Source organism: Streptomyces flavidovirens DSM 40150, assembly GCF_000429085.1.
In the GTDB taxonomy this organism is placed as follows: domain Bacteria; phylum Actinomycetota; class Actinomycetes; order Streptomycetales; family Streptomycetaceae; genus Streptomyces; species Streptomyces flavidovirens.
Map to the genome: position 1 here is coordinate 55,668 of NZ_AUBE01000006.1, position 56,885 is coordinate 112,552.

At 69.9% G+C, this 56,885-nt stretch carries 55 protein-coding genes and 3 pseudogenes (2 of these 58 cut by a window edge); 17 read left to right on the plus strand and 41 right to left on the minus strand.

Going from position 1 to position 56,885, the window contains the following annotated elements; genetic code table 11:
* The 20 genes from G412_RS0111370 to G412_RS0111465 form a co-directional block, all read right to left on the minus strand.
* On the minus strand, positions 1-102 hold the beginning of the coding sequence (locus tag G412_RS0111370) for a GNAT family N-acetyltransferase (protein WP_028812209.1). 1,107 nt of this gene lie to the left of the window's left edge; the window shows 102 of its 1,209 coding nt (coding positions 1-102); it begins with the start codon at positions 100-102; the stop codon falls past the left edge of the window.
* A complete protein-coding gene (locus tag G412_RS34040; RefSeq protein WP_078606916.1) occupies positions 102-893 on the minus strand; it encodes a YveK family protein in 792 nt (263 codons plus the stop codon). Before G412_RS34040 ends, G412_RS0111370 begins: the two co-directional genes overlap by 1 nt.
* Positions 890-2,056, minus strand: a complete 1,167-nt coding sequence (locus tag G412_RS0111380) for a glycosyltransferase (protein WP_028812210.1) — start codon at positions 2,054-2,056, stop codon at positions 890-892. The genes G412_RS34040 and G412_RS0111380 overlap by 4 nt, the downstream gene beginning before the upstream one ends.
* Positions 2,053-2,811, minus strand: a complete 759-nt coding sequence (locus G412_RS0111385) for a polysaccharide deacetylase family protein (RefSeq protein WP_028812211.1) — start codon at positions 2,809-2,811, stop codon at positions 2,053-2,055. The genes G412_RS0111380 and G412_RS0111385 overlap by 4 nt, the downstream gene beginning before the upstream one ends.
* Positions 2,801-4,594: a lipid II flippase MurJ gene (locus G412_RS34045; protein ID WP_078606917.1), complete on the minus strand. Its 1,794-nt coding sequence runs from the start codon at positions 4,592-4,594 to the stop codon at positions 2,801-2,803. Before G412_RS34045 ends, G412_RS0111385 begins: the two co-directional genes overlap by 11 nt.
* Positions 4,591-5,898 carry an O-antigen ligase family protein gene (locus tag G412_RS0111395; RefSeq protein ID WP_051338290.1) on the minus strand — a complete coding sequence of 436 codons (1,308 nt, stop codon included), beginning with the start codon at positions 5,896-5,898 and terminating at the stop codon, positions 4,591-4,593. Before G412_RS0111395 ends, G412_RS34045 begins: the two co-directional genes overlap by 4 nt.
* A 2-nt stretch (positions 5,899-5,900) precedes the next feature.
* A complete protein-coding gene (locus G412_RS0111400) occupies positions 5,901-7,355 on the minus strand; it encodes an exopolysaccharide biosynthesis polyprenyl glycosylphosphotransferase (protein ID WP_028812213.1) in 1,455 nt (484 codons plus the stop codon).
* Positions 7,352-8,533, minus strand: coding sequence for a glycosyltransferase (locus G412_RS0111405; RefSeq protein WP_078606918.1), 1,182 nt, complete (start codon positions 8,531-8,533; stop codon positions 7,352-7,354). The genes G412_RS0111400 and G412_RS0111405 overlap by 4 nt, the downstream gene beginning before the upstream one ends.
* A gap of 239 nt (positions 8,534-8,772) precedes the next feature.
* Positions 8,773-9,087: an STAS domain-containing protein gene (locus G412_RS0111410; RefSeq protein WP_051338291.1), complete on the minus strand. Its 315-nt coding sequence runs from the start codon at positions 9,085-9,087 to the stop codon at positions 8,773-8,775.
* A 91-nt stretch (positions 9,088-9,178) separates the two neighbouring features.
* Positions 9,179-10,456 (minus strand): thymidine phosphorylase, encoded by a 1,278-nt coding sequence (locus G412_RS0111415; RefSeq protein WP_028812216.1) that lies wholly within the window; start codon positions 10,454-10,456, stop codon positions 9,179-9,181.
* Positions 10,457-10,461: 5 nt separating this feature from the next.
* A complete protein-coding gene (locus G412_RS0111420) occupies positions 10,462-10,887 on the minus strand; it encodes a cytidine deaminase (protein WP_028812217.1) in 426 nt (141 codons plus the stop codon).
* Positions 10,884-12,146 carry an ABC transporter permease gene (locus G412_RS0111425; protein WP_028812218.1) on the minus strand — a complete coding sequence of 421 codons (1,263 nt, stop codon included), beginning with the start codon at positions 12,144-12,146 and terminating at the stop codon, positions 10,884-10,886. Before G412_RS0111425 ends, G412_RS0111420 begins: the two co-directional genes overlap by 4 nt.
* Positions 12,146-13,258 (minus strand): ABC transporter permease, encoded by a 1,113-nt coding sequence (locus G412_RS0111430; protein WP_028812219.1) that lies wholly within the window; start codon positions 13,256-13,258, stop codon positions 12,146-12,148. The genes G412_RS0111425 and G412_RS0111430 overlap by 1 nt, the downstream gene beginning before the upstream one ends.
* Positions 13,258-14,784: an ABC transporter ATP-binding protein gene (locus G412_RS0111435; protein ID WP_028812220.1), complete on the minus strand. Its 1,527-nt coding sequence runs from the start codon at positions 14,782-14,784 to the stop codon at positions 13,258-13,260. Before G412_RS0111435 ends, G412_RS0111430 begins: the two co-directional genes overlap by 1 nt.
* A 236-nt stretch (positions 14,785-15,020) precedes the next feature.
* Positions 15,021-16,064, minus strand: coding sequence for a BMP family lipoprotein (locus G412_RS0111440; RefSeq protein WP_028812221.1), 1,044 nt, complete (start codon positions 16,062-16,064; stop codon positions 15,021-15,023).
* Between the two features lie 137 nt (positions 16,065-16,201).
* Positions 16,202-17,449 carry an amidohydrolase gene (locus G412_RS0111445; RefSeq protein WP_051338292.1) on the minus strand — a complete coding sequence of 416 codons (1,248 nt, stop codon included), beginning with the start codon at positions 17,447-17,449 and terminating at the stop codon, positions 16,202-16,204.
* Between the two features lie 244 nt (positions 17,450-17,693).
* Entirely contained in the window at positions 17,694-18,776 is a 1,083-nt protein-coding gene (locus tag G412_RS34050) for a hypothetical protein (protein WP_037648518.1), read from the minus strand.
* 22 nt (positions 18,777-18,798) lie between these two features.
* On the minus strand, positions 18,799-19,725 hold the full coding sequence (locus tag G412_RS0111455) for an N-acetylneuraminate synthase family protein (protein ID WP_028812223.1): 927 nt from the start codon (positions 19,723-19,725) through the stop codon (positions 18,799-18,801).
* Between the two features lie 38 nt (positions 19,726-19,763).
* Entirely contained in the window at positions 19,764-21,026 is a 1,263-nt protein-coding gene (locus G412_RS0111460; RefSeq protein WP_028812224.1) for an acylneuraminate cytidylyltransferase, read from the minus strand.
* Entirely contained in the window at positions 21,023-22,315 is a 1,293-nt protein-coding gene (locus G412_RS0111465; protein ID WP_078606939.1) for a DUF6716 putative glycosyltransferase, read from the minus strand. The genes G412_RS0111460 and G412_RS0111465 overlap by 4 nt, the downstream gene beginning before the upstream one ends.
* A 187-nt stretch (positions 22,316-22,502) precedes the next feature.
* Here G412_RS0111465 and G412_RS0111470 point away from each other — a divergent pair, with 187 nt between their 5' ends.
* Both G412_RS0111470 and G412_RS0111475 read left to right on the plus strand, forming a co-directional pair.
* A complete protein-coding gene (locus tag G412_RS0111470) occupies positions 22,503-23,495 on the plus strand; it encodes a glycosyltransferase family 2 protein (RefSeq protein WP_028812226.1) in 993 nt (330 codons plus the stop codon).
* Positions 23,495-24,862 (plus strand): alpha-2,8-polysialyltransferase family protein, encoded by a 1,368-nt coding sequence (locus G412_RS0111475; RefSeq protein ID WP_028812227.1) that lies wholly within the window; start codon positions 23,495-23,497, stop codon positions 24,860-24,862. Before G412_RS0111470 ends, G412_RS0111475 begins: the two co-directional genes overlap by 1 nt.
* Positions 24,863-24,878: 16 nt before the next feature.
* Here the strand turns inward: G412_RS0111475 and G412_RS0111480 are convergent.
* Positions 24,879-25,112, minus strand: a pseudogene (locus G412_RS0111480) (LysE family transporter); the annotation flags it as partial.
* Between the two features lie 32 nt (positions 25,113-25,144).
* On the opposite strand from G412_RS0111480, the gene G412_RS37905 reads away from it, so the two are divergent.
* The 3 genes from G412_RS37905 (at position 25,145) to G412_RS41725 (ending at position 28,213) form a co-directional block, all read left to right on the plus strand.
* Positions 25,145-26,722: a recombinase family protein gene (locus G412_RS37905; RefSeq protein WP_037648520.1), complete on the plus strand. Its 1,578-nt coding sequence runs from the start codon at positions 25,145-25,147 to the stop codon at positions 26,720-26,722.
* 360 nt (positions 26,723-27,082) lie between these two features.
* On the plus strand, positions 27,083-27,646 hold the full coding sequence (locus G412_RS39605) for a helix-turn-helix domain-containing protein (protein ID WP_157839078.1): 564 nt from the start codon (positions 27,083-27,085) through the stop codon (positions 27,644-27,646).
* 258 nt (positions 27,647-27,904) lie between these two features.
* Positions 27,905-28,213, plus strand: a complete 309-nt coding sequence (locus G412_RS41725) for an HNH endonuclease (protein WP_425274469.1) — start codon at positions 27,905-27,907, stop codon at positions 28,211-28,213.
* 1,081 nt (positions 28,214-29,294) lie between these two features.
* On the opposite strand, the gene G412_RS37915 is transcribed toward G412_RS41725, so the two are convergent.
* From G412_RS37915 to G412_RS0111520, 5 genes are all read right to left on the minus strand, one after another.
* Entirely contained in the window at positions 29,295-29,876 is a 582-nt protein-coding gene (locus G412_RS37915; RefSeq protein WP_244282913.1) for a DUF6879 family protein, read from the minus strand.
* On the minus strand, positions 29,869-30,063 hold the full coding sequence (locus tag G412_RS0111505) for a hypothetical protein (protein WP_028812231.1): 195 nt from the start codon (positions 30,061-30,063) through the stop codon (positions 29,869-29,871). Before G412_RS0111505 ends, G412_RS37915 begins: the two co-directional genes overlap by 8 nt.
* A gap of 437 nt (positions 30,064-30,500) precedes the next feature.
* On the minus strand, positions 30,501-31,151 hold the full coding sequence (gene leuE, locus G412_RS0111510; RefSeq protein WP_028812232.1) for a leucine efflux protein LeuE: 651 nt from the start codon (positions 31,149-31,151) through the stop codon (positions 30,501-30,503).
* A 54-nt stretch (positions 31,152-31,205) separates the two neighbouring features.
* A complete protein-coding gene (locus G412_RS0111515; RefSeq protein WP_051338293.1) occupies positions 31,206-31,775 on the minus strand; it encodes a Uma2 family endonuclease in 570 nt (189 codons plus the stop codon).
* Between the two features lie 108 nt (positions 31,776-31,883).
* Positions 31,884-33,464 carry an acyl-CoA mutase large subunit family protein gene (locus G412_RS0111520; RefSeq protein ID WP_028812234.1) on the minus strand — a complete coding sequence of 527 codons (1,581 nt, stop codon included), beginning with the start codon at positions 33,462-33,464 and terminating at the stop codon, positions 31,884-31,886.
* Between the two features lie 259 nt (positions 33,465-33,723).
* Between G412_RS0111520 and G412_RS40790 the strand changes: the two are divergent.
* Positions 33,724-34,661, plus strand: a pseudogene (locus tag G412_RS40790) (L,D-transpeptidase family protein).
* A 451-nt stretch (positions 34,662-35,112) separates the two neighbouring features.
* On the opposite strand, the gene G412_RS39610 reads toward G412_RS40790, so the two are convergent.
* From G412_RS39610 to G412_RS0111580, 10 genes and pseudogenes are all read right to left on the minus strand, one after another.
* The gene (locus tag G412_RS39610) at positions 35,113-36,108 is read right to left on the minus strand and encodes a hypothetical protein (protein WP_028812237.1); all 996 of its coding nucleotides are present in this window, start codon (positions 36,106-36,108) and stop codon (positions 35,113-35,115) included.
* Complete coding sequence (locus G412_RS0111540; RefSeq protein ID WP_028812238.1) at positions 36,108-36,815, minus strand: RNA polymerase sigma factor; 708 nt, start codon at positions 36,813-36,815, stop codon at positions 36,108-36,110. Before G412_RS0111540 ends, G412_RS39610 begins: the two co-directional genes overlap by 1 nt.
* Positions 36,816-37,361: 546 nt before the next feature.
* Positions 37,362-38,327 (minus strand): hypothetical protein, encoded by a 966-nt coding sequence (locus G412_RS37125; protein WP_157839079.1) that lies wholly within the window; start codon positions 38,325-38,327, stop codon positions 37,362-37,364.
* A complete protein-coding gene (locus G412_RS0111550) occupies positions 38,324-38,953 on the minus strand; it encodes an RNA polymerase sigma factor (RefSeq protein WP_028812240.1) in 630 nt (209 codons plus the stop codon). Before G412_RS0111550 ends, G412_RS37125 begins: the two co-directional genes overlap by 4 nt.
* 31 nt (positions 38,954-38,984) lie before the next feature.
* On the minus strand, positions 38,985-39,476 hold the full coding sequence (locus tag G412_RS34070; RefSeq protein WP_078606920.1) for a hypothetical protein: 492 nt from the start codon (positions 39,474-39,476) through the stop codon (positions 38,985-38,987).
* 106 nt (positions 39,477-39,582) lie between these two features.
* Positions 39,583-39,803 (minus strand): annotated as a pseudogene (locus G412_RS34075) (GNAT family N-acetyltransferase); the annotation flags it as partial.
* An 85-nt stretch (positions 39,804-39,888) separates the two neighbouring features.
* Complete coding sequence (locus G412_RS0111565) at positions 39,889-40,476, minus strand: hypothetical protein (RefSeq protein WP_028812241.1); 588 nt, start codon at positions 40,474-40,476, stop codon at positions 39,889-39,891.
* A 97-nt stretch (positions 40,477-40,573) separates the two neighbouring features.
* Positions 40,574-41,080, minus strand: coding sequence for a hypothetical protein (locus G412_RS0111570; protein ID WP_028812242.1), 507 nt, complete (start codon positions 41,078-41,080; stop codon positions 40,574-40,576).
* Positions 41,081-41,114: 34 nt separating this feature from the next.
* A complete protein-coding gene (locus G412_RS34080) occupies positions 41,115-41,951 on the minus strand; it encodes a DUF4328 domain-containing protein (protein ID WP_106964073.1) in 837 nt (278 codons plus the stop codon).
* 130 nt (positions 41,952-42,081) lie between these two features.
* A complete protein-coding gene (locus tag G412_RS0111580) occupies positions 42,082-43,716 on the minus strand; it encodes a beta-N-acetylhexosaminidase (RefSeq protein WP_078606942.1) in 1,635 nt (544 codons plus the stop codon).
* Positions 43,717-43,773: 57 nt separating this feature from the next.
* On the opposite strand from G412_RS0111580, the gene G412_RS34085 reads away from it, so the two are divergent.
* From G412_RS34085 to G412_RS0111610, 6 genes are all read left to right on the plus strand, one after another.
* Positions 43,774-44,505, plus strand: coding sequence for a 2-oxo-4-hydroxy-4-carboxy-5-ureidoimidazoline decarboxylase (locus G412_RS34085; RefSeq protein WP_425274466.1), 732 nt, complete (start codon positions 43,774-43,776; stop codon positions 44,503-44,505).
* A 148-nt stretch (positions 44,506-44,653) separates the two neighbouring features.
* Positions 44,654-45,034, plus strand: a complete 381-nt coding sequence (gene sdhC / locus G412_RS0111590) for a succinate dehydrogenase, cytochrome b556 subunit (RefSeq protein WP_078606921.1) — start codon at positions 44,654-44,656, stop codon at positions 45,032-45,034.
* A gap of 7 nt (positions 45,035-45,041) precedes the next feature.
* Entirely contained in the window at positions 45,042-45,518 is a 477-nt protein-coding gene (locus G412_RS0111595; protein WP_028812245.1) for a succinate dehydrogenase hydrophobic membrane anchor subunit, read from the plus strand.
* A 22-nt stretch (positions 45,519-45,540) separates the two neighbouring features.
* Entirely contained in the window at positions 45,541-47,295 is a 1,755-nt protein-coding gene (gene sdhA, locus G412_RS0111600; RefSeq protein WP_028812246.1) for a succinate dehydrogenase flavoprotein subunit, read from the plus strand.
* Entirely contained in the window at positions 47,295-48,062 is a 768-nt protein-coding gene (locus tag G412_RS0111605) for a succinate dehydrogenase iron-sulfur subunit (protein WP_028812247.1), read from the plus strand. The genes sdhA and G412_RS0111605 overlap by 1 nt, the downstream gene beginning before the upstream one ends.
* Positions 48,063-48,169: 107 nt before the next feature.
* The gene (locus tag G412_RS0111610; protein ID WP_028812248.1) at positions 48,170-48,658 is read left to right on the plus strand and encodes a hypothetical protein; all 489 of its coding nucleotides are present in this window, start codon (positions 48,170-48,172) and stop codon (positions 48,656-48,658) included.
* Here G412_RS0111610 and G412_RS0111615 read toward each other — a convergent pair.
* Positions 48,634-49,125 carry an Lrp/AsnC family transcriptional regulator gene (locus G412_RS0111615; protein ID WP_028812249.1) on the minus strand — a complete coding sequence of 164 codons (492 nt, stop codon included), beginning with the start codon at positions 49,123-49,125 and terminating at the stop codon, positions 48,634-48,636. The two genes, G412_RS0111610 and G412_RS0111615, sit on opposite strands and share 25 nt — an antisense overlap.
* Before the next feature lie 77 nt (positions 49,126-49,202).
* Between G412_RS0111615 and G412_RS0111620 the strand changes: the two genes are divergently transcribed.
* The 4 genes from G412_RS0111620 (at position 49,203) to G412_RS0111635 (ending at position 51,749) form a co-directional block, all read left to right on the plus strand.
* A complete protein-coding gene (locus G412_RS0111620; RefSeq protein ID WP_028812250.1) occupies positions 49,203-50,132 on the plus strand; it encodes an SMP-30/gluconolactonase/LRE family protein in 930 nt (309 codons plus the stop codon).
* Positions 50,133-50,209: 77 nt separating this feature from the next.
* A complete protein-coding gene (locus tag G412_RS0111625) occupies positions 50,210-50,617 on the plus strand; it encodes a hypothetical protein (protein ID WP_028812251.1) in 408 nt (135 codons plus the stop codon).
* Positions 50,614-51,033 (plus strand): thiol-disulfide oxidoreductase DCC family protein, encoded by a 420-nt coding sequence (locus tag G412_RS0111630; RefSeq protein WP_028812252.1) that lies wholly within the window; start codon positions 50,614-50,616, stop codon positions 51,031-51,033. The genes G412_RS0111625 and G412_RS0111630 overlap by 4 nt, the downstream gene beginning before the upstream one ends.
* A gap of 11 nt (positions 51,034-51,044) precedes the next feature.
* A complete protein-coding gene (locus tag G412_RS0111635; RefSeq protein ID WP_037648528.1) occupies positions 51,045-51,749 on the plus strand; it encodes a TetR/AcrR family transcriptional regulator in 705 nt (234 codons plus the stop codon).
* A 406-nt stretch (positions 51,750-52,155) separates the two neighbouring features.
* Here G412_RS0111635 and G412_RS0111640 read toward each other — a convergent pair whose 3' ends face one another.
* Positions 52,156-53,550 carry a metallophosphoesterase gene (locus G412_RS0111640; RefSeq protein WP_028812254.1) on the minus strand — a complete coding sequence of 465 codons (1,395 nt, stop codon included), beginning with the start codon at positions 53,548-53,550 and terminating at the stop codon, positions 52,156-52,158.
* A gap of 2 nt (positions 53,551-53,552) precedes the next feature.
* Complete coding sequence (locus tag G412_RS0111645; RefSeq protein ID WP_028812255.1) at positions 53,553-53,804, minus strand: SCO4848 family membrane protein; 252 nt, start codon at positions 53,802-53,804, stop codon at positions 53,553-53,555.
* Between the two features lie 196 nt (positions 53,805-54,000).
* Between G412_RS0111645 and G412_RS0111650 the strand changes: the two genes are divergently transcribed.
* Positions 54,001-55,272 (plus strand): D-alanyl-D-alanine carboxypeptidase family protein, encoded by a 1,272-nt coding sequence (locus G412_RS0111650; protein ID WP_028812256.1) that lies wholly within the window; start codon positions 54,001-54,003, stop codon positions 55,270-55,272.
* Here the strand turns inward: G412_RS0111650 and G412_RS34090 are convergent.
* Together G412_RS34090 and G412_RS0111660 are read right to left on the minus strand one after the other, a co-directional pair.
* Entirely contained in the window at positions 55,220-56,287 is a 1,068-nt protein-coding gene (locus tag G412_RS34090; protein WP_078606922.1) for a YihY/virulence factor BrkB family protein, read from the minus strand. The genes G412_RS0111650 and G412_RS34090 overlap by 53 nt on opposite strands.
* Before the next feature lie 186 nt (positions 56,288-56,473).
* Positions 56,474-56,885 carry the 3' portion of a 2'-5' RNA ligase family protein gene (locus tag G412_RS0111660; RefSeq protein ID WP_028812257.1) on the minus strand. The gene runs 182 nt beyond the window's last position, so only the last 412 of its 594 coding nucleotides appear in the window; its start codon lies beyond the right edge, outside the window; its stop codon occupies positions 56,474-56,476.

The window sequence follows — 56,885 nt, forward strand, 5'->3', positions numbered from 1 at the left end:
CCCGTCCCACTCCTCCTGGAGCGCGGCGAACCGCCGGGGGTCGCGGCACAGCGTGACGGTCAGGCCCCGGTCCCGGTCCCGCCGGTTCCCGGCCGCCGCCATCACACCAGCTCCCGCTCGGCTTTGGCGGTCGCGCTCGCGTTGCCGTTGGCGTTGGGGTTGGTGTTGGCGTTGGGGTTGGCGTGACTTTCGGCGGGGGCGGCGGACGGTGCGGGCACCGACGCCGACGCGGTCGCGCGGGGGCGCTTCGGCCGTACGAGAAGGACCAGTCCGCCGATGAGGCCGCCGGTGCTCCCGCCCACAGCCGCGCTGATCGGGAGGGACGGCGAGGCCGCCTCGGTCGGCGCGATCGCCTGGGAGAAGACGAGCAGCTTGACGCCGGTGTTCTTGGAGACGTGGTTGCTGCTGACGAACACGGCTTCGGCGACGGCGTTGGCGATGTCCGCCGCCACGGCGGGCTTGTCGGCGGTCCCGGTGATCGCGATCATCGGCGAGTCGGGGGACGTCTCGGTACTGACCTGGGTACGCAGCGCCTTCGGCGGAACTCCGGCCGCCACGCGCGCGTACGCGAGGGTGGAGTCGCTGGTGGTGATCCGGCCGTACGCCTGGGCGTAGCCGAGGGCCGCGGTGGGCTCGGTGCCCTTGGCGGGGACGGCTACGACGTAACTGGTGGCGGCGTACTCCGGGGTCTGGAGGGCGCCGTATGCCACTCCGCACACCGTGCCGAGCACGGCGCATACGGGCAGCGGCCACCAGACGGGCACGGGAATGGCCTGGATCGTGGCCTGGACCTTGGGTTTGATCTTGAGTTTGATGTTGGGTTTGATCTTCGTGACGAGTCGGCTGAACCGTCCGGGGGCGGCCGGCTGCTGCTGCTCGGGTGAATCGGTCATCGGTGTGCTTCTCTCCTGGTCGGGGGAGCGGAGGCGGGGGCGAGGGCGTGTGCGTACACGTCCATGAGGCGTGCGCTGCTGCGCGCGATGTCGTAGTGGCTGACGGCGGGCGGCGGCACCAGCCGGCGTACTCCGCCCTCCATCCGCTGCCGCAGAGCCGCCGTCAGCTCACCGACGCTGCCGCTGATGCGCCGGGCGCCGGGGGCGTGGCCCGGCGGCAGGTCGTCGATGGCGGGGCAGGCGCGGTGGAGTACGGGCAGGCCCGCTGCCAGCGCCTCGACCACGGCCAGGCCGAAGGCCTCCTCGCGTGACGTCGACACGAAGACGTCGATCGCGCAGAGCAGGGCGGGAATGGGAGTTCGGGAGACAGTGGGGCTGGAATCGGGGCCGGGGTTGAGCGCGGTGTCGCATTCGCCCAGGAAGCGGATGCGGTCCGTTGCTCCCAGGCGCGCCGTCAGCGTGCGCAGCGCGTCGCGCTCGGGGCCGTCACCGGCCAGCAGCAGCCACGCTCCGGGCAGCGCCGCCACCGCACGGACCAGCACGTCGAATCGTTTTCCGGAGACGATCCTGCCTACGCCGCCGACCACAAACGCGTCGGCGGGAATGCCCAGTCGGGCGCGGGTGGCGGTGCGGTGTGCGGCGTCGAAGCGGTAGCGCGCGGCGTCGATGCCGTTGGGGACCACGTGGATTCGCGCCGGCGGTACGCCCCAGTCGCGCAGCCGCCCGGCGACGGTCGCGGAGACGGCTACGGTCGCCGCGCCCAGGCGTTCCGTACCCAGGTACAGCGCGCGGGCCCCGCGGGTGAGCGGGCGGCCTTCGATCTCCGCCTGCCCGAGGGAGTGTTCGGTGGCGACCGCCGGGACACCCGCCAGCCGTGCGGCGATCCGGCCGTAGACGCAGGCGCGGTACAGGTGCGTGTGGACCAGGTCGTACTTGCCACGGCGGACCAGTCGCGTCAGCGCGGGCAGGGCTTTGAGGTCCCGGTTGCCCTTCATCCCCAGGTGCGCGACCCGGACGCCGTCGGCGCGCAGCCCGTGCGCCACCGCGCCCGGGTTCGTCAGCGTGACGACGTCACAGGGCACGGGCAAGTGACGCAGCAGCAGCCGCAGTTGCTGCTCGGCGCCTCCGATGCCGAGCCCGGTGATGATGTGCAGCGCCTTCATCGGCCGGCACCGGACGGGGCGAAGCGGTGCCGCAGGTGCTTGGCCCGCAGGCGCAGGCCCCGGTCGGCGTGGCTGATGTGCGTGCGCGGCAGGGCGTACGTGCCGACCAGGGGGCCGGGGTCGATCGCGAAGCCGTACGTGTAGCCCGCGGTGCGTACCGCGTCGACCGCTCGCTGGTCGACGGTGCCGTACGGGTAGCAGAAGCTCTCCGGGGCGGTCCCGGTGATCGCGCGGATCAACTCCCGGCTGTGGAACGTCTCCTGGCGCAGTACGCCGTCGGGCAGGCCGGGCAGCCGCTGGTGGTACAGGCCGTGCGAGCCGATCTCCATGCCTGCCTTCGCCGCTCGGGAGATCTCCTCTTCGGTCAGCAGCCGTTTGCGCGGGCCCAGCGGGTCCCATCCGTTGGAGCCGCCGCACCGGCCGGGCAGTACGAACACCGTGGCCGTGCACTCGTGCCGGCGCAGCACCGGCAGCGCCTCGTGCAAGAAGTCCGCGTATCCGTCGTCGAAGGTCAGGCCGACCAGGCGGGCGGCACGGCCCGCCGCGTGGGCGCGCAGAAGTGTGCCCACGTCGACGCCGGTGAGTCCCCGGCGGCGCAGCCAGGCCAGTTGCCGGTCCAGCCGGTCACGGGAGACGGTGATGCCGTACGGGTCGTCCGCCGGGTCCCCGACCGAGTGGTACATCAGGATCCACGGCCGGCCGTGGGGGCCGGATACGGGGCGTTCGGTGCTACGGGTCGCCGTGTCAGCGGCCATGACGGAACCTCTGTCGGGTGAGGGCCAGCAGGTGAACGACCTCCGGAGCTCTTACCGCGAGGCCGGAGAGGACGAATACGGCGGGGACGAGGACGCAGCCGGCGGCCACGCTCAGCAGGGGGTCCGCCACCCTTGGCGCGGCCGCCCAGCCCGCCGCACCGGCCACCGCCGCCGCGGTCGTCAGCCGGCCGAGGGACGCGATGACGGCCCGTACCCGGATGGGAACCACGCGCGAGCCGAGGCCGCCGAGCAGGAGCAGCGCCGTTGTGCTGATGCCGATGGCGTTGGCCGCCGCGATGCCGTGTACGCCGAACCGTCCGGCCAGGGCCGCGCCGGCCGCGGTGGTGACGACCAGGCCTGCGGCCATGGCCGCCGCCGGGTACCAGGTGGTGCCGCCGGCGGAGAAGAACGGCCGGCTCAGGGCGCCTACCAGGCAGTGGCCCAGCAGGCCGACGGCGTACACGCGCATGACGGTCGCGGTCGTGGCGGTGTCGTGGGCGTCGAACGCGCCGCGTTCGAAGAGGACTTCGATGATCTGCGGCGCGTAGCCGAGGACCATCGCCGTTCCCAGGAGTACGACCAGTCCGGCCAGGGCCAGGTCCCTTTCCACCCTGAGCCGGGCGCCCTCCCGGTCTCCTTCGGCCATGGCGCGGGCGACCACCGGGTACGTCACCGTGCAGATCATGAGGGACAGCACTATCGGCATCTGCGCGACCTTCTGCGCGTAGTTCAGGTGCGAGATCGCTCCGCCGGGGAGGGGCGAGGCGAGGAAGCGCTCCACCAGGACCTGGGCCTGGCGGCCCACCGCGAAGAGCACTACGGGGGCCAGGACCGCTGTGGCCAGGAGGGGGGCGGGAGTGGGCGCGGGAGTGGGGGCGGGAGTGGGGGCGGAAGTGGCGCGGGGGCGGGGGGTGCGGTGGAGGCTTGTCAGCTTCAGGAAGGTGGGGAGTTGGGTCAGGATCATCAGCAGGCTGCCCGCGGCTACGCCGACCGCGGCTGCTCGTACGCCCCAGAGGGAGTGCAGGGTGAGCGTCGTGGTGATGATGCCGACGTTGTACGCGGCGTAGACGCCGGCCGGGAGCAGGAACCTGCCGTGGGCCCGCAGAGCCGCACTGAAGTACCCGGTGATGCCGAAGGTGAACACGGTGACGGCCGTCAGGCGGGTGCAGTCGACAGCCAGTTGGGGGTTGCTGAAGCCCGGTGCGAGGAGCCGTACGAGCCAGGGCGCGCCCAGGATCAGGAGCACGGCCGCGCAGGCCAGGGCCGCACAGAGCCGGGGAAGCGTGGCCAGGACCAGCGCCCTTACGGCGTCGTAGGACAGGGCGGGGTCCTGTGTGCGCCGGGCGGCGCGGTGGGCCAGGGCGTGGCTGAAGGCCGGGACCAGAAGGAGCGCCATCGCGTCCTCGATCAGGAGGGTGGCGGCCATCTCCGGCACGGTCCAGGCGATCAGGAAGGCGTCGCTCTCCACGCTCGCGCCGAACAGATGGGCGATGGTCTGGTCCCGTACGAGGCCCAGCAGTGCCCCTGCCGCGGTCAGGGCGGCGGTTACGGCGGCGGCCCTCGCCAGGAAGCGGCCGAGCTTCGGTGTACGCGGTTCCGGGGGCTCCGGGGCCGGTGCCGCGCCGGGGCGTCTCCTCGGGCGCCGAACCTTCGGGTAGGTGCCGGCTCGTTCGCGGGGGTTGCGTTCGACGCCCTGCGGGGAGCGCCCCGGCACGTCCCCGGCCGGCACTTCGGGCTGCTGGGCCGGGTGGGGCCGCGTCGGGGGGGCGGGGGCGTCGGTCATGCCGTCTCCTCGGACGGCGCCAGGGCCCACCAGGCGGCCAGGCCCAGGACGATTCCGGTGAGCACGGTCGTGGGGCCGCCGATGTCGGCGTACAGGAAGTCGACCGTCTGCCAGATCGCCAGGCCGATTGCCGCCAGGCCGCAGTCGGCGGCTCCGCGGGGGGCCTTGTGGGTCAGTCTGCGCAGGCCCGCCGTCAGGATCGCCGCCCAGGTGCCCACGAAGGCGGTGAGGCCGATCAGGCCCTGCTCGCTGAGGATCAGGAGGTACATGTTGTGCGGAGACAGCAGTGGCTGCTTGTGGAACGTCTGGCCCGCGCCCGCCGTGTCGCTGCCCGAGGAGAGGCCGATCGACGCGTGGGCGTCCCGGTGCGCGGGGAAGCCCTTGAGGCCCACTCCGGTGGCGGGGCGGTCCTGCCACATGCTCGCCGCGGCGGCCCACATCGTGTAGCGGTCGTTGACCGAGCGGTCGGGCGCTTCGGTCACCTCGGTGATGCTGGTGAGGCGTTCGGAGATCATTTCCGAGCCGATGCCGAAGCCGCCCACGAGGATGACTGAGGCCGCCGTCACGGCCGCCAGGGCCTTCGCCGCCTGGCGGAGGCCGGTGAGGAAGATCATGGCGAGGGCCGCGACCACCGTGGCGATCCAGGCTCCCCGGCTGAAGGACACCGCCAGGGGCAGGGTGAGAGCCGCCGCGGTGGCGATCGCGCAGGGGCGCAGCCAGGAGGGTGCGTTGTGGGGTGGGCGCAGGGCCAGGGCCAGGGCCGCGAGGAGGCCGTACGAGACCACCGTGGCCATTCCCATGACGTCGGTGGGGCCGAAGGTGCCCACTGCCCTGATGTCCTCGCCCATGTACGACGCGCCCGTGCCGGTGGCGTGCTGGTAGACGCCCGTCGCGCCCTGGACGGCTGCCAGGACGATCAAGGCGCCGGTGACGAGGCGGAAGTGGTGGGGGGTGCGGAGGAGGAGGATCACCGCTGCGGGGACGAGGACGAAGACCTGGAGGTAGCGGACGTATCCGGTGAGGGCGGCCGCGGGCTCCGTGGCGGTCGCCGTTGCCAGGGCGATACCCACCGCGGGGAGGCCCAGGACGAGCGCGGCGGCGGGGGTGAGAGGGCGTCGGCGAAGGTGCAGGGCTGCGGCGACGGCGAGGACCACCAGGGCACAGGACGCGAGGTCCGCCGGCGTGATGTTGGCGGATGTTCCCGCTGCGGGCGTCTGGATCGGTACCGCCAGCAGCAGCACCGTCGCGATCAGGGGCAGGAGGGGCAGTCGGCGGACGCTTGGTGCCGTCCACAGCGTGGTCATGCTCAGCTGCCTCCGAGCCGGAACAGGGAAGCGGCGGTGCGCGTGAGGATGCACACGTCCTGCCAGAGCGACCAGGTCTCGATGTAGTGGTTGTCGAAGCGGGCGCGGTCCTCGATGGAGGTGTCGCCGCGCAGTCCGTTCACCTGCGCCAGGCCGGTGATGCCCACGGGCATCCGGTGGCGGGCCTGGTAGCCGGGGTAGGTGTGGCTGAATTTCTTGACGAAGTACGGGCGTTCCGGGCGGGGGCCCACCAGGCTCATGTCGCCGCGCAGGACGTTCCAGAGCTGGGGAAGCTCGTCGAGGGACGTGCGGCGCAGAAGGTTGCCCGTAAGGCTCATGCGGTGGTCGGTGGCCACGCTCCAGCGGGTGGCGGACTCGTGCTCGTCGGCGGGGCAGATCGTACGGAACTTCAGCAGGGTGAAGGGGCGGCCGTCGCGGCCGATGCGCTCCTGGCGGAAGATGACGCCGGGGCCGTCGGACAGGCGTACGGCGAGGGCACATACGGCCATGACCGGCGCTGCCACGAGGAGCGCCGCGGCGGCCACCAAGGTGTCCATCGCTCGCTTGGCCGCGCGTGACAGTGGTCTGTGCGGTCCGGTGTGGAGTGGGCGTACGGCGAATCCCCAGAGGTGGTCCGGGGGTTGGGCGTGCGTGAGGGTGCCGGGTGTGCTGCCGTCCACCTGCCACAGCCGGCAGTCGTGGTCGGTGAGGAGCGTGACGAGTTCCCGCTCGGGCGGGTGGGTGAAGACGGCGTGGCGTACGGAGTTCTGGATCACCGCGCGGCTGACGTCCTCCGGGGTGGCGAGGACCGGCAGCGGGTCCGTGCGGGTGGTGTCGTCCGTGGGTGGGGTGGGGGTCTGGTCGACCCTGCCGACGGGGCGCAGTCCGTACTCGGCCCGGACTTGCAGGGCCGCTGTGACCTGCTGGGCGACCGGGCCGCGGCCCACGATCAGTGCCGACTGCGGGCGCCTGACGGCCGTCCGCCGGCGGGTGCGGTAGACCACGGCCCGGCCGGTGCAGGCGAGCAGGGTGTGCGTGGTGACGGCGAGGGTGAGGGTGCTCCAGGTGACGGCGTGCTGCGGGGCGTACGCCGCGAGGGCCTCTGCCGTGGCGTACCACTGGATCAGGGCGAGGAGGAGGAGCGGGGGCAGTTCGCCGAGTGCCGAGGGGGACAGGCGCGGGCGGTAGAGGCCTCGGTAGGTGTGCAGTGCGAGCATGAGCGCCGCGAGTGGGGCGAACACCGTGGCCGGCCACGGCATCAGCGCCAGGGTGAGGGCCACGGCCAGGGCGTCGGCGGTGAGCAGTCCCGCCACGGGGCCGCGCCGGCGGATGCCGCGGGTGGCGAGGGGCGCGGGGCGGCGGCCGGTGGCGCTGCGTGGCGGGTGGACCGATGGAGCCGCGAGCGGTACGGCCGTGGCCTGGGCGGTGTTGGGCGCGAATGCACTCTCCGTCGTCATCGCTCCGTGCGCTTCCTCGTCATGGGTCGGTCAGGGCTGACAAGTTCCCGGTAGAGGCCGGAGACGGCTGCGGCGGTCCGGCGTACGTCGCGGCTCGACCGGGTGTGGGTCTGTGCCACGCGGCCGAGGGCCTCGCGGAGTCCCGGATCGGCCAGCAGCGTGGTGAGCGCCGCCCCGAGGGCCGCCGGGTTCTCGGGCGGGACGAGACAGTGGGTTTCGTGGCCGGGTGGAAGGCTCTCTCTGGCTCCGCTGACGTCGGACAGGACGACGGGCCTGCCGCAGGCCATGGCTTCGAGCGGGGCGAGTGCCATGCCCTCCCAGCGGGACGGCAGGACGACGAGGTCGGCGGCGTGGAACCACGGCCTGATGTCGCGGCTCGCGCCCGCGAACAGCACGCCCGGCGGGGCGTCCGCCCTCAGCCGGTCGCGGTCCGGTCCGTCACCGACGAGTACGAGCCTGGCGCCGGGCACCGCCGAGGCCACCCGCGGCCAGGCCCGCAGCAGAATGTCCTGGCCCTTCTGGCGGCACAGGCGGCCCGCGCAGACCACCAGCGGGGTTCCGGCGGGCACCCCGGACAGGAGCGGCAGCGCGGCACGGGCGGCGGCGCGGCCGGCGCCCTCGTCGGGGCGGAAGTGGCGGAGGTCGATGCCGTTGCGGATCACCGACCAGCGGGCGGCGATGCCGGCCTCCTCGCCCGTTCTGCGCTCGGTCTCGCTGACGCACAGGGTCCGTGCCGCCCAGCGGGATGCGTACCGCTCCCACCTGAGTGCCAGAGCGGCTTCCCTGCCCCGTACGGCTTCGAAGGACCAGGCGTGGGGCTGGAAGACGGTCGGCACCCTGCCCCGTACGGCCAGCCTGCCCGCCAGTCCGGCCTTGGCGCTGTGGGCGTGCACGATGTGGGGGCGGCTCTGGCGGATCAGCCGGGCGGCGGTCATGACTTCGCCGGGCAGGGTGGAGCCGGGAGCGCGTTCGGCGGGCCAGGGGTGTACGTGCGCTCCGGCCTCGGCGGCGTCCGACGCCAGGGTGCCGCCGGGGGGGCAGGCCACCACGGTACGCAGACCTTCGCTCGTCTGCGCTCTGACGAGATCGGTGACCACGCGCGCGACTCCGCCCTCCACCGGCTGGACCAGGTGAAAAATCGTCAGTTGACCCTGCTCAGTCCAACTTCGTTGCAGCACGTGCGGCTCTCTTCGTACGTGGACCGTAGAAACTGACCGAGAAAGCAACGCGGGTTTCGGCTTTCAAAACAAGGCGACCAAAGCAGGAGTGAACTTTGTCAGAAAGCCAGTTGGAAAATCACGCTTGAACGCGCCCCTTCGGCCATTTGGACTCCCGGCCGGGGAATGCCGTCTCCCGGAATTGACATGCCTCTTCAGCCGTTGACCGCTGTCGCGGAAACAGCCCATCGGGTGATCGCTCAGGCGATGTCGTTAAGGCCGACGAGACGCAGCAGCGTCAGCAGCTCCTGGCGGGCGCCGCGCAGGCGCAGGCGGCAGCCGGCTCTGCGGGCGGTGAGCCGCAGGCGGGCCAGTGCGTCGACGGCGGTGAGGTCCGGTCCGGTCAGCCGGGCGACGTCACAGATCACCTCGCCGGCTGCCGCGTCGCACAGCAGGTCGTCGAGTTCGTCGCACAGGCGCGGTACGTCGGCCGGGGTCACCCGGCCGACGACGACGAGAACGGCCGGCATCGTGGCATCCACATGGGGCAGACCCAGGCCACGGCCGTAACTCATCGGTGCGCCCCCGTGGACGCCCCCCGTGGACGAGAAAAGCGGGGCCGGTGGAATTCCACCGGCCCCGCTCGGTCGTACGCGTCCCCGCGTGTCAGGCGATACGGCCCAGCACGATCGGGTTCGGGGTGAACTCCGTGCCCTCGGGGGCGGTCAGGACCCCGCCGTTCAGGGCTTCGAGGGCGTACTCGAACTTCTCCGGGGTGTCCGTGTGCAGGGTCATCAGGCGCTGGCCCGCGGTGACCCTGTCGCCCGGCTTGGCGTGGAGCTCGATGCCCGCACCCGCCTGGACCTGGTCCTCCTTGCGCGCGCGGCCGGCGCCGAGGCGCCACGCCGCCACACCGACGGCGTACGCGTCGAGGGTGGTGAGGACACCGCTCTCGGAGGCGTGCACGACGTGCTGCTCGCGGGCCACCGGCAGGGCCGCGTCCGGGTCGCCGCCCTGGGCCGCGATCATGCGGCGCCAGACGTCCATCGCCGAGCCGTCCGCGAGCGCCTTGGCCGGGTCGGCGTCCTTCAGGCCCGCCGCGTCGAGCATCTCGCGGGCGAGCGCGAGGGTGAGGTCGACGACGTCCTTGGGACCGCCGCCGGCCAGCACCTCGACCGACTCACGGACTTCGAGGGCGTTGCCCGCCGTCAGGCCGAGCGGGGTCGTCATGTCGGTGAGGAGGGCCACCGTGCGTACGCCGTGGTCGGTGCCCAGACCCACCATGGTGGCGGCGAGCTCGCGGGCGTCCTCGATGTTCTTCATGAAGGCGCCGGAGCCGACCTTGACGTCCAGGACGAGCGAGCCCGTACCCTCGGCGATCTTCTTCGACATGATCGAGGAGGCGATGAGCGGGATCGCCTCGACGGTGCCCGTGACGTCGCGCAGCGCGTACAGCTTCTTGTCCGCCGGGGCCAGACCGTCGCCCGCCGCGCAGATGACCGCGCCGGTGGATTCGAGGACGCTGAGCATCTCCTCGTTGGAGAGCAGCGCGCGCCAGCCGGGGATCGACTCCAGCTTGTCGAGCGTGCCGCCGGTGTGGCCGAGGCCCCGGCCGGAGAGCTGCGGCACGGCCGCGCCGCAGGCGGCGACCAGGGGTGCGAGGGGCAGCGTGATCTTGTCGCCGACGCCGCCGGTGGAGTGCTTGTCGGCGGTGGGACGGGAGAGCTGGGCGAAGTTCATGCGCTCGCCCGAGTTGATCATCGCGGCGGTCCAGCGGGCGATCTCGACCCGGTTCATGCCGTTGAGCAGGATCGCCATCGCGAGGGCGGACATCTGCTCGTCGGCGACCTCACCGCGCGTGTAGGCGTCGATGACCCAGTCGATCTGCTCGGGGCTCAGTTCGCCCTTGTCGCGCTTGGTCCGGATTACGGAGATGACGTCCATGGGGTTTATCGGGTTCCTTCCGGGGTGCCTGGCGCCAGGTGCTGGGGGCCGAAGGCGTCGGGGAGCATGTCGGCGAGGGTACGGATACCCGCCGACGTGTCGAGCAGCAGCGCGGGGCCGCCGAATTCGTACAGCAACTGCCGGCAGCGGCCGCACGGCATGAGGATGCCGCCGCGGCCGTCGACGCAGGTGAAGTGCGTCAGGCGGCCGCCGCCGGTGGCGTTGAGCTGTGAGACGAGGCCGCATTCGGCGCACAGGGAGAGCCCGTAGGAGGCGTTCTCCACGTTGCAGCCGGTGACGGTGCGGCCGTCGTCGACGAGGGCCGCGGCGCCGACCGGGAAGCCCGAGTACGGGGCGTACGCGTGGGACATGGCCTCGCGCGCCGCCTCCCGCAGGGCTTCCCAGTCGGCCGCCGCCGCGGCGTCCGTCACTTGCCCTGGCCCTTGCGGTAGGGCATGCCGTCCGCCTTGGGCATCCGCAGGCGTTGCGCGGAGAGCGCCAGGACGAGCAGCGTGGTGATGTACGGCGCGGCGTCCACGAACTGGCTCGGGACCTCGTTGGTGAAGGTGTACCAGACGAAGAGGAGCACCGCGGCCACGGCGGAGATCGCCGCGGGCACGTACTTCTTCTTGTACAGCTGCCAGAACACGACGAGCAGCAGCAGGATCGCCAGCAGGAGCAGCATCGCGTGGACGTTCTCGGCGCCGCCTCGCAGCTTGAGGCTGTCGGTGAAGCCGAAGAGGCCCGCGCCGAGCGCCATTCCGCCCGGCATCCAGTTGCCGAAGATCATCGCGGCGAGACCGATGTAGCCACGGCCGCCGGTCTGGCCCTCCTGGTAGATGCCGGTGGCCACGATCGCCAGGAAGGCGCCCGCGAGGCCGGCCAGGCCGCCGGAGACGACGACGGCGATGTACTTGTACTTGTAGACGTTGACGCCCAGGGACTCGGCGGCCACCGGGTTCTCACCGCAGGAGCGCAGGCGCAGGCCGAACGCCGTACGCCACAGGATCCAGATGGTCGCCGGGATCAGCAGCAGCGCGACGACGGTCAGCAGCGAGAGGTTGGTGACCAGGCCGCCGAGGACACCGGCGACGTCCGAGACGAAGAACCAGTGCTTGCCCTGGATGTCCCGTAGCCAGTCGGAGAGCCCCGGAATGGTGACCTTGGTGATCTCGTCGATGCGCGGTGACTGCTTGGAGGAGCCGCCCGCGGCCTTGTCGAACGTGAAGTTGGACAGGTAGCGGGTGGCGCCCACGGCGAGGATGTTGATGGCCACACCGGAGACGATGTGGTTCACGCCGAAGGTGACCGTGATGATGGCGTGCAGCAGGCCGCCGAGTGCGCCACCGAGGATGCCGAGGGCGACACCCGCCCAGGGGCCCCACTGGTAACCGGCGTACGCGCCGAACCAGGTGCCCAGGATCATCATGCCTTCGAGGCCGATGTTGACGACGCCCGCGCGCTCGGCCCACAGGCCGCCGAGACCGGCGAGGCCGATCGGGATGGCGAGCTGGAGCGCGCCGGAGACCTGGCCGACGGAGGTCAGGTCGTCGGCGCCGCTGATGATGCGCACCAGCGAGACCAGGGCGAGCCCGCCCGCGGTGATCAGCAGGATGACGGGTACGGACAGCTTGCGGCGGGCGCTCTTCTTGGGCGCCGCGCTCACGGCGGAGACAGTGCTGGTACTCATTACGCCGCCACCTCCTCACGGTTCTTGCGGGCGGCTGCGGCGAGCTCCTCGCCCACCTTCTGCTGCTGGCGGCGGAGCCCGTAGCGGCGGACGAGTTCGTAACTGACGACGACCGCGATCACGATCAGGCCCTGCATGATCGTGGCGATCTCCTTCTCGTAGCCGTACTGGTCGAGCGCGGCGGACGCCTTGTCCAGGAACGCGATCAGCAGTGCGCTGAAGAAGATGCCGACCGGGTTGTTGCGGCCGAGCAGGGCGATCGTGATGCCCGTGAAGCCGATGCCGGTCGGGAAGCTGAGGCTGTACGTGTGGGTGTCGCCCAGCAGCGTCGGCATACCGGCGAGACCGGCCACAGCGCCGGAGATCAGCATCGCGGTGAGGATCATCTTCTTCGCGTCGACACCGGAGGCCGCGGCGGCGCTCTCGCTGGCGCCGGTGGCGCGCAGGTCGAAGCCGAAGCGGGTGCGGTTGAGGACGAACCAGTAGACGATGCCGAGCGCGAAGGCGACGAACGTGAAGCCGTAGATCTCGCCGCCGGCGCCCAGGTCCAGGCTCGGGAACCAGCCGGACTCGGCGATCTCACCCGTGGTCAGGTCGTTGGAGCCCGGAAGCTGCACACCGAAGTTGTCGGTGAGGATCAGCCAGGCGATCAGGCTGGTGGCGATCGCGTTGAGCATGATCGTGGAGACGACCTCGCTCACCCCGCGCAGGGTCTTGAGCACACCGGCGATACCGGCCCAGAACGCGCCGGTCAGCATCGCGACGAGCACGATCAGCGCGATGTGCAGCGGGCCGGGCAGCTCGACGGCCGCGCCGACGAGCGCGGCCATCATCGCGGCGAGCCGGTACTGCCCGTCGACGCCGATGTTGAACAGGTTCATCCGGAAACCGATGGCCACGGCGAGCGCCGCCAGGTAGTACGTACCGGCCTGGTTCAGGATGAGCACCTGGATGTCGGCGTACTGCGCGCTCTCAACCATCAGCGTGTACGGCTCGAACGGGTCGCGGCCCGAGGCGAGCAGCACCACCGAGGTGAGCGCGATGGCGACGACCAGCGCGAGCACTGGGCCGGCGAGGCCCAGGATCAGCCGGTCCTTGTCGAACTTCTTCATCAGGCCTCGTCCTCCGGGGCGTGCTCCAGATGACCGCTGGCGGCGCCGGTCATGGCCGAGCCCAGCTCCTCCGGGGTGATGGTGGCCGGGTCGGCGTCCGCGACCAGGCGGCCGCGGTACATGACCCGCAGGGTGTCGGAGAGCCCGATGAGCTCGTCCAGGTCGGCGGAGATCAGCAGTACGGCCAGTCCCTCGCGGCGTGCCTCACGGATCTGGTCCCAGATCTGCGCCTGCGCGCCGACGTCCACACCGCGGGTGGGGTGCGCGGCGATGAGCAGCTTGGGGGCGTGGCTCATCTCGCGGCCGACGATCAGCTTCTGCTGGTTGCCGCCGGACAGGGAGGCAGCGGTGACCTCGATACCGGGCGTACGGACGTCGTACTCGCGCACGATCCGCTCGGTGTCCGTGCGGGCGGCCTTCAGGTCGAGCAGCCCGCGCTTGGAGTTGGGCTGCTCGGTGACGTGGCCGAGGATGCGGTTCTCCCACAGCGGCGCTTCGAGGAGCAGGCCGTGGCGATGGCGGTCCTCGGGGATGTAGCCGATGCCGCCCTCGCGGCGCTTGCGGGTGGGCGCGTGCGAGATGTCGGTGGAGTCGAGGGTGATGACGCCGCCGTCCGGGTTGCGCAGGCCCATGATCGCCTCGACGAGCTCGGCCTGGCCGTTGCCCTCGACGCCCGCGATACCGAGGACTTCGCCCTTGTGGATGGTGAGGTCGATCCCGGCCAGCACCTGGCGTACGGCACCGTCGGGGTCGATGGCGTTCAGCTGGAGGTTCTCGACGCGGAGCATCGGTACGTCGGTGACCGTCGACTCGCGGGTCTCGGGCGACGGGAGCTCGCTGCCGACCATCAGCTCGGCGAGCTGCTTGGTGGTGGTGTTCGCCGGGTCGGCGGTGCCCACGGTCGTACCGCGCCTGATGACCGTGATGTCGTCGGCGACCGACAGCACCTCGCCCAGCTTGTGCGAGATGAAGATGACCGTCAGACCCTCGGACTTGAGCTCGCGGAGGTTGGCGAAGAGCGCGTCGACCTCCTGCGGAACCAGCACGGCGGTCGGCTCGTCGAGGATGAGGATGCGGGCGCCGCGGTAGAGGACCTTGAGGATCTCGACGCGCTGGCGGTCGGCGACACCGAGGTTCTCGACCAGGGCGTCGGGGCGCACGTTCAGTCCGTACGCCTCCGAAATCTCCTTGATCTTGTTGCGGGCCTTGTTGCCGATGCCGTACAGCTTCTCGCCGCCGAGAACGACGTTCTCCAGGACGGTGAGGTTGTCGGCGAGCATGAAGTGCTGGTGCACCATGCCGATGCCGCGTGCGATGGCGTCGGCGGGGCTGTGGAAAGTGGCCTGCTCCCCGTCGATGGTGATGGTGCCCTCGTCCGGCTTCTGCATGCCGTAGAGGATCTTCATCAGGGTCGACTTTCCGGCACCGTTCTCACCGACGAGGGCGTGCACGGTGCCCTTGCGGATGGTGATGTCGATGTCGTGGTTGGCGACGACGCCGGGGAAGCGCTTGGTGATGCCGTGCAGTTCTACGGCGGGGGGCGGGCTGGACGCGTTGATGACGCACTCTCCTTGGCGGAAAGGAGCGGGAGGGCGGTGGACGGGAGGAGACAGGGCGCGGCGAAACTATCGTGCTGAAGAAATGTCTACGCGCGTAGCGATGCCAAATGACGAAAAGACCGGGCGCGCAATGCGGTCCGGGGGCCGGAGAGGCGGCGAAACCGCCCCTCCGGGCCCCCAGGATCACGTCCTGACCAGCGGCCTTACGGCGCGGTCTGGACCTTGATCTTGCCGGCGATGATGTCGGCCTTCGCCTTGTCGACGGCGGCGATGAGGTCGGTCATCTTCTTGTACTCCGGGTTGGAGTCGGAGAGGCCGACGCCGTCCTTGTCGAGGCCGTAGCGGACCTCACCGGACTGCGGCTTGCCGTCCTTGACCGACTTGATCAGGTTGTAGACCGAGTCGGAGACGTCCTTGGTCACCGAAGTGAGGATCTTGTCCTTGTACTTCGCCAGACCGGCCTGGTTGTACTGGTCGGAGTCGACGCCGATGGCCCACTTGCCCTCGATGGCGGCCGCCTCGATCGAGCCGGAGCCCGCGAGACCCGCGGCGTGGTAGATCACGTCGGCGCCCTTGTCGAGCTGGCCCTGGGCGGCGGCCTTGCCGAGGTCGGGCTTGGAGAAGCCGTCGAAGTTCGGCGGCTGCGTCAGGTACTGCTTGAGCACCTCGACCTTGGGGTTGGTGTCCTTGACGCCCTGGGCGAAGCCCGCCTCGAACTTCTTGATGAGCGGGACCTCGACACCACCGATGAAGCCGACCTTGTTGGTCTTGGTGGCCTTGGCGGCGGCGACGCCGGCGAGGTAGGAGCCCTGCTCCTCGTTGAAGACCATGTTCGCGATGTTCTTACCGGTCACCGAGGTGTCGTCGATGATGCCGAAGGTGGTCTTCGGGAACTTCGGCGCGACCTTCTTGATGGCCGGGGCGTAGGCGAAACCGACACCGATCACCGGGTTGTTGCCGGAGCGGGCAAGCTCGGTGAGGCGCTGGACCTTGTCGGCGTCCGACTCGCCCTCGGAGGGCTCCTGGTCGTTGCCCTTGATGCCAAGGTCTTTTTCGGCCTTCGACAGACCGGCGTAGGCCGCGTCGTTGAAGGACTGGTCGCCACGGCCGCCGATGTCGTACGCGATGGCGGCGCTGGCTTCCTTCGAGCCGGAACCGGAGTCCGACGTCTTGCCACACGCGGTGGCGGAAAGTGCGAGAGCTGTGGACGCGATGGCCACAGTGGCAATCCTGGTTACGCGGCGCAAGGGAGGGCTCCTTCGACCTGACCGAAGCGCCTCTGCCGGCGCTGGTTTCGCGGCGATCGTAACGCGCGTAGATGCCGGTTAAGCGACCGTACGACAGCTGTTATCGGATCGTCGTGAACGGAAGGCGCCGTGGCTGATTACGAACGGTGTCCGCCAAGCAGCGCGGCGGCGGTGAAGAGTTCGACACCGGCCTCGATCGCCGCCTCATCCACGTCGAAATCACCACGATGCAGGTCACCTCGGGCGGTGTCCCCCGGAGTGCGTACGCCCAGCCGGGCCATCGCGCCGGGGACCTGCTCCAGGTACCAGGAGAAGTCCTCGCCGCCCAGGCTCTGCTCGGTGTCCTCGATCGCGTGCAGTCCGCGCCGGGCGGCCATGGCGTCCGTGAGCAGCTCGGTGACGGAGTGCTCATTCACTACGGGCGGGACGCCGCGCACGTAGTTGATCTCCGACTTGGCGCCATGCAGGGTCGCGATCTCGTCGATCGCGGCATGGATCAGGTCCGGGGCCTCGTGCCAGGCGTCGAGGTCCAGGCAGCGGACGGTACCGGCGAGCTCGGCGCGCTGCGGGATGACGTTGCAGGCGTGGCCGGATTCGATACGGCCCCAGGTCACCGCGAGCCCGGCGCGCGCGTCGACCCGGCGGGCGACCAGCGCGGGGACGTCGGTGGCGACCCGGGCGACGGCCGTGACCAGGTCGGTGGTGAGGTGCGGGCGGGCGGTGTGGCCGCCGGGGCCGCCGAGCGAGATTTCGAGCCGGTCGCAGGCCGAGGTGATGGGGCCGGTACGCAGGCCGATGCGGCCCGCGTCGACCTTGGGGTCGCAGTGCACCGCGATGATCGAGCCGACGCCGTTGAGGCCGCCGGCCTCGATCACGCCGAGCGCGCCGCCGGGCATCATCTCCTCGGCGGGCTGGAAGATCAGCCGTACCGGCTGCGGCAGCAGGCCCTGCCGGTCCAGGTCGGCGAGGACCACGCCCGCCCCGAGCACCACCGTGGTGTGTACGTCGTGGCCGCAGGCGTGCGCGCGGTCGGGGACGGTGGAGCGGTACGGGACGCCGGTCTTGGTGTCCGGGATGGGCAGCGCGTCGATGTCCGCGCGGATGGCCAGCATCGGGCGTACGCCGTCCCGGTCGGGACGGTCCGTGCCGATGTCGCAGATGAGTCCGGTGCCGGAGGGCAGCACGCGCGGCGCCAGGCCTGCCTGCTCCAGGCGGGCCTTGATCGCGGCGGTGGTGCGGAATTCCTGGTTGCCGAGCTCCGGGTGCATGTGCAGGTCGCGGCGGAAGGCGATCAGCTCAAGACGCAGGCTCTCGGGCAGCGTGCCGGGGAGCTGGACCATCCCTGACAGTGCTGCTTCTTCGGACTCGCAGATCAGCTGGCTCATCCCTGAAAGAGTAGGCGTCTTTGGGGGGTAACTAACCAGCGATCTACAAAACTTCAGCCTCATAGGGGAAAGAAAACCGGCTGCGCGATGCATGGGCGTACTGCTGGGCGGGTAAGCTGCGCCGCTCTCGTTCCCGTGCCGGCCTGGTGTTTTACCTCCCGTTGGGGCTGCTCCCCGGCCCGCGCCTTCCCCGGCCGGGCCGGTAAGTGCGTGGGCAAAGTCACATATGTGGCGAACTAGACATTCAGCCCAGGGCGGGCAGCCGCTGGACGTCGCGGGCCGTGGTCGTGACGCCCGCCAGGAAGCCCTGGGCGCGGGGCGAGGCCGTTTCCTTCAGCCACAGCGGGTTCACGTCGCAGACGGCGACCCGCACGCCCGTGCCCGCCAGGGCGAGCGGGAGCGTGTGGACCACGGTGGACGGGAAGCTCAGGATCAGCCGGCCGATCGGGCCGCGCCGGGCTATGAGCTCCAGCGGCAGGTCGGGCCGGACGATCTCCAGACCCGTCTCGACGGCCAGCCGGTGCAGCTTGTCGGCGCTCTCGCGGCGGTGGGCGAAGTAGCGGGTGGCCCCGTGGGCGCGGGCCAGGGCGGTGACCGCCTCGACGTACCGGTCGGGGTCGACGACGCCCGTCTCCACCAGCGACGTCCCGACGAGGTCGGCGCCGCGCGAGACGCGGGGCGGGCCGAAGCGGGCGCGCGTCCAGCCGAAGTCGTTGGCGGTGACGGTAACCCCCGGCGCCTCCTCGACCGGCATCGAGGTGAAGACCTCGACGGTACGGGTCCGCGACGGGGTGAGGCGGCGGCGCGCGACCGCCGAGACCGGCCCGAAGACGAGGTCGCGCGGCCCCCGGCGGCCGCCGCGCCGGTGCCAGCGCACCAGACGCTCGCCGCCGGTGAGCTGGGCGATGAACTCCATCGTGGCCGTGCCGTCGTCGACGACGACCAGGTCACGGGCGCGGGTGATCGTCAGCAGCAGCTGTACGTAACGGGAGAACGGGTCGCCGATCACGATCCGGTGTGCCCGCCGCAGGGCGGACGCGAGACCGCCGATCGTCTGGAACGGCGCCCCCGCCCCGCCCCGGGCCTCCTCCCACCGCACCCGCATGCCTTCGTGGCGTGCGAGCTCCGCCATGCGCCGCAGTTGGCCGCGGGTCATGGGGTCGGTGGGCGACAGGACGACGACCGTGAGGTCGTGCGGCCGTGTCCGCGCCCGGGGGCCTGCCTTGGCATGGGCCCACTCCAGGACGTTCAGGAGCTGGACCGGGCTCTCGACGAAGGCGAGAGTTCCGTAAGCCTCGGGGGCGGGGGCGCCGGGGGTGCCGTTCACGGCGACTTGACCGTCTCTCCGGTCAGACCGCGACGGGCTCGCGGTCGGCGCCCTCGGCGACGACACCCGCGACGCGGCGCAGCTTCTTCATCGGGCCCAGCTCGGACTCGTACACCTTCTTTACGCCGTCACCGAGGGAGGCCTCGATGGTGCGGATGTCGCGGACCAGGCGGGTGAGGCCGCCGGGCTCGACGGACGCGGCCTGGTCGGAGCCCCACATGGCGCGGTCCAGGGTGATGTGGCGCTCGACGAACGCGGCGCCGAGGGCGACGGCGGCGAGGGTCGTCTGGAGGCCCGTCTCGTGACCGCTGTAGCCGATCGGGACGTTGGGGTACTCGGCCTGGAGGGTGTTGATCACCCGGAGGTTGAGCTCCTCGGCCTGCGCCGGGTACGTCGAAGTGGCGTGGCAGAGCAGGATGTTGTCGCTGCCCAGAACCTCCACGGCGTGGCGGATCTGGCGTGGCGTCGACATGCCGGTGGAGAGGATGATCGTGCGGCCGGTCGCGCGCAGCGAGCGCAGCAGCTCGTCGTCGGTGAGGGACGCGGAGGCGACCTTGTGGGCCGGTACGTCGAACTTCTCCAGGAAGGCGACGGCCTCGGTGTCCCACGGAGAGGCGAACCAGTCGATGCCGCGCTTCTTGCAGTACTCGCCGATGGCGCGGTACTCGTCCTCGCCGAACTCCACGCGGTGGCGGTAGTCGATGTACGTCATGCGGCCCCACGGGGTGTCGCGCTCGATGTCCCACTGGTCGCGCGGCGTGCAGATCTCCGGGGTGCGCTTCTGGAACTTGACCGCGTCGCAGCCGGCGTCGGCGGCGGCGTCAATGAGCGCGAAGGCGTTCTCGATGTCGCCGTTGTGGTTGATGCCGATCTCGCCGGTGACGTAGACGGGGTGACCGGGGCCCGCGGTCTTGGAACCGAGGGTGCGGAGGCGCGAGTTGGTGCTCATGTCGTTCTTTCCTAACGGGGGGAGTTACGGGAGGTGAGTTACGGGGTGGGGACCGAGGTGGGGATGGGGGTGTGGGTGAGCGACGGGCCGAGGACCCAGGCGGCGATCTCGCGGATCGCGCCCTCTCCGCCCGGCACGGTCGTCACGGCGCGGGCGGCGCCGCGGACCGTGGCGTGGGCGTTGGCGACCGCCACCGGCCAGCCCACGAGGGCCAGGCAGGACAGGTCGTTGACGTCGTTGCCGGCGTAGAGCACACGCTCGGGCGCGACTCCCTGCTCCTCGCACCACTGCTTGAGGGCGAGGTCCTTGCGGTCGACGCCGTGGAGCACGGGGATGCGCAGCTTGCGGGCCCGTGCGGCGACGACCGCGTTCTCCTCCGTGGACAGGATCAGCAGCTTGAGCCCCGACTTGCGCAGGGCCGCGATGCCGAGCCCGTCGCCGCGGTGCACGGCGACGAGTTCCCGTCCTTCGGAGTCGATCAGCACCCGGTCGTCGGTCTGGGTGCCGTCGAAGTCGATGACGACGGCGTCGATGTCGTCGCGGGTGGGGAGGGAGGCGGCCTGCGCGTCGAGGAGGGGCGCCAGCGCGCGGGCGCGGGCCAGGTCGTGCGGGTCGTCGATCTCCAGGACGCGGGCCGGGTCCGTGACGACGAGCGCGGTCCGCCCGAAGAAGCGGTGCCCGGCCTTCCGGAACCCGGCGGCGTCCATGGCGTACGCCGCACCGGTCTCCAGGAAGTCCCGCGGACGGTCCTGACGGCGGGGGCGGAAGCTCTTGTCGTGGTTCACGCCCGTGGCTGTGTCCTCTTCCCGCCAGACGAAGCCGTGGAAGGGGGCCACCGTGTGGGCCGTGTCCGCGCCGTCCTCGACGACCGCCGCGGCGACGCCTTCGACGTCCTCGCTGGTCAGGAACGGGCTCGTGCACTGCACCAGCAGCACCACGTCCACCACCGCGCCGTGCATCGCCTCATGGGCGTCCATGGCGTGCAGTACGGCGGCCTCGCTGGTCGCCGTGTCCCCCGCGATGTCCGCCGGGCGCGGCACACAGTGCAATCTGTCGGCTTCGCCGAGGGCCGCGCCCGCGCCGCGGGCCGCCGCCGCGATGGCGGGGTCGTCCGTGGAGACCACGACATCCGTCACCAGGCCGGCGCCCAGGCACGCCCGGACGGCGCGCGCCACGAGCGGCACGCCCCCGACCGGGGCGAGGTTCTTCGCCGGTACGCCCTTGGATCCGCCGCGGGCGGGGATCACGGCCAGTACGCGGCGTACGGACTCGGCGGTACCGGACTGGGGCTGGCTGCTCATAGTTCTCCCATGCGGCGGATGACGGGCGCCACGCGCTGCACCCCGTGGCGGTACGCCCCGCGCGCTGCCTCCCGTACGGCGTCGCGCAGGACGCGGCGTACACCGGTGACGTCGGTGGTGGTGTGCGTGCCGTCGAGGCGGTGGCGGGCGAGGATGCCGGGGAGGTAGCCCGGCGCGGTGGCGGAGGTGTAGTAGGGGGCCAGCGGCGGCAGGCCGGGGCGCTCCAGGAGTGCGGTGACCCGTTCGCGTACGGCGTCGAAGGCCGTGTCGTACGAGCCGTCGGCGGCCACTCCCTGCGTCGCCAGCCACTCCTCGCCGGCCCGCGGCCGGTGACCGGCGTCGAGCTGGTCCCAGGAGGCGAGGCATCCGGAGCCGAGGAAGTGGTGGTTGCCGAGGACCTCGCGCACGCCCAGGTCGGTGAGGACGGCGGTCGGGACGCGGCGGTGCAGGGACTCCAGGGCGGCGGTCGAACTGACCGTGACGAGCAGGTCGGTACGGTCCAGGACCTCGCCCATGTGTCCGTACACGAGGCGGAAGTTGGGGGGCACGCCGCCTTCGATTCGGGCGGCGAGCTTCTGGTACGGCAGTTCCTCGATGTGCGTGGTGTGCTCGCCCGGCTTGCTGCGGAGCTTGAGCAGCACCTCGCGGCCGGGGTGCAGCCGGGCGTGCTGGACGAGGCGGCGCAGCAGGTAGGAGCGGTCGGCGCGGGACTGCGGGACGGAGGGCTGCGCGGCGAAGACGACGGTGCGGGTGTCGGTGCCTTCGTACGGCGCGCCCCCCAGGAACGGCAGCGCGGCCTCCGTCACGGCCGAGGCGTCGGCGCCCACGCCCTCGTACACCGCGCGGAAGCGCTCCGCGTCGTGGCGCGAGTTCGCGATGACGATGTCCGCGCCGTGGCGCAGCAGCAGCCCGTCGGCCAGCTTCTCGTAGACGACGCCGACATAGCCGGTGCCGATGACGGGCCGGCGGTCGGTGTCCGGCCACAGCGGCGCGAGGCCGTGCAGCATCGCCTGCACCGCTCCCCCGACGAGGGCGAGCAGGACGACGTCGTACGCCTCGTGCTCGACCTCCCCGATGAATTCGGCGGCGGTCACCTCCCGCACACCGTCGACCGGCACGCCGACCTCGGCGAGCTGGCGGGGTGTGGGGGTGGCCCGGCCGCGGAGCAGAAATCCGCTGACTTCGGCTTCCGGCGCGATACGGCGGGCGGTGAGGGCGCCCCATTTCCATCGCGTATCGGAATCGGCGATCACGGCGATCCGCAGGGCTTTGCTGGTACTTGCTGGCACGTCCAAGAAACTAGGCAGGCATTCCGATTGACGGCCCAACTCAGCCGCAACAAACGGTTAACAGCACATCGACGATCGGCGTCGGCGCCCGCAAAGCAGGCGGGTTAACCATTCCGCCATTCTTCGTTCACCCGGCATCCCTCCGGGGGTCGCAACGAATGCCGCGGTGCGCCCTAGCGTCACGGAGGTGGTCAAGCTCTCTGTCGTCGTGCCGTTCTTCAACGTGCAGACATACGCCCCAGACACCCTTCGGAGTCTCCGCGCGAACGCGCGGGACGACTTCGAGTTCATCCTCGTCGACGACTGTTCGACCGACGGAACGCCGGAGATCCTCCAGCGCGCCGAACGCGACCTGCCGGGGGCGATCCTGGTCAGACACGAGACCAACGGCGGCCTGGCCACCGCCCGCAACACCGGTCTCGACGCGGCGCGCGGCGAATACCTGACGTTCCTCGACGGCGACGACTGGCTGGCCCCCGGTCACTACGCGCGCCTGCTCGCCGCGATGGAGGAACTGGGCTGCGACTTCGTCCGTACGGACCATGTGCAGTGCACCGGACGTACGCGTACGGTCCACCGCGTCCCGCACGGCAAGCGCGGCGTGGTCATGTCGCCGCGCGACGCGATCCTGCCCGCCAGCCGTTCCACCTCCGTCGACTACGCCTTCGCCTGGGCCGGCATGTATCACCGCAGGCTCGCCGACCGGGGGCTGCTGCACTTCACCGACGGCCTGCGCACGGCCGAGGACCGGCCGTGGATCTGGCGGCTGCACCGGGAGGCCGAGAGCTTCGCGGCGCTCGGCACGCTGGGTGTCTTCTACCGGCGGGGCGTCGCGTCGTCGCTGACGCAGATCGGCGACGTACGGCAGCTCGATTTCATCCGGGCCTTCGATCAGGTCATCGAGGAAACGGCGAAGGACCCGGACGCCGACCAGCTTCTCCCGAAAGCCGTACGCACGTACTGCGCCATCATTTCCCACCACCTGGGAAGCATCGAAAGGTTCGAACCGGCCGTGGCACGGAAATTGCGGGTGATGAGTGCGGCGGCTCTCAAACGGATGCCGCAGGACTTCCTCAAGGACGCGCTGGATTCCATGGACGTGGAGCGTTCCGTACGGCTGCGGCGCCTGCGCCGCCGGCCCGCGTCTTCCGCTTCCGCCGCGCCGGGGGTCGCTGCCTGATGGCCACCACGCAGATCTTCTTCGCCTCCACGCTGTACGGCGCCGCGACGCTCGCCGCCGCGATCGACAGCGACTGCTTCGCTCCGGCCGGCCGGCGGCTGCTCCTGGTCAGCAACAACGCCACAACGCCCGAGACGACGCCCGCCGTCGACGAGATGCCGGGCTTCGAACGGCTGCGGGGCCGCTTCGACGACGTACTGTCCTGGAACGAGACCATCGCGCCCTTCCACCCCGGCGCCTGGTCGCCGCGCGTCGACGACATCCCGCTGTGGGAACGCCACTTGCGGCTGCTCTGGGGCCTCGGCGACGACACCGTGGAGCTGGTCGTCGAATCCATCCAGGTCAACCCGGCACTGGCACTCACCCAGCTGTTCACGGACGCGCCGGTCGAGGTGTACGCCGACGGGCTGATGAGCTACGGCCCGACCCGCAACAAGATCGACCCGCTGATCGGTACGCGCGTACGCCGCCTGCTCCACCTGGACCTGGTGCCGGGTCTGACTCCGCTGCTGCTGGGGGAGTTCGACGTACCGCCGGAGCTCGTACCGACGGAGTCCTTCCTGAAGGTCCTCACCGAACTGTCCGACACGGAAGCGGAGTTGACCCTTCCGACGGGCTCGGCGCTGCTCCTCGGCCAGTACCTGTCGGCGCTGTCGATCCTGACCGCCGAGGAGGAGGAGAGCCTCCACGTCACGATGTTGCGCGGGGCGGTCGGCCGCGGCCACCGGCAGATCGTCTTCAAGCCGCACCCCACGGCGCCGGCCCGCTGGTCGCGCCTGCTGGAGCGCGAGGCACAGGAGCTGGGCGTCGAACTCACCGTCCTGGAGAGCCCGGTGCTGGCCGAGGTGCTGTACCAGCGGTTCCGTCCCGCGCTGGTGGTCGGCTGCTTCTCGACGGCGCTGATGACGGCCAGCACGTTCTACGAGATCCCGGTGGCCCGCACCGGGACCGACGTACTGCTGGAACGCCTCTCGCCGTACCAGAACAGCAACCGCGTACCCGTCACGATCGTCGACGCGCTGGTCCCCGACCTGACGGCGGAGGTCCCCGACCTGACGGCGGACGACGGCGACCGTCCGGGCCCGGTTTCCCTGCCGTACCTGGCGGGCCTCCTCCGGGCCGTCGGCTTCGCGATGCAGCCGCAGATCCGCTCGGACCTGCGGCCGGCGGCCGAGCGCTTCCTCACCCAGCACCTCAAGGGCCCCGCCTGGCGTTACTTCAAGCGCCGCCGGCTGACCACGCTCGCGCTGCCCGGCGCGATCCCGCAGCAATTCGCCTTCATCCCGCGCAACGCGACGCTGCGACGCGTGGTCCGCAGGGCCCGGTCCTTCAAGCGTGCCGCGCTCAAGAAGGCGGCGCTGGGCTGACGGCGGGGCGGACGCTTCAGACGCTGCTGAATGACAGCTTCGCCGCGAAGCCCAGGAACAGGACGCCCGCCGCCGAGGTCGCGCCCGCCGACAGGCGCTTGCGGCGGCGGAAGGCGGCGGCCAGGCGGGTGCCGCCGAAGATCAGCGCGGAGAGGTAGAGCACGCTCGCGAGCTGGGCGAAGGTGCCGAGCAGGACGAACGAGAGGGCGGGGTGGGCGTACGCCGGGTCGACGAACTGCACGAAGAACGTTCCAGAATCAAACTGGCTGTACGCTCGCGCCCATGACCGCTACCAAGACCGCTCCCGAGTGGACCGTTGAGGAACTGGCAGAGCTGGCCGACCTCCAGGCCAGGAACGATGCACTGCCGGAGGACGCGCCCCGTGGCCTCCTGTCGGTACGCCTGTCCATCCTCACGGAGGACACCACCTCACCCGCACGGCAGGAACTAGACCTCCGTCGCCATGCCATCCGAGAGGGCGTCAGAGTTGTTGGCGTGGCCAGGGACCTTGGAGTGTCCGCAACTAAGAAAGCACCCTGGGAGCGGAAGGAACTCGGGGACTGGCTCAACAACCGCATACCCGAGTTTGACTCGATTTTGTTCTGGAAGTTGGACCGATTCATCAGGCGCATTTCTGACCTACATGAGGTCATCAAGTGGTGCGAGAAATCCGGGAAGAACCTAATTTCTCTCAATGACACCCTGGACCTGTCATCCCCCATGGCTCAGGCAATGGTGACTTTCGTTGCGGCAGTTGCAGAGATTGAAGCCGCCAACACAAAGACTCGCGTTTCGTCCCACTGGGAATACACCAAGCAACAGGATCAATGGCGGATTGGTAAGCCATCGTATGGCTACAAGACTGCCAGGGTGGGCGGGAAACTCCGCCTAGTGCAGGACCCTAAGCAAGCGCGAGCGGTGCGCTACATGCTCCGCGCCGCAATGCGGGGGGTTCCGGCAAACCGAATTGCCAAGGTTCTAGACAGAGCCAAGGTTCCGACCTACAGCAACCGGAAATGGAACAATCAGCAGGTTCTCAGGATTCTTAGGAACCCTGCCGTTACGGGGATTCGTACCGAGGGAGGGACGAAGGCGACTACCTACAAATCTACGCCGGTACTAGACAAGCAGGGCCAGGAAATCAGGGTCACGGATGAGCCGATCCTGACTGGTAAGGAATTCGAAAGCGTACAAGCGGCACTTGCCACCCGCGCGAAGAACAAGCGTCACCATGAGAAGAACCGTCGTCCTACCAGGTTCCTCGGCGTCATGAAACACCAGTGCGGAAGAAACGTTAACGAAACGAATAACTACAAAAAGCTTTCTACCGGCGAAGTGAAGGAGTACCGATACTTGCGGTGCCCCGACTGCCGGAAACCAGGATTCGTGACACCGGACCCTGAGCATGTGTACTCGGCTCTGGCGCAGGCCGTCTTTGAGGCCCTGGGGGATTTCGAAGTGATCCGCCGCGAGTACGCCAGAGGCGACGAGAACAGGCGAGAGCGGAAGCGACTGGAAGAGTCCATCGCCTACTACATGTCCGGGCTGGAGCCCGGCGGAAAGTTCGATAAGGCCGGATTCATTCGCGAGAAAGCAGAGAGCACGCTAGACGCTCTCATGAACAACTTGACGAAGATCGACCCGGATTCCACAAAGGATAGGTGGATCTACGAGAGCACCGGCATGACCTACAGGCAGCATTGGGAGGCTGGTGGCGTAGAGGCCATGGAAGAGGACCTACTGAGTGCCGGAATAACTTTCGAACTCGGAAAGCAGGACGATGGGGAACTGTTGGGGCAGTTGATCATTCCGCACGATGTTAAGAAGCGACTGATCAGAATGGACAGCAACTGGAGTTAGCCATACAGGCGCACTCCGCGAATCAATGCCCCCACCGGAAGGTGGTGGCATTTCTATGTCAACTCTCGGAGGGATAGACGACATCAGCAACGACTCTCCGGTTACCGTCCTGATCCTGGATCACGGTTACAACACGCATACTCCCCCTGTCTCGCCCCCGAGGCCGTGCGCCGGGTGCTAGTGGTGAAGAAACCTTGCATCCATCCTCCCTGGCGAAGTCAAAGGAAGCCCGCACACGCTCTCGCTCGCCCGTTTAAACGCTCTTCCTTGATTCCGCCACACCTTCGGGCGTAGAACTTGCCACCCGTGAACCGACAGCAGTTCAAACACCTTGGCGCTACTCCCCGAAAGGTACGACGTGTGACTGAGCTTGTGCGCGTGAATCACTCCGCTTGGCGAAAGTGCATACGCGCTGATCCTGCAATCAGGCTTACAACCCTGGCCGTAGCAATGGTCATCGGGGAGTACGGCAACTACGCGGACGGCTCCAACGTGCGGCCATCCATGGAGACGGTAGCTCGCGAAGTCGGCTTCTCAAGCAGGCAGAAGATCTACCCACACTTGAAAATCCTCCGCGAGAGGGGATACCTCACCCCTGCCGGGACCAGGTCGGCGAAGGGTGTTGTCGTCTACCGGTTGACCGCTCCTGCCGAGATCGTCAGAACCGCTTCCGCAACGTCCCTAGACGCTGCCGTAAGAGCCGGAACAAACGGACAGGCGGCCGAGCCTGTCCAGGGCGAAGAAGGCCGCTCTAACGCTGCTCCAAACTCTTCGGCGGCCCCGGCCGGCGAACCCGTCCAGCTCACCATGGAGCAGAAGATGTGGTTCCTGGGCGGCAGCAGTCCCGAGGAATGGCCATGGCCCAACATCCCTTACTCGACAGCCGAGCGCGCCTACCGCAAATACACGGGGCAACCTGCCTGACGGGCAGGCTTAGTCCTCGCCTTGCTGTCCCCGGACGGGTAATGCACCTGTCCCCTCAAGGGGACACAACATTAGAGAGATCCTAAAAGGATATTAGAGAGACGGTGTCCCCATTCGGGGACACCGCTTATCAACTGAGATCAGTCTTCCTGCGGAGCCTGATCCTGGCCTAGGCCGAAAGGCCGATGTGCCTCAACACCCAAGCCGCCCCCTCGAAGGGCGGCTCTCTTATTGAAGGAGGCGCACATGCCCTGGTCCATGTGCCAACACTGCAAGAAGCTCTACCCAGTCGGCTCACGTTGTGATCCATGCGCCAAGGCAACAGCGCGGAAGCGCGAGAAGACGCGCGTGCGGCTGAGCCCGCGTGAGCGTGGCTATGACGCTGAATACCAGCGCAACCGGCGCTGGCTGCTTCGGTCACAACCTGACTGCCATATCTGCCGCGTGGCGTTGGCTACGACCGCAGACCACATCATCCCGTTGAGCCGAGGTGGCTCCAACGCAATGGACAACTTGCGACCCGCGTGCGGGCCGTGCAACTACAGCCGAGGCAACGGGACGCGCTGAGAGGCCCCGTAACAGCCAATCAGCTCAGTCGTGGCAATCCCTGATCGGCTCCCCGTCCTGGCAGCTCTCGGGCCAGTACAGGGGCACGGCAACTGCCATTGCACCCACGTCCCTTCCTGAAACTCGCACGCCCGCGAAACTCCCCGAACTGGTGGGAAGGCTCGGGGGTAGGGAGGGTCTGAACCTTCAGTGGACTTCTCTGCACCCACGTCCCTTCCTGAAACTTGAGCGCGCGGGGGTTGGCCCGAACTGGTGGGAGCGTTACGGCCGGCTACGGGTGGTGACGAAATATTGGTCGGCAATGGGTGTCGAGTATTCGGCTCGGTTACACGTCTTTCTCTTATGAGTTGGATGACAGGCGTGGCCGTCCTTCCGATGCCTTCGCTGACAGAGCGGCGAAGGCCGAGAGATCTGGCGACTCTCGCTGTGTTGGTAGTGCCGCGCCCCAGAGCGCGGCTTCCTCGTCTGGGTTAATCCATGCGCTGTCCTGCCAGGAAGTCGCGCTCTTCTTTGAGCGCTCCGGGGGATAGCTGATGAAACCCGTGACTCTTACTTGCTACGTCTGCGAGCACACTTACGAACGGCCGTACGGCCCCGGAAGACCGCCGCTGTATTGCGACGCGTCCTGTCGACGCTTGGCCCGACAGGGCCGCAAGCGGGCTGCTTATGTCAGTCGCGCTGAAGCTCGGCGGCTTAACGCCGCAGCATAGCCACCCAATCGACCAATTGAGTCACCCCCGGCTTAGCCGAGGTGGGCGACTTTTTTGTGCCCATGTTCCAGAGGAGAAAAAGTGAAGCCCGAACTGTGCAAGGTGTTTGATGCTGCCGAGAGCCGCACTAACGGACTGGCGGCCAATGAGGTTGCATTCATCATCAAGAATGCTGGCGATAAGCGAGAGAGTGTTCTCTCGGTCATTAACCAGGCTAAGGCAAGCACGCCCGAAGGGCGTGATGCGCTTCGGGCTGTATTTGAGGGAGATCGGTCAAACGTTGGCGGTGAACTGCGCGCACAGGTAGATCGCATATATGCGAATCGCGAGGTACGCAATCTTGAGAAGAGCCTTCGCGAAAAGACTGGCTCTTACCGCTTTGACTCCGCTCGTGGCCTGCTCGCGCAGCGTGCCGAGCTTGTCAATGAGCTGCGAAACCTCGCCGGTCCGTGCTTTGCCCACCATTCCGGGAACGGCACGGCGTGAGCCATGGCCGTATCTCGGTATGCGGCGAACTCGCCTGCCCGGTCTTCGCTCAGAACTTCCTGATCCGCGAAGGCTCCCGATTCGTCGTAGTGCATGACGACTGGAGTCTCATCCATCAGCCAAAAGTCAGGAACCCCTTCTAGGGGGTTCGGTTGTTCGGTGGTGTCGAGAATGAAGAACTCCTCGCCGCCCGCCATGTTCTTCTGATAGCCCCAGCCCAACTCGAACCGCAGATATGGCGTGAGTGGTCGAGACAGAACGTGAACACGATAGACGCGCTTGCCCTTGCTTGTTTGCGAGCGGAGTTCGGACACCCAGGCAGCGTTATAGTCGGCCGGCTGCGACTCCCCGGCTAGGAAAGCTTGATAGGCATCCACGTTTCCCGATTTGCTGTAATCATCCAACGTCTCTAGCCGGAATGCTTCCCGCTGGAAGGTGCCGAACAGGTCGCCCAGTGCCTTAGCCACGAAGACCCTTCCGGATGAGATCGAAAAGCAACTGCTCTGGGATCTCGACCACGGTTTCGTGTGCGGGAATCTGAAGGCCGTGGTCGGCAGGAGTCTCCCCCTGCACCAGCAGGGTGCCCCTGTCGGTCGCGTAGATCGTCGGGCAATCCTTGAGGTCGCAGGTGCTCACAAGCTTGGTGACCTTCACGGGGTTCCCTCCCTGGCCTGCTTCGTCATGTCCTGGTCGATGCTTCCGACCAACCGCCCTGAGACGCAAGGGGTGAGAGTTTCCAAGACAGGAAACCGGGTCTGCTCCGACGCGACGAGGGGGAGTGCCCAGGACAGCGCAACGCTCAACACAGGGGATAGCGAGTGCGCATGGAGGCGGGACCTAGAGGGTCGGCAAAGTCCCTGAACCTCTCAGGACGTCTCAGGGGTACTCGCGGCCTTCACGGTGAGTGGCCGCCGCTTCCGCCTGCTGGGCGTGCTGACCAAAGCAGAGAACGGGGTGACCTTGGGGGGCTCCTGGGACTCCTTCGGGGGCCTCTTAGGCAGGCCGAGAGCTCCTAGTGCTTCACGCTGCTCCTGGAGGCTCATGCGGGCGAACAGGGCCGCAGCATCGTCAAGGTGAGACACGCCAGCCCCCTACGCGCTTGCCAGAGACAGCTTGACGGCGAACCCCAGGAAGAGCGCTCCGGCCGCCGAGGTGGCCCCTGCGCTGAGCGTCCTCCGACGACGGAACGCAGCAGCTAGACGAGACCCGCCGAAGATGAGCGCAGACAGGTACAACACGCTTGCCACCTGGGCGAGTACGCCTAGAGTCACGAACCCCGCGACTGGGTTGGACTCTGACACGAACTGCACGAAGAAGGAGATGAAGAAGAGGATCGCCTTTGGGTTGAGCAGGCTGATCACGAGAGCGCGGCGGAACGGGCGCTCGGCAGCCACAGTCGCCTCGACGTCAGCGGCACCCGCGTCCGTGCGCTCGTTGCGCGTGCGCCACATCGACCAGGCCGCGCGCATCATCCCGATCGCCAGCCAGGTCAGATATCCGGCGCCCGCGTACTTCACGATCCCGAACAGCAGCGCGTTGGCCTGGAGCAGCGAGGCCACGCCGGCCGCGGACAGCGTCATGAGCACCGCGTCCCCGCAGAACACCCCGGCGGCCGCCGCATACCCCTTCCGCGCCCCGCGCCGGGCGGCGACGGACAGCACGTACAGCGAGTTCGGCCCCGGCAGCAGAATGATCAGCACGAGGCCGGCGAGATAGGTCGGAAGATCGGTGACGCCCAGCATGGACCGAGTGTCGCACGGAGGTACGACACTCGGCCGGGGCATTTCACAGTGCGGTCAGTCGCCGTCGAGGAGGGTGTCCACGGGCAGTTCGAGAGTGACGCCGACGGAGGCGGGGACGGGGACCGAGGCCCCCCGCTCGTACCGCTGCGGCGGCGGATACTTGCCGTCCGCCGGATCGCTGTAGAGCAGCACTTCGCCGTGCTTGCGGTCGGCCACGATGTAGACCGGGACCCCGGCCTCGGCGTAGCTCTCGACCTTGGTCCCGAGGGCGTCGGTCCAGTTCGAGGAGGTCACTTCGACGACCAGGCGGAAGACGTTCGGGGCATAGCAGTTCTTCTGGACGAGCGCGTCCCGGAAGTCCTCGTCGACCACGGAGAAGTCGGGGATCGCGTAGTCGTCGGGCAGGCCGGGCAGCCACAGGCCGATGCCCTGGACGTACTCCAGGCCGGCCTCTTCCACTCCCGCCCGGTCGAACGCTCTTCCCAGCTTGGTCAACGACAGTGCGTGCGAACCGTCCGGCCGTGGTGTCACGATGAGCCTCCCCTGGAGAATCTCCACGCGGTGCCCGGGCAGTGCACGGGAGAGCAGGTCGGCGGCTTCGCCCAACGTCAGCTCGTGTTGCATGACAGCCACGGCATCCCCCTTGTCGGGATCACTCTCCACCGAAAGTAACCGGGAGCACCGACACTCCGCCCCCGATCACTCGTCCGGGTGGCCAACGGTCGGAAGCGCTCAGAACGCGTTCGTCGGGACGTACGTCCCCCACACCTCCCGCAGCGCGTCGCAGACCTCGCCGACCGTCGCCCGCGCCCGCAGCGCGTCCTTCATCGGGTACAGGACGTTGTCCGTGCCCTCCGCCGCCTTCTTCAGCTCCACCAGCGCCGCGTCCACCGCCGCCTGGTCGCGCTCCGCGCGCAGCTTCGCGAGGCGGTCGGCCTGCTGGGCCTCGATCGCGGGGTCGACGCGCAGGGGCTCGTACGGCTCCTCCGTCTCCAGCTGGAAACGGTTCACGCCGACCACGACGCGCTCGCCGCTGTCCGTCTCCAGGGCGATGCGGTACGCGCTGCGCTCGATCTCGTTCTTCTGGAAGCCGCGCTCGATGGCGTTGACCGCGCCGCCCATGTCTTCGACCTTCGCCATCAGTTCGAGCGCGGCGGCCTCGACGTCGTCGGTCATCTTCTCGACGACGTACGAGCCGGCGAACGGGTCGACGGTGGCCGTGACGTCCGTCTCGTACGCCAGGACCTGCTGGGTGCGCAGGGCCAGGCGGGCGCTCTTGTCGGTGGGGAGCGCGATCGCCTCGTCGAAGGAGTTGGTGTGCAGGGACTGGGTCCCGCCGAGGACGGCCGCCAGGCCCTGGACGGCGACGCGCACCAGGTTGACCTCGGGCTGCTGGGCGGTGAGCTGCACGCCCGCCGTCTGCGTGTGGAAGCGCAGCATGAGGGATTTGGGGTTCTTCGCGCCGAACTCGTCGCGCATGACCTTCGCCCAGATGCGGCGCGCGGCGCGGAACTTGGCGACCTCTTCGAGGATGGTGGTGCGGGAGACGAAGAAGAAGGACAGGCGGGGCGCGAAGTCGTCCACGTCCATCCCGGCCGCGACGGCGGTACGGACGTATTCGATGCCGTCGGCGAGCGTGAACGCGATCTCCTGCGCGGGCGAGGCGCCGGCCTCCGCCATGTGGTAGCCGGAGATCGAGATCGTGTTCCACTTCGGGATCTCGGTCTTGCAGTACTTGAAGATGTCCGCGATCAGGCGGAGCGACGGCTTGGGCGGGAAGATGTACGTCCCGCGCGCGATGTACTCCTTCAGCACGTCGTTCTGGATCGTGCCGGTCAGCTTGTCGGCCGGTACGCCCTGTTCCTCGCCCACCAGCTGGTACATCAGGAGGAGGAGGGCCGCCGGCGCGTTGATCGTCATCGACGTCGAGACCTTGTCCAGCGGAATGCCGCCGAACAGGACCCGCATGTCGTCGATCGAGTCGATCGCGACGCCGACCTTGCCGACCTCGCCGCTCGCGATCGCCGCGTCGCTGTCGTGGCCCATCTGGGTCGGCAGGTCGAAGGCGACCGACAGGCCCATCGTGCCGTTGGCGATCAGCTGCTTGTAGCGGGCGTTGGACTCGGTCGCGGTGCCGAAGCCCGCGTACTGGCGCATCGTCCACGGGCGGCCCGTGTACATGGAGGGGTACACGCCGCGCGTGAAGGGGTACTTGCCGGGCTCGCCCAGCTTCTCCGCGGGGTCCCAGCCCTCCAGGGCGTCCGGCCCGTACACCGGCTCAATAGGCAGTCCCGACTCCGACTCGCGCGCCATCTGCTGTGCCTCCCGCTGAACGTACAGGGAACGTACTGGCTGGTAATTAACCGACCCTCGCGACGGACTGTAGCGGCGGGCGTGCGGCGGGTGGAGAGCCGCAGGCTGGGACCTTGCTCACAACGTCGCTCTTCATCGCTCTTCATCGCTCTTCCATCATGCGGGGCTTTCGCAACCGGGCGGAGCGGGAAACAGTCCTTAAGGGCAAACGAGATGCCGGGGGCGGGAAATGGACGAGAAGCAGCGGAACAGCAGAGCCATGCGCAGAGCGGTGGCACTGGCGGCGGCCGCCGTGGTGGGCGTGACCGCGGGGTGCACGGCGCAGGCGTCCGGGGCGGGAGCGGGAGCGGCGGCTGCGGGCGGGACGAAGCGGGCGGCAGCGGCGGCTCCGGCGCATACGCCGGCGAACGCTCCGGTGGCGGCGGTGTCGAAGTCCCCGGCTCCGGCGGCTACGGAGGGCAGGTCGGAGGGACCCGCTGAGCCGAAGGCCGGGCCGGCCAAGCCGAAGACCGCGCCGCCCGAGTCGAAGACCGCGCCGTCGGCGCCGCCCGCGCCCGCGCCGCGCCCAAGATCCTTATGGCGAGGGGGGCCGAAGGCGCGCAAGTACGCGAGCTGCAGGCCAGGCTCCGTCAGATCGGCCACTTCAACCGCACACCTACCGGCTACTACGGTTCCGTCACCGCTGCCGCCGTCTCGTCCTTCCAGGGCAAGCGCGGCCTGCCCCGTACGGGCACGACCGACGCCGTGACCTGGGACAAGCTGCTGGGGATGACCAGGAAGCCGACACGCGACGAGCTGCACCCGACGACCGCCAACCCGGTCGCCAAGCCCGACCCCCGCTGCATGACGGGCCGGGTTCTGTGCATCAGCAAGACCAGCCGCACCCTGTCCTGGATGGTCGAGGGGCGGGTCGTCTCGGCGATGGACGTGCGATTCGGATCGCAGTACACGCCCACCCGTGAAGGGGTGTTCAGCGTGTACTGGAAGTCCCGGCACCATGTCTCGACGCTGTACGACAGCCCCATGCCGTACGCCCTCTTCTTCAGCGGCGGGCAGGCCGTCCACTACTCGTCGGACTTCGCGGCCCGTGGCTACAGCGGTGCGTCGCACGGCTGCGTCAACGTCCGGGACGAGGGGAAGATCGCGAGCCTGTTCGCGCAGGTGCGCAACGGCGACAAGGTCGTCATCTACTGGTAGCCGCCGGTCAGGGAGATGGAGAAGTGGCGCGGGCGGGACCGGGGGAACGTGTCCCGCCCGCGCCTGTTGCGCGGAGCCGAAGGTACGGGGGGAACCCCGGCTCGTCGCGCTGCCGATGACCAGTCGGCTCACTCTGTACTGCGTCACCCACTCCAAAAACGTCACACCTGCGCTAGGTCGGGGATGAAAGCGCAGGTCAGCGAGGTGCGGGGGCGTTGGGGGCGGTGCCGCGCCGGGGCGTCTCCTCGGGCGTCGAACGTTCGGGTAGGTGTTGGTTCGTTCGCGGTGGTTGCGTTCAACGCCCTGCGGGGAGCGCCCCGACACGTCCCCTCACCGGCGGCGTTGCCGGTGAGGCGGGGGCGGGCGCCGCCATGCACCGTCCCCTCCTGGCACCGCGACATGGGGCCGCAGCACGGGCTGCGTACGTCGCAGCCGCCGCGTGCGGGGTGGGTCAGCTCGGGTGGGCCGAGGCGCCGGTGGTTGTGGACGGCTCGACGGTCGGCGAGGGGGGCGGGGCATAGGAGATCGGCGGCACGATCCTGCGGATGTCGCCGGGGGCGTCCTCGCTCCCGTCGCTTCCGCCGTTCCTGCCGTTCTTGTCGCCGCCGTCTTCGTCTCCGCCCCCGCCCGCGTCGTCCACGTCACCGGGGCCGTCCAGCACGCGGTCGCAGAAGCGCTCCACCCGGTCGGGGCCCTTGGCCGCGGCCTCCAGGCGTCGTTCGTGGTCGGGGGCGAGCTTGCCCTCGCGGTAGTCCTGGCAGGCCTTGGCGGTCTTGCGGTACCAGTCGGCGGAATCGGAACCGGAACCACCATCGCCCGTTCCTGATGTGTCGTCGTCGGGCCGGGCCGGGTGGGTGGGGGGTACGCCGGTGTCCGGTGCGGGGGAGGACTCGTGCGTACCCCCGGTTTCGACCTTGCCGTCGCCGGGCGTCTGGTGTGCGCCGCCGGGGGTGCCGGTGCTGTCCGGGGTGGGGGCGTCGGTGTCGCCCGGTTCAGCGGTGGTGGTCCCTGAGACGACCGGCGGTGGTGTCGCGGCGGCGGACACGGAGGACGCCGGGGCGGGGTCGGTGTCGCTGCCGAAGGGGCTGGGCAGTACGCCCGTGCCCGCCGCCACCGCGACGCCGCCGAGCGCGACACCGGCCAGTGCCCCGGCCAGCCCGAGGCGTACGGGGCGTGCCCAGCGCACGGGTACGGCGGCCCTGCGTCCGATACGTACCGTCGAGAAGGCCTCGGGGGACGCGGCCCTGGCTTTGCGGAACGCCGCCAGCGCGGCCGCCTCGCCGGGGAGTTCGCCCGGCTCGTGGCCGGCCCTGGCGACGCCGTCGAGGGCGGCGGAGAGGCGCTCGGCCTGGGCGCGTGCGTGTTCGCCGACAGGGCCTACGGGTTCTCCGCGCAGCAGTCGCTCCGCCGCGTCCTTGTCGAGCCACTCGTAACGCTCGTCGGCCATCACATGTCCTTCTGCGTCCGCACGCACGAATGCGTCACACCGGCGGACGTCACCTGGCCCGGTCGCGGACCTCGCTGGGGCGGTACTGCGCCGAGCTCCGGCCGCCCGCCGGCCGGGTCGGCGACCGTACCCCTGTCGTCTTCACCGCTCTCGCCGTCCGCCGCGTTCAGCAGCTCGGCCAGCCGCTTCAGGCCGCGGTGCGCGGCGGTACGTACGGCGCCGGGGCGCTTGCCGAGGGTCTGAGCGGCGGTCTTCGCGTCGAGTCCGACGACGACACGCAGGACGACGGCCTCGGCCTGGTCCTGCGGAAGCTGGGCGATGAGGGCGAGGGTGTCACCGGTGGCAAGGGCTTCCATCGCCTCGCCCGCGGTGTCGGAGGCGCCGGGCTTGGTGGTGAGCTCGGTTTCGTCGCCGCCGACGACGGGGCGCCTGCCGCGCATACGTATGTGATCGAGGGCACGGTTGCGCGCTATGCGCGCCGCCCAGCCCCGGAACCGGTCGGCGTCGCCGCTGAACCGGTCGAGGTCGCGGGCTATCTGGAGCCACGACTCGGAGGCGACGTCCTCTGCCTCCGGTTCGCCCACCAGCGTTCGTATGTAGCCCAACAACCGCGGGTGCACGGCGCGGTACACAGTACGGAAGGCGTCTTCGTCCCCGTCCTGTGCCGCGAGCACCGCGGCGGTCAGCTCCGCGTCGTCCCCCAGCACTTCCTCAACCCGTCCCAAATAGCAGCTGGTCACCGCTGCCGCGCGGCCCAGCGCGAGTCAGCACGGTACGGCGTCCGAAGGGGTCACGTCCACGTCCTGCACAACGCGCGACTGTCTGCTGACAGAGAGCGGTGTGACAGAAAACGCAGGCCCGGCGCTGAGAGTAGTACGGGCCGCCGCACGGTCCGCGGACGGCGACCGGGGCCTCTCCTGTGGGGGGTGGCGGCCCCGGTCGTCCTTCCTCGGTCTGCGGCGGCCCCATTTCATGCTTTCGAGACCCTTCCCTGGGGCGTCGCGACAACACTCCGGACCCTCGCGACTCGCCGTCCCGACACCCTCTCGCAGGCCTCCCCGAGGTCTCACGAACTCGCCGCCCCGACATCCTCCCGGCGCAGTTCCGCGGCCGGGTGCCGTCCCGATCCTCCCGGCGCCGCCCCGAGCTCCTCCCGGACGCCGCCGCCCCGACGGCTCACGGACTCGCCGCCCCCGCACCCCGACCCGAAGCCCCGCCGAGCCGGTGACCGCATCGTCGCGGCGTGAGGGGGATTAGTTCCCGCCCTTGCCCTGGGTGGCGCCTTTGCCGGCCGGTCGGCGTCCGTTGCCGTTGCCGGGTTCGTCCTTGTCCGCGGGCTTCGCGGGGTCGGTACGATCCGTCGGGTTCGCGGCACTGCCTCCGGGCGCGTTGTCGTCCGGCTTCGCCGGGGGGTGTTCCGGCGGGGCCTTGGGTGCCGTTCCCGGCTTCTTCGGGGGTTTCGAGGCCTTCGGTGCCTTTGTGGAGCCCTTGCCGTCGGTGCCCGCCCCCGGTTGCCGTTCCTCGGCCGCCACCACGTCCTCGCAGTACGCCTCCACCGTCAGCCCGGCGTCGGCGGCCTCGGCCGTCAGCCGTTCGGAAGCCGCGCCGCGGCCGGAGAGCGAGCGTCCGTTGGATGCGAGGTACGCCACGCAGTACGCCACGTCATCCTGCGCCCGCGTCGGGCGCGCCGACCCGGAACGGGTGACCCCGGTGGAGGGGAGGCGCACCGTCCCCTCCGCCGCGCTCTCCCGCGCCGCGCCGGGCGTGGGCGGCGCACCGGTGCGGGCCGCGGTCGACGCCGCGCTGGGCCCGACCGAACCGCCGCCACCGATCCCGAACGGCGCCGGGATCGCCCCCGTACCGGCCGCCAGCGCCACCCCGCCCAGCGTCACCGTCGCCGCGACCGAGGCGAACGCCGCCCTGGCCGGAAGTGCGCCGCGCCGACGCCGGGACGGCCGCCAGTCGTCGCGCCTGCGCGCCTGCCACCAGCGCTCCGGGAGAGCGTGTGCGCCGGCGTCGCGCGCCTCCCGATACGCGGCGAGCGCCGCTTCCTCGTTCGCCCCGCCGGGGCCGGGCGCGGATCGGCGTACGGCGGCCAGCAACGCCTCGACCTCCGGCGTGGCCACCTCCTCATCCACCGCTTCCCGATCCCGCGCGTCGGCCCCGGTCCGTCGTCGCGGCCGTGCCTGCGCCTGTGGTTGCTTCCGTACCCGTCTCATGTCTCATCCTTCAGCGTGCGCGGTGCCGGAGACGTCACAGCGTCCACCCGGCCGCCGCCCGCCAGTTGCTCGGCCAGCCGCTTGAGTCCGCGGTACGCCGATGTCCGCACGGACCCGCTGCGCTTGCCCAGCACCCTGGCCGCCGCGGGCCCGTCCAGACCGACGACCACCCGCAGCAGTACCGCCTCCGCCTGCTCGCGCGGCAGCGCGGCGATCATTTCCAGCGCCTGCTCGGTCGACAGCGCTTCGAGCGCGTCGTCGGCGGTGTCCTGCCGGTCGGGCAGGTCCAGCACGTCCTGCTCGATCAGCGCCGTACGGGGCCTTCGCTTCTGCTTGCGCAGGTGGTCGAGCGCGCGGTGGCGGGCGATCGTCGCCGTCCAGCCGCGGAATCCCGCCCCGTCGCCACGAAACCGCCCCAGGTCCCGCGCGATCTCCAGCCACGCCTCGGACGTCACGTCCTCGGCGTCCTCCCCCACCAGCCCCCGCACATATCCGAGCAGCCCTGGATGCACGATCCGGTACGCCGCGGCGAACCCGCCCTCGTCCCCCTGCTGGGCCCGCTCGACGGCAGCACCCAGCTCCGCGTCGTACGCCTGTGTACGACGCCGCTCCCCGCCCCTGGCCACACGTCCCTCTTCGTGCCGACTTCGGCACTGGTCACCGTGCCCATGCCCCCTGTGGAGCACTGGGCCCCCCATTGCTCTGCGCATGGAGGCACGGAAACGTCACAGCTTCCCGGCCGTGCAGGAGCAGGTAGAAGCGCTGCACCGACTCCTCCGAGCCCGCCTCGAACCGGTTGACGACTTTCCCCAGCGGGTTCCACACCCGCCCGTCGGGCATCCGTACCCCGACCGGCTGCCGGAACAGCTCCCGCTGCTCGGTCCCGAAGTCGACCCAGCGACCGCCCGTTCTCCGGACGACGACCTCACCGGTGTACGCCCCGAGCCCCCGCAGCACCACGTCGACCCGCGCCCGCTCGGTCGCGCCGCGCCGCAACCCGTCCACGACGAGGTCCACCAGCCGGAGGCTGGCGACGGAGTAGTCGAGCGGCAGCCGGTCGCGGGCGGCGAGCCGCTGGACGAACTCGGCGGCGTACGCCCGCATGCCGGACGCACTGGGCAGCTCCGACTCCCCCACGCGCTCAGCCATGTTTCCCACGCCCCTCCGGATCGGCCGATCATCGCTCTCACTGACCAAGCGACAGGAGCCCCGGAAACATCACGCGACAGCTACGGCGCGGGAGCGCTCAGCCGCCACCTGACCCGACGGTGGCCTGGACCGTACCCGCCAGGCAGCCCTCGGAACGGAGGCGTACGACCCAGTCGCACCAGGAGACAGCGGGATCGGGCGACCCGGCGACCATGCGCGTGTACCGCTCACGCGGCGACGCCGGAGCGCCGCCGATGAAGTCGTGCAGGCGTGGATCGGACAGTACGGCGGCCATCTCGGCGGCGTGCGAGACGCGCGCAGCGGCAGAAGGTCAAGTTACGGGGTGGTGACGGCCTCGGCCCGCCCGTGGCGCTGCCTCGCAGCGAGGCCTCTGCGCGGGGCCCCGGATGGATCAGCCGCTGCTGCGGGCGCGGCGCGACGCCGCCGCCCGCAGTACGCGCTTGCCCTCGTTGGAGAGCTGGAGGGCGTGGTTCAGGCCGCCGCCCGAGTCCTCCGCGAGCATGTCGAGGAGCTGGCACTGGCGGCGCAGTTCGCCGGCCGTGAGCGGGCTGATGCCGTCGGTCTCGCCGTTGCGGTACGCCTTCACCCGCGCCTCGTGGCCGTCCGGCGCCACCGCGTCCAGCCGCAGATGGACCTCCAGCACCGCCGCCGAGCAGTCCTCGGCCCATGCGCGCAGCGCGGGCCCGTCATAGGTGGTGGGGACCGCGGCGGCCATGCGGATGGCGAAGCCCGCCAGCTCGCCGGGGGCCGCGCCCGCGACGCGCTCCACCACGGCGGCGACCCTGCGCAGCCGGCCGAGCCACGCGTCGCCGCCCTCGACCGCGACCCACAGCGGCTTGAGCGCCTCGTCCGTGTCGAGGCCGATGCGCTCGGCGCCTTCGACGTACTCCAGCAGGGGCAGGCAGCGGTCCAGGCAGGCCACCGCACTCGCCGCCAGGGTCCGTTCATCGGCGCGGCCGATCAGTTCCACCAGGGTCACGGTGCCTCCCTCGGCACTGCAGGGCCCGCTCGGTGCGGGCCTTCTCCTTCCGACTGCGTACCGCGCCGCGATTGCGTCACAGTCCGCTCATCGCCGCTCACAGCCCCAGCCGGTCCAGGAAGCGCGCGAACAGCTCCTCGGCCACCGGGTCCGCCTCTTCGCGCAGTACGTCGAGCAGGGCGGCCGCGGCCACCGTCCGGCCGGTCGCGGCCGCCCACTCCACCGCTTTCGCCGCGGCTTCCTCCGGCGGGAGGAAGAGGTCCTCCAGGACCAGCCCGTCGGCGCTCAGACAGTCCGCCATCGCCTCGCGCCCCAGGCAGCCGAACCAGGATCCGGCCGCCGTCGCGGAGGTGGCGCCCTCCACGACCACACAGGCGCTGCCCATGACGAAGGCGAACAGCGCGGGTGTTCCCGTCTCCCCGCACACGCCACGGGCGAGCGCCCCCATGTCCCCGACCTGCGGCTCACTGGCCCGCGCCCACACCTGCCACCCGTCGCCCCGCGTCTCGTGGAGTGTCAGCCCTTCCCGTACGTCCGCGAGCGCGGCCAGCTCCGCGAGCGGCCGCCCGCTGCGGCCCACCACGAAGTAACCCCAGAAACCCATGCCCCGCTCCCCCCACGGCCCCCGACAGTTCCTGTCACATTCTGCCCACGACAGGTCGCTCTGTGGTCAGGTCGGTCGAACCGGCAGGTCCGGCCGTGGCCTTGAGGTGCTGCATGCGCGTCAGCGCGCGCACGAAGAGGATCGCGAGCACGGCGGCCGCGATGTCGAGCAGATCGGCGACGATCAGCCGGTCGAGGGCGTCGCGGATCGCGGTCGGCTCCTCGGCCTTCTCGTAGCTCTTGACGGCGAACCGGCCGAACAGCAATGACGCGACCCAAGCCGTCCACCACAGGTCGAGGACGAGCTTCCGGTCCCTCATCGCGGTCTCCAGCCCGTACGGGTCGCGCCTGCTCGCCGCCCAGATGTCGACGGCGACCCCGCGCGGCATCCAGAGGTTGGCGACCGGGATGAACCAGGTGCCGATCGCCCATCCGGGCCCCCGGCGCTGAAGGTCCGGGGCGAAGACCTCGGCGTTGCGCCGTACCCGGAAGAACCAGACGAGGAAGACGACGGCCGTCGCCACCAGCACCGGGGCGTACACCAGGGACGACCAGAGCAGCAGGGTCTCGGTCCGCTCCAGTTCGGCGGTGGCGATGTAGGAGAAACCCTCGGACGCCAGGCCGCCCCACTGCCCCCGCGCACGGAACGAGACGAAGAGCGCGAAGCAGTCGGCCGCGACGATGGCGCAGAGCAGCGCCGTCACGGCGTACGAGAGCCCGACCGGCGAGCGCGGTGCGGCGGCGGGCCCGGTGGACAGCGGCACCGCCGGCGCGGGTGGAGGCGGCTCGGACGTGGCGGCGGCGATCACGCAGCCGTCGCAGAGCCCTTCACCGGTGGTGACCTTCTCTGTTCCGCAATTAGCGCACAGCATGACTGAGCAGCCCCCCAAGAGCGCCGGAACGCCCCTCCCCAGAGGCGTGACGAATGTGCGGACGCCGGCCGGCGGCAGCATGCGGAACATACGCTGCCGCCGACCGGGCCGTCCATCACGAATCCGCAGCTCAGCCCGTGCGCTCGGCCAGCGCCTTGAAGCCCTCCCAGTTCAGGGCCGGCTTGCCCGAGTCCCACGTCTTCTGGGCCAGGGCGCGCATCGGCAGGTGGATGCCGCGCGCGACCTGCTCCTGCGTCTGCGCGTTCGAGAGGTCGCACCAGATGGCGAGGCGGCCGCCCAGGATCTGGTCCGCGTAGCGGGCGGGCACCGGGGTGGTGCCGCGCAGGACCAGCGGCGTCCAGGACTCGTAGATGCGGCGGCCCGTCGGGTAGGTGAAGGTGTTGGGCTCGCCGAGTACGTAGTAGAGGTACTCGTCGTTGGCGTTGACCAGCTTGCGGCCCTCGCTCAGGTACTCCTGCGGCTCCCGCGCGCCGATCTCCTTGCCGGTCCAGTACTCGACCTCACGGTCCTGGTCGGCCTTGACGACGCCACCGGCGTGCAGGCCGTCGTTCCAGGCCTTGAGGCTCTTGCCGTGCGGGCGAACGGTCGCGGCGCGGTCGTTGAGCCAGCCGGTGGCCAGGTCCTGGATCTTCGCGTTCGGGCCGTACTTGCGGACGGCCTCACGGGCGAGCCCCGGATACGAGGCCTCCGGGTTCCGCTTCGTCAGCGCCTGGTACTCGTCGCCGCCGAGGTGCATGTACTGGCCGGGGAAGAGGCCGGCGTACTCGCTCAGCAGGTCGTCCACGATCCGCGCCGAGTCGGGGTTGGCGATGTCCACCGCGCCGCGCGCGGGAACACCCTGGGCGTCGCGCAGCTGGAGCTCGGGGTGCGCGTCCATGACCGCGCCGAGGTGGCCCGGCGAGTCGATCTCGGGGATCACGGTGATGTGGCGGCTCTCGGCCAGTTTCACGATCCGCCGGACCTCGGCCTTGGTGAGGTGCTGCTGGGACACGACCTCGGGGTGGCTGTCCGAGGCGATACGGAAGCCCTGGTCGTCGGAGAAGTGCAGGCCGAGCTGGTTGAGCTTGAGGTCGCCCATCTCGCGGACGGTGTCCTCGATCCAGTCGGCGCTGAAGTGCTTGCGCGCGGTGTCGAGCATCACTCCGCGCTGCGGCTTGGCGGGCTTGTCGCGTACGACGCCCTCGGACAGGCGGCCGTCGGCGGCCAGGGCCTGCTTGACGGTGCGGGTCCCGTAGAACACGCCCGCCTCGTCGGCGCCCGTGACGCGGACACGTCCATCACGCACGGTGAGGGTGTACGACTCGGGCGCGCCGCCGGGCGCCAGCGCCAGCTCGATGTCACCCGCGCGGCCGGACCCGGCGCCCGAGTACCCGCGCTTGAGTTCCCGGGCCAGGAGCTTGCCCTCGTCGGCGAGCGCCCGGCTGTTGTCCGGCGCCACGACGACACGCGTGGAGCGCTGCGGCTTCCAGCCGGGGCCGGAGGCGGCGTCGTACTCCTGAACCGCGGGGATGGCGCTGGGTGCCTTGGTCGGTCCTGGCTTCGCGGACGGCTTCGCCGACGGCGTCGCCGACTTCGACGGTGCTGGTGATGTTGCTGGTGCTGCTGGTGCTGGCGGCTTCGGCGATGCTGCCGGTGTGGCCGACGACGCCGACGGCGCGGACGGCTCCGACTGCGTGACGGTGGCGATGAGCGGGACGGTCAGGGAGACCGCGGCTATGGCCAGCGGCCCCCGGAATTGCGACATCATTGGGCGAACGATGCCCAATCAGACCCCCAATCGTCCACCAATCGTCCAGTATGTGTGTCCAACCTCTCCCGTTCGAGTGAGATTCGCGCATCCGTCGGACAGCCCTCACGAAGCATCGCTAGCGTTGCCCCTCAGCCATCCCACCCTTCTCGCCCGTCCCATTCCGAGGAGCTCACGCTGTCCAGCGAATCGCCGGGACGTACGGCCATCCCCGCCCAGAGCCGCAGACCCGCCACCGCCGCCGGGCTCGACCGCTTCAACGCCGCGCCCGCCGACGCCGCCGAGACCGCCCTGCTCGCCTGCTGCGGCAGCCTGCGCTGGGCGCGGCTCATCGTCGGCCACCGCCCGTACCCCGACCTCGGCGCACTGCTCGCCGCGGCCGACGAGGCGGCGTACGACCTGTCCCGCGACGAGGTCGCGGACGCGCTGACCGGCGAATCGTCCGCGGGCCCGGCCGAGGGCGCCCCCGCCGTCGCGCACACCGCGCTGCGCGCTGCCCACGCGGCGTACGAGAGCAGCTTCGGCCACGCCTTCGTGATCTGCCTGGACGGCTTCCCGCCGGAGGAGCATCTCGACCAGGTACTGGCCGGCATCCGGTCACGGCTCGGCAACGAAGCGGAGAAGGAGCAGGCGGTCGCCGCCGACGAGCTGCGCAGGCTCGCACGGGGACGGCTCGCCCATCTCGTTTCAGATCCGCAGAAAGCGGCTGTTTTTACGACAAGTGGTGATCTTGCAGGCCACACCGGCCGCGCGGACCGGCCCGATAGCCCGTCCGTGGCTGTTTGATTGCCTCTTTGATCACACCAGTGGACCCCGCGCGAACGAACCGACAACTCGTCGCTACGATGGCCGGGGCCGGTGGACCGTACCCGGCCGGGCCAGACCGACACAGAAGCCGGCATGGCCCCAATCCCCGCTCCCGGAGGGTTTTTCCGTGCCGGCTGGAACGCTGTATCGCGGCCGGGAAGGTATGTGGTCCTGGGTGGCTCATCGAGTCACCGGCGTCCTCATTTTCTTCTTCCTGTTCGTACACGTCCTCGACACCGCTCTCGTCCGCGTCTCTCCCGAGGCGTATGACGATGTCGTGGCCACCTACAAGACCCCGCTCGTGGCGCTGCTCGAGTACGGCCTTGTCGCCGCCATCCTCTTCCACGCGCTGAACGGCCTGCGGGTCATCGCCGTGGACTTCTGGTCCAAGGGCACGCGCTACCAGAAGCAGATGCTCTGGACTGTGATGGGCATCTGGATCGTGCTGATGGCAGGCGCCCTCTACCCCGTGCTCGGCCACGCCGTACGCGAAGTCTTCGGGAGCTGACGCAGAGATGTCTGAGACCACTACTTCGACCGTCGGCCCCGTCGAGGGCGAGAGCCTTTACGACGTGGACCACCCGGCTCCCGTCATCGAGGCCCCCCGCGCTCGTACCAAGAAGACGCCCAAGTCGACCCGCACCAATTTCGAGCTGTACGGCTGGCTGTTCATGCGGCTGTCCGGCATCGTGCTGGTCGTCCTGGTCCTCGGCCACCTGCTGATCCAGCTCGTGCTGGACGGCGGCGTGTCCAAGATCGGCTTCGCCTTCGTGGCGGGCCGCTGGGCCTCGCCGTTCTGGCAGACCTGGGACCTGCTCATGCTGTGGCTGGCGATGCTGCACGGCGCCAACGGCCTGCGTACCGTCATCAACGACTACGCGGAGCGGCCGAACACCCGCTTCTGGCTGAAGAACCTGCTGTACACCGCCACGGTGTTCACCGTCCTTCTGGGCACGCTGGTGATCTTCACCTTCGACCCGAACATCCGCTAGGCCCGGGGCTGAGGCAACCACCATGAAGATTCACAAGTACGACACCGTCATCGTCGGCGCCGGTGGCGCGGGCATGCGCGCGGCCATCGAGTCGACGAAGCGCAGCCGCACCGCCGTGCTGACGAAGCTCTACCCCACCCGGTCCCACACGGGCGCAGCGCAGGGCGGCATGGCCGCCGCGCTGGCGAACGTGGAGGAGGACAACTGGGAGTGGCACACCTTCGACACGATCAAGGGCGGCGACTACCTGGTCGACCAGGACGCCGCCGAGATCCTGGCGAAGGAGGCCATCGACTCCGTTCTCGACCTGGAGAAGATGGGCCTGCCGTTCAACCGCACCCCGGACGGCACCATCGACCAGCGCCGCTTCGGCGGTCACTCCCGCAACCACGGTGAGGCCCCGGTCCGCCGGTCCTGCTACGCGTCGGACCGCACCGGCCACATGATCCTCCAGACGCTGTACCAGAACTGCGTCAAGGAGGGTGTGGAGTTCTTCAACGAGTTCTACGTCCTGGACCTGCTGATGCAGGAGGTCGACGGGGTCCGCAAGTCCGCGGGCGTCGTCGCCTACGAGCTGGCGACCGGCGAGATCCACGTCTTCCAGGCGAAGGCGGTCATCTTCGCCTCCGGCGGCACCGGCAAGTTCTTCAAGGTGACGTCGAACGCGCACACCCTGACCGGTGACGGCCAGGCAGCGGCGTACCGCCGCGGGCTGCCGCTGGAGGACATGGAGTTCTTCCAGTTCCACCCGACGGGCATCTGGCGCATGGGCATCCTGCTGACGGAGGGCGCCCGCGGTGAGGGCGGCATCCTCCGCAACAAGGACGGCGAGCGCTTCATGGAGAAGTACGCGCCGGTCATGAAGGACCTCGCGTCCCGTGACGTCGTCTCGCGCTCCATCTACACCGAGATCCGCGAGGGGCGCGGCTGCGGCCCCGAGGGCGACCACGTCTTCCTCGACCTCACGCACCTGCCGCCGGAGCAGCTCGACGCCAAGCTCCCGGACATCACCGAGTTCGCGCGTACGTACCTGGGCATCGAGCCGTACACGGACCCGATCCCGATCCAGCCGACCGCGCACTACGCCATGGGCGGCATCCCCACGAACGTCAGGGGTGAGGTCCTCGCGGACAACACCACGGTCGTTCCTGGTCTGTACGCCGCCGGTGAGGTCGCCTGCGTCTCGGTGCACGGTGCGAACCGTCTGGGCACCAACTCGCTGCTCGACATCAACGTCTTCGGCAAGCGCGCCGGCATCGCCGCCGCCGAGTACTCGGCGGCGAACGACTACGTCGAGCTCCCCGAGGACCCGGCGTCGCTCGTCGTCTCGCAGGTCGAGCGTCTGCGCAGCAACACCGGCAGCGAGCGGGTCCACGACATCCGCCGGGAGCTCCAGGAGACGATGGACGCCAACGTGATGGTGTTCCGTACCGAGCAGACGATCAAGACGGCGGTCGAGAAGATCGGCGAGCTGCGCGAGCGTTACCTCAACGTCTCGATCCAGGACAAGGGCAAGCGGTTCAACACCGACCTGCTGGAGGCCATCGAGCTGGGCAACCTGCTCGACCTGGCCGAGGTCATGGCCGTGTCCGCCCTGGCGCGCAAGGAGTCCCGCGGCGGTCACTACCGCGAGGACTTCCCGAACCGCGACGACGTCAACTTCATGCGCCACACCATGGCGTACCGCGAGGTCGGCGACGACGGCACGCAGTCGATCCGTCTCGACTACAAGCCGGTCGTCCAGACCCGCTACCAGCCGATGGAGCGTAAGTACTGATGGCTACCCCGACCATGGACAAGGTCGACGACGCGAAGCCCGCGGCCGTCCCCTCGCCGTACATCACGGTCACGTTCCGGATCCGCCGCTTCAACCCGGAGATCTCCGCCGAGGCCGAGTGGCAGGACTTCCCGATCGAGATCGACCCGAAGGAGCGTGTGCTCGACGGTCTCCACAAGATCAAGTGGGAGACCGACGGCACGCTGACGTTCCGCCGCTCGTGCGCGCACGGCATCTGCGGCTCCGACGCGATGCGGATCAACGGCAAGAACAGGCTCGCCTGCAAGACGCTGATCAAGGACATCAACCCGGAGAAGCCGATCACGATCGAGGCCATAAAGGGCCTCACGGTCCTCAAGGACCTCGTGGTCGACATGGACCCGTTCTTCCAGGCGTACCGCGATGTCATGCCCTTCCTCATCACGAAGGGCAACGAGCCGACGCGTGAGCGTCTGCAGTCCGCCGAGGACCGCGAGCGATTCGACGACACCACCAAGTGCATCCTGTGCGCCGCGTGCACGTCCTCGTGCCCGGTGTTCTGGAACGACGGCCAGTACTTCGGCCCGGCGGCGATCGTCAACGCGCACCGCTTCATCTTCGACTCGCGTGACGAGGGCGGCGAGCAGCGGCTGGAGATCCTGAACGACAAGGACGGCGTGTGGCGTTGCCGTACGACGTTCAACTGCACGGACGCCTGCCCGCGCGGTATCGAGGTCACCAAGGCCATCCAGGAAGTGAAGCGCGCACTGATCACGCGCCGCTTCTGACCTGTACGCGTACGACGGCCCCCGCCGCCCGGTTCTTCCGGGTGGCGGGGGCCGTCGTGTGTCAGGATCGGGGGGAACGGGGCAGCAGGCTGAGGGGAGCCGGAAACATGAGTGATCCGAATCCGTACGCGACGGACGGCGACGCGAACGGTGCCTACCAGTGGGGCCCTGTCCCCGGCTACGGCTACCCGCAGCAGCCGACGCTGCCGGGGGCGCCGATGCCGTACACCGGCCCGCCGGCGGGTTTCGCGGGCGCGCCGCTCATGTCGGTCGGTGACATCACCGTCATGCCCGACTCCATCGTCACCCCGTCCGGCACGATGCCGCTCAAGGGCGCGGTGTGGACGGTCACCGACATGTCGCGCACCGAGGAGCGGATGCCGACGGCCGCGGTCGTGCTGGCCGTCGTCTTCTTCATCTTCTGCCTGCTCGGGCTGCTCTTCCTCCTGATGAAGGAGAAGGTGACGACCGGTTACGTCCAGGTCACCGTAACCAGCGGCGGCCGCCACCACTCCACGGTGGTCCCGGCCCTCGGCCCGCAGACCCTGCACATGGTCATGGGGCAGATCAACTACGCCCGCTCGCTCAGCGCCTGAGGCGCGTTGGGCTCGTGCGGCATCACGGGCTCGTACGGCATCACGGGCCGCTCGAAGAACGTCTCCAGCGACACCGTCGCACTGGTGCCGCTGACGCCCTCGATCTCGTACAACCGCCGTAGCACGTCCTGGAGTTGACCGGTCGTCGATGTCCGTACCTTGACGAGTACGGACGCGCTGCCCGCGATGAGGTGGGCCTCCTGGATCTCCGGGATCGCGGCGAAGGCGGCGGCCGAATCACCCATCCACGCCGACGATTCGACGTGGACGAAGGCCAGTACGCCGCGCCCGAGCGCCGCCGGGTCGACGTCCACCGTCGTACGGCGGATCACGCCGCGCTCGCGGAGTTTGCGTACGCGCTCATGGGCGGCGCCCGCCGAGAGGCCGACGGCCTTGCCCAGGGCCGCGTACGACTGGGTGGCGTCCTGCTGGAGGAGGGCGACGAGTTCACGGTCTATCAGGTCCACGCTTGCCACCGTATCCCATCCTGCGATAGTCATTCATGGCCGGATGATGTTCAGTGATGCAACAAAAGGGCTTGACCGTGTCCTCCACTGGCCGTACTTCGATTTACGAGATCCTGGACGAACGCTTCCGCACCGGACGGTGTGCCAACGGGGACGACCGCCTGGAGACGCTGTACGACGACTGCCGCTGGGCCGAGGGGCCGCTCTATCTGCCCGCCTGGCGGCAGACCATCTGGAGCGACATCCCCAACGACCGCCTGCTGCGGTGGGACGAGACGACCGGCGCCGTCAGCGTCTTCCGCTCCCCCGCCGGGCACACCAACGGCAACACCCTCGACCGCGAGGGCCGGCTGATCAGCTGCGAGCAGGGCAACCGCCGCGTCAGCCGCACCGAGCACGACGGCCGCATCACCGTCATCGCCGACCGCTTCGAGGGCAAGCGGCTCAACAGCCCCAACGACGCCACCGTGCACTCCGACGGCTCGATCTGGTTCTCCGACCCGGACTTCGGGATCACCAGCGACTACGAGGGCTTCCGCGCGGAGAGCGAGATCGGCTCCTGCGACGTCTACCGGGTGGACCCGGCAACCGGCGAGGTGCGTCGCGTCGCCGACAGCACCGAGGCGCCGAACGGGCTCGTCTTCTCCCCCGACGAGCGGCAGTTGTACGTCTCCGACACGCGGGGTGGCTGTATCCGCGTCTTCGACGTACGGGAGGACGGCACGCTCTGCGACGGCAAGGTGTTCGCCGAGGCGAGGAACGGAGCGCGGTTCGACAACATCCGCTTCGACGACGAGGGGCGGCTGTGGGTGGCGGCGATGGACGACGGCGTCCACTGCTACGACCCGGACGGCACACTCATCGGCCGCCCCCTCGTCCCCGAGGCCGTCTCGAACATCTCCTTCGGCGGCCCGAAGAACAACCGCGCGTTCATCACGGCGACGACGACGCTGTACTCGCTGGTGATGTCGGTGACGGGGGCGCCCCGGATCCGCCGTACGCACTGAGGCACTTGAACATGTTCAAAAAAGGGCCTAGATTCATTCCTGCCAACCTTTTGAACACGTTCAAGAAGGGGTGGGGTATGGACCTCACTGTCGTCGCCTACGTCGTCTACCTGCTGATCAGCGTCGCGCTCACCATCTGGGTCGCCCGGACGCTGAGCCGCAACGGGCGCATCTTCATCGCGAGCGTCCTGCACGGGGACGAGAAGCTCGCCGACGCGGTCAACCACCTCCTGGTGGTCGGCTTCTACCTCGTCAACCTCGGCTTCGTCGCCCTCTACCTCAAGGCCGCCGACGCCGTCGAGGACGCCCGCGGGCTCTTCGAGGCACTCTCGGTGAAGCTCGGTGTCGTCCTCCTCGTCCTCGGCGTCATGCACCTCGGCAACGTGTGGGTCCTCAACAAGATCCGGCGGCGGTCGATCATGGAGCGCGAGCAGGTCCCGCCGGTCCCGCCGCAGGGCTGGACCACCGCTCCCGCCGGGGCGTGAGCACGGTGACCCGCATCCCGGTCACCGGGCTGACCGTCCTGTACGACGCACAGTGCGCCCTCTGCGTCCACCTGCGGAGCTGGCTGCTGCGCCAGCGGCAGCTCGTACCGCTGGACCTGGTTGCGGCCGGCTCGGAGGAGGCGAGGCGCAGGTACCCGCGCCTCGACCACGCCCGCACCATGCGGGAGATCACCGTCATCGGTGACAAGGGCCAGATCTACGCCGGGCCCGCGGCCTGGGTGGTCTGCCTCTGGGCCCTGGCCGACCACCGGCCCAAGGCCCACTGGCTCACCACCCCGGCGGGCTCCCCGTTCGTACGGGTCACGATGCTCGCGGCGGCCAAGTACCGCGAGGCGACGGGGGCGGGGGCAGGCGTCGCGCCGCCCTGCGACGACCGGTGCTCCGTACCCGGTTAGGCTCGGACACCGTGAAAGAAGACAAGGCCCCGAAGAGCGAGCAGACCCGCACGCTCATCCTCGAAACCGCCCTCCAGCTCTTCCAGGACCGCGGTTACGACAAGACGACCATGCGGGCCATCGCCAAGGAGGCAGGGGTCTCCGTAGGGAACGCGTACTACTACTTCGGCTCCAAGGAACACCTCGTCCAGGGCTTCTACGACCGGATCGCCGCCGAACACCAGGCGGCGGTCCGTCCCGTACTGGACAAGGAGACGGACCTGGAAGCGCGCCTGGCGGGCGTGCTGAAGGCGTGGCTCGACATCGCCGCGCCGTACCACGAGTTCGCGGCCCAGTTCTTCAAGAACGCCGCCGACCCCGAGAGCCCGCTGAGCCCCTTCTCCCCCGAGTCGGAACACGCCCGCGAGGCGGCCATCGCCGTGCACCGGGAGGTTCTGGCGGGCTCCAAGGCCAAGGTCGCGGAGGAACTGCGGGACATCCTCCCCGAGTTGATGTGGCTCTCCCAGATGGGACTCGTCCTGTACTGGGTCTTCGACCGCTCCGAGGACCGCGAGCGCAGCCGCCGCCTCGCCGAACGCGGCGCCCGCCTCACTACGCGCGGCGTCGCGCTCGCCCGCTTCCGGGTGCTGCGTCCGCTCGTACGCGAAGTGCACGAGCTGTTCACGGACTTCCTGCCGGGGATGGCCCAGGCGGCGGCCGCCCGCAAGACGGACTGACGGCGAGCGGACCGGCCGGGAGGCGGGCTGGCCGGCTGGCCGGGAGGCGGACCGACCGCGAGGCGGACCGACCGCCAGTGGACCGACCGTGAGGCTGACCGACCGCCAGGTGGGCCGACCGTGAGGCGGACCGACTGGGAGGCCGACCGACCGCCAGGTGGGCCGACCGTGAGGCGGACCGACTGGGAGGCCGACCGACCGCGGGTGGACCGGCCGTGGTCGGACAGGCCGGGAGGCGGACCGGCCGCGAGGCCGGCCGGCCGGGAGGTGGACCGGCCGGGAGGTGGACCGGCCGGGAGGTGGACCGGCCGGGAGGTGGACCGGCCGGGTGCAACCGGTCGCCAGGCGGGCCGGTCGCCGCCAGGGCCGGGGGCCGGGGCGGCGGCCCGGTCGGGGGCGCGGGCGGTTACGTCTGGCGCGAGGCCAGTTCGACCACCGTGATGTCGGACTCCGCGCCCACCCGGACCGGCGGACCCCACGCGCCCGCCCCCCGCGAGACGTACAGCTGTGTGTCGCCGTACCGCTCAAGGCCGGCGACCGTCGGATTCGCCTGGGCGGCGAGGAAATTGCCCGGCCAGAGCTGCCCGCCGTGCGTGTGCCCGGACAGCTGAAGGTCCACTCCGTGGCGTACCGCGTCGTGGATGACCACGGGCTGATGCGCGAGCAGGACCGCCGCGCGGGTACGGTCCCGGTCCCCCAGCGCCCGTACGAAGTCGGGGCCCTGCCCCTCGCTCTCCCCCGCGAGGTCGTTGACCCCGGCGAGGTCGAAGCCCGCGATCTCGACGCGGTCGTTCTCCAGCGGGCGCAGGCCGAGTTCGCGCACGTGGTCGACCCACTGCTCGGCGCCGGAGAAGTACTCGTGGTTGCCCGTCACGAAGAAGGCCCCGTGCCGGGCCCTGATCTGCGCCAGCGGCTCGGCCGCGTGACCCAGATCGGCCACGCTCCCGTCGACGAGGTCGCCGACGACGGCCACCAGGTCGGGCTGGACGGAGTTGATCGTGTCGACGATCCGCTGGGTGTGGGCGCGCCCGAGGATCGGACCGAGGTGTACGTCGCTGACGACGGCGACACGGAAGCCGTGCGCCCCACGCGGAAGCTTGGCCAGCGGCACGCTGACCCGCTTCACCCGTGGCCCGCGCAGCACGCCGTACGTCCCGTAACCGACCGTGCCCAGCGCGGCCACGGCGGCGCCCGCCCCCACCACCCGCGACACGAACAAGCGCCGCGAGAGGTCCCCGGAGGCGGTGGAGCCGCTGGGTTGGCTGCCGGCGCTCGGCGGCACGGACGCGGGCGCGGGAGGTGCGGGCGCGTCGGCTTCCGTCACCGTGTCCGTGCCGCCGGCCGCAGGCGTAGGCGTCGTCGACGTCTCGGCGCCGCCGCGCGTACGGGGAGTTCGCGGCCCGGACGCGGCGGAACCGCCGGCCGGGGCCGGGGGAAGCGCGGAGGCGAGGGGTGTAACCCCGGTGGCCTCCTCGGCATCCCGCCGCCCCAACCACCGCCGCAGCACCGGCCGTACCGCCTCGCCGACGACCAGCGCCATCACCAGGTACATCAGCACGGCCAGCCACATGTACCCCGGCCACGCCAGCACCTGCTGCGCCCAGAACGGCGCGCCGGCCCGCGGCGACACCAGCGCCCCGACCGCCAGCAACGGCAGCAGCACCGCCGCCACCGTCCCCGCCCGCCGGAGGACACTGCCTCCCGCGGTCGTGTCGCGGACCAGCCGACGCCAGACGTACCAGTGCGCCCCGGCCAGCAGGGTGACGACCGAGAGCGCGATGAAAACGAAGACAACGACCACAGTTATCCCTGTCTCCGCTCACGTCGCAGGGCCCTCACACCACGGAACCCGATCACCCCCACCGCCGTCCCCAGAAGAAAGGACGTGACGGCGAGCAGCAGATGTACCCAGAAGTACGTGGTCGGGTCACCCGCGTCGTCGAAGGCGAGGCCGCTGCCGTCCTTCCACAGGTTCCGGACGAAAGTGACCCAGATGAACCAGCTCCACACCCCGAAGGCGAGCAGGAACCAGGAGACGGAGCGGCTGAGCTTCATACGCCCAGTATCGCCAGCGGCCCCCGCCTCCCGCCGCCGGGGTGGGACGGCAGGCCCGGACGCACCTGCGGGCGCACGTACGGACACACGTACGGGCGCACGTACGGACACCGGTGCTGAGCCGACCCGGCGCAGCTCACGGCGGTTCACCCCCGCCATGTCCACATCCATATCCACGCCCTGTACGTTCACGTCCGTGTCTGCCGTTAAAAAGACCGCACTGACGGTCCTCTCCGCCGCGTTGCTGCCCGCACTCACCGCACTGCCCGCACACGCGGCAACGGCAGACGACGAGCCAGGTGCCCAGCAGCCGAAACCCCCGGCCGTGATGTCGACGGTCGGCGGCGCACCACTCGGGCGGCCCGGTACGCAGGTGGAGCTCGGCCCGCGCGCACCCGTGCTTCCGAAGGAGCTGAGCGGCCGGTCGTGGATCGTCGCCGATGCCGAATCCGGCGACGTACTCGCGTCGCACAACGCCCACTGGCGGCTGCCGCCCGCGTCCACCATGAAGATGCTGTTCGCGGACACCGTCCTGCCGCGACTGTCCAAGTCGCAGGTCTACAAGGTGAAGGACACCGACCTGGCGGGCATCGGTGAGGGCAGCAGCCTCGTCGGCCTCAAGGAGGACCACACGTACTCGGTCCACGACATGTGGCTCGGGGTGTTCCTGAGGTCCGGCAACGACGCCGTGCACGTCCTGGCGGAGATGAACGGCGGGTGGGACAAGACCGTCGTGGACATGCAGAAGCACGCCGACGAGCTCCAGGCGCTCGACACCACTGTCGTCTCGCCCGACGGTTACGACGCGAAGGGGCAGGTCAGCAGCGCGTACGACCTGACGCTCATCGCCCGCAGCGGGATGCAGAAGAAGGACTTCCGCGAGTACTGCTCGACGGCGACCGCCACCTTCCCCGGCGAGAAGAAGAAGGGGAAGAAGCGGGAGAGCTTCCAGATCCAGAACACCAACCGCCTGCTGACGGGCGCCTGGGGCGTCGAGCCGTACAAGGGCCTGGCGGGCGTCAAGAACGGCAACACCACCCATGCGGGAGCGACGTTCACGGGTGTCGCGCAGCGTGGTGACAAGGTGCTGCTGGTCACCGTCATGAATCCGTCGGCGCGTGAGGGCAACGCCGTCTACAAGGAGGCCGCCCGCCTGCTCGACTGGGGTTTCGAGGCGTCGGGGAAGGTCACCCCCGTCGGCGAACTCGTGCCGCCGAGGTCCGCCACGACGGACCCGGGCACGGGGGTCGCCAAGGGCAAGGGTGCGAAGGGCGGCGGCGTGGGCACCGGTGACACCGCCGCCGGGGACGGGCAGACGCAGCTCGCGTCGACCGGCGACGGCAGCAGCGGCGTCGGCACCGCCGTCGCGATCACGGGCGGTGCGCTGGTGGTACTGGCCGCCGCCGCGCTCCTGGTCAACCGGCGCTGGCCGCTGCCCGCCCTGTCGCGTCGCCGCCCGCGCCGCTAGGAGGCGGGGTGCCGGGCGGACTGCCGGGCGGGGGTCCAGGGGCAGGCGGGGTGCTGGGAGGCGGGCCGTCGGCCGGGGCCGCCTCGGGCTTCTCGGCCCTCTCGGGCTGCTCCGCGTCGGGCCGATCGCCATCGGCATCCCGGTCTTCGCCCGCCGCACGCTCGCTGTCGTGCCGCGTCGCCGTCCAGGCCGCGCAGCACAGCAGCAGCTTCGCCGTGAGGTTGATCCACAGCAGCAGCGCGACGGGGACGCCGAACGCCCCGTACATGCTCTTCGCCGCGATGCCCTTCATATAGCTGCCCAGCAGCAGCTTGAGCAGCTCGAAACCGATCGCGCCGATGAGCGACGCAGTGATCAGCCGGTGTCTGACCGGCTGCACCCCCGGCAGCAGCGTCAGGACGTACAGCAGGATCAGGAAGTCCGCGCCGACCGCGAGGGCGAGCGCGGCGATCCGCAACAGCACGCCGCCCGCGCCGCTTTGGGACACGCCGGTCTGCTCGGCGGTCCAGTCGACGGCCGTCGAGCCGATCGAGGAGGCGGCCCAGGACGAAAGCCCGATGACGCCGAGGCCGGCCAGCACCCCGCCGTCCTTGAGTTTGCGGAGGAAGATGTTGCCCTCGTCGGTGTCGTCCAGCTCCCAGACGGCCCGCAGGCACTCCCGCATCGAGCCGACCCACCCGATGCCGGTGAAGAGCAGCACGGCGCCGGCGACGATGCCGACCGTGCCCGCGTTCTCCACGAGGGACGCGAGGTCGAGCTGCGCGGAGATGCCGGGCACCTGCTCGGCGAGCTTGCTCTCCATCCGGTGCAGCTGGTCGTCGGAGAGCAGGGCCGCGCCGATCGCGGCGCCGACGGTGATCAGCGGGAAGAGCGAGAGAAAGCTGATGAAGGTGATCGCGGCAGCCAGCCGGGTCCAGTGGACGCGATCGAGCGTTTCGTACGTACGCCAGGCGTGAGTGACCGTCAGCCGCGTCACGAACGGGCCGACGACGGGCAGATTCTTCAGCCAGTCCATGACGTGCCTCTACCCGCCGGGACGAAAACCAGCGTCCCGGTCCCCCAGAAGCGCGGGCAGGTGTGGGTGCCGGGGACGGTGCGGTTCGTCATGTCGGCGTGCGGCACGTGCCGCGACCGCTGTTTCGGCGGTTGCCCGTGTGACGGGGGGGCGGGCAGGGGAAAGCCCCGCAGGGGCCACCCTGGGTCAGGAGCGGAGCGACCGGGCGGCGGACTGGTCCACGGGCGTGTTCTGGGCCGGCACGACGCCCGCCGCCCCGCCCCCGAACGCGTACTCGCGCAGCTTGCGCCACACCCCGTCCGCCCCCTGCTCGTACAGCGCGAAGCCGGCGCAGGCCCACTCCGCCTCGTACTCGGAAAGCTCTGCGTACGCCCGGTCCATGCCCTCTTCGGAGATGCCGTGAGCGACCGTGACATGCGGGTGGTACGGGAACTGCAGCTCGCGCACGAGCGGGCCCGAGGTGTCCCTGACCCGCTTCTGGAGCCACGCGCAGGCCGCCGCGCCCTCGACGACCTGCACGAAGACGACCGGGGAGAGCGGGCGGAACGTGCCCGTACCCGACAGGCGCATCGGGAAGGAGCGCCCGGACGAGGCGACC

Bases quoted from the DNA above. Each gene is read 5' to 3' on its own strand.
- G412_RS34040 (WP_078606916.1), bottom strand. From the start codon at position 893: ATGACCGATTCACCCGAGCAGCAGCAGCCGGCCGCCCCCGGACGGTTC.
- G412_RS0111380 (WP_028812210.1), bottom strand. From the start codon at position 2,056: ATGAAGGCGCTGCACATCATCACCGGGCTCGGCATCGGAGGCGCCGAG.
- G412_RS0111385 (WP_028812211.1), bottom strand. From the start codon at position 2,811: ATGGCCGCTGACACGGCGACCCGTAGCACCGAACGCCCCGTATCCGGC.
- G412_RS34045 (WP_078606917.1), bottom strand. From the start codon at position 4,594: ATGACCGACGCCCCCGCCCCCCCGACGCGGCCCCACCCGGCCCAGCAG.
- G412_RS0111395 (WP_051338290.1), bottom strand. From the start codon at position 5,898: ATGACCACGCTGTGGACGGCACCAAGCGTCCGCCGACTGCCCCTCCTG.
- G412_RS0111400 (WP_028812213.1), bottom strand. From the start codon at position 7,355: ATGACGACGGAGAGTGCATTCGCGCCCAACACCGCCCAGGCCACGGCC.
- G412_RS0111410 (WP_051338291.1), bottom strand. From the start codon at position 9,087: ATGAGTTACGGCCGTGGCCTGGGTCTGCCCCATGTGGATGCCACGATG.
- G412_RS0111415 (WP_028812216.1), bottom strand. From the start codon at position 10,456: ATGGACGTCATCTCCGTAATCCGGACCAAGCGCGACAAGGGCGAACTG.
- G412_RS0111425 (WP_028812218.1), bottom strand. From the start codon at position 12,146: ATGAGTACCAGCACTGTCTCCGCCGTGAGCGCGGCGCCCAAGAAGAGC.
- G412_RS0111430 (WP_028812219.1), bottom strand. From the start codon at position 13,258: ATGAAGAAGTTCGACAAGGACCGGCTGATCCTGGGCCTCGCCGGCCCA.
- G412_RS0111445 (WP_051338292.1), bottom strand. From the start codon at position 17,449: ATGAGCCAGCTGATCTGCGAGTCCGAAGAAGCAGCACTGTCAGGGATG.
- G412_RS0111455 (WP_028812223.1), bottom strand. From the start codon at position 19,725: ATGAGCACCAACTCGCGCCTCCGCACCCTCGGTTCCAAGACCGCGGGC.
- G412_RS0111460 (WP_028812224.1), bottom strand. From the start codon at position 21,026: ATGAGCAGCCAGCCCCAGTCCGGTACCGCCGAGTCCGTACGCCGCGTA.
- G412_RS0111475 (WP_028812227.1), top strand. From the start codon at position 23,495: ATGGCCACCACGCAGATCTTCTTCGCCTCCACGCTGTACGGCGCCGCG.
- G412_RS37905 (WP_037648520.1), top strand. From the start codon at position 25,145: ATGACCGCTACCAAGACCGCTCCCGAGTGGACCGTTGAGGAACTGGCA.
- G412_RS41725 (WP_425274469.1), top strand. From the start codon at position 27,905: ATGTGCCAACACTGCAAGAAGCTCTACCCAGTCGGCTCACGTTGTGAT.
- leuE (WP_028812232.1), bottom strand. From the start codon at position 31,151: ATGCTGGGCGTCACCGATCTTCCGACCTATCTCGCCGGCCTCGTGCTG.
- G412_RS0111515 (WP_051338293.1), bottom strand. From the start codon at position 31,775: ATGCAACACGAGCTGACGTTGGGCGAAGCCGCCGACCTGCTCTCCCGT.
- G412_RS0111520 (WP_028812234.1), bottom strand. From the start codon at position 33,464: ATGGCGCGCGAGTCGGAGTCGGGACTGCCTATTGAGCCGGTGTACGGG.
- G412_RS39610 (WP_028812237.1), bottom strand. From the start codon at position 36,108: ATGGCCGACGAGCGTTACGAGTGGCTCGACAAGGACGCGGCGGAGCGA.
- G412_RS37125 (WP_157839079.1), bottom strand. From the start codon at position 38,327: ATGAGACGGGTACGGAAGCAACCACAGGCGCAGGCACGGCCGCGACGA.
- G412_RS34070 (WP_078606920.1), bottom strand. From the start codon at position 39,476: ATGGCTGAGCGCGTGGGGGAGTCGGAGCTGCCCAGTGCGTCCGGCATG.
- G412_RS0111570 (WP_028812242.1), bottom strand. From the start codon at position 41,080: ATGGGTTTCTGGGGTTACTTCGTGGTGGGCCGCAGCGGGCGGCCGCTC.
- G412_RS34080 (WP_106964073.1), bottom strand. From the start codon at position 41,951: ATGCTGTGCGCTAATTGCGGAACAGAGAAGGTCACCACCGGTGAAGGG.
- G412_RS0111580 (WP_078606942.1), bottom strand. From the start codon at position 43,716: ATGTCGCAATTCCGGGGGCCGCTGGCCATAGCCGCGGTCTCCCTGACC.
- G412_RS0111595 (WP_028812245.1), top strand. From the start codon at position 45,042: ATGTCTGAGACCACTACTTCGACCGTCGGCCCCGTCGAGGGCGAGAGC.
- sdhA (WP_028812246.1), top strand. From the start codon at position 45,541: ATGAAGATTCACAAGTACGACACCGTCATCGTCGGCGCCGGTGGCGCG.
- G412_RS0111605 (WP_028812247.1), top strand. From the start codon at position 47,295: ATGGCTACCCCGACCATGGACAAGGTCGACGACGCGAAGCCCGCGGCC.
- G412_RS0111610 (WP_028812248.1), top strand. From the start codon at position 48,170: ATGAGTGATCCGAATCCGTACGCGACGGACGGCGACGCGAACGGTGCC.
- G412_RS0111625 (WP_028812251.1), top strand. From the start codon at position 50,210: ATGGACCTCACTGTCGTCGCCTACGTCGTCTACCTGCTGATCAGCGTC.
- G412_RS0111645 (WP_028812255.1), bottom strand. From the start codon at position 53,804: ATGAAGCTCAGCCGCTCCGTCTCCTGGTTCCTGCTCGCCTTCGGGGTG.
- G412_RS34090 (WP_078606922.1), bottom strand. From the start codon at position 56,287: ATGGACTGGCTGAAGAATCTGCCCGTCGTCGGCCCGTTCGTGACGCGG.